The organism is Polaromonas sp. CT11-55 (assembly GCF_047303325.1).
Classification (GTDB): Bacteria; Pseudomonadota; Gammaproteobacteria; order Burkholderiales; family Burkholderiaceae_C; genus Polaromonas.
Genome location: NZ_JBKBEX010000006.1, coordinates 1 through 54749 on the forward strand (window position 1 = coordinate 1; position 54749 = coordinate 54749).

General features: G+C 65.2%; 55 protein-coding genes (1 of these 55 running past the window's edge). 40 read left to right on the forward strand and 15 right to left on the reverse strand.

The genetic code is table 11. From position 1 onward, the window contains the following. Positions 1-669 precede the first annotated feature (669 nt). Positions 670-1059, reverse strand: coding sequence for a RidA family protein (locus tag ACEN8I_RS07980; protein WP_413327787.1), 390 nt, complete (start codon positions 1057-1059; stop codon positions 670-672). A 146-nt stretch (positions 1060-1205) separates the two neighbouring features. On the opposite strand from ACEN8I_RS07980, the gene ACEN8I_RS07985 reads away from it, so the two are divergent. From ACEN8I_RS07985 to ACEN8I_RS08020, 8 genes are all read left to right on the forward strand, one after another. Continuing rightward, positions 1206-2759, forward strand: a complete 1554-nt coding sequence (locus ACEN8I_RS07985; protein ID WP_413327789.1) for an ABC transporter substrate-binding protein — start codon at positions 1206-1208, stop codon at positions 2757-2759. A 187-nt stretch (positions 2760-2946) separates the two neighbouring features. After that, positions 2947-3888, forward strand: a complete 942-nt coding sequence (locus ACEN8I_RS07990; protein ID WP_413327790.1) for an ABC transporter permease — start codon at positions 2947-2949, stop codon at positions 3886-3888. A gap of 1 nt (position 3889) precedes the next feature. Next, positions 3890-4729 carry an ABC transporter permease gene (locus ACEN8I_RS07995; RefSeq protein WP_413327791.1) on the forward strand — a complete coding sequence of 280 codons (840 nt, stop codon included), beginning with the start codon at positions 3890-3892 and terminating at the stop codon, positions 4727-4729. Then, on the forward strand, positions 4726-5763 hold the full coding sequence (locus ACEN8I_RS08000) for an ABC transporter ATP-binding protein (protein WP_413327793.1): 1038 nt from the start codon (positions 4726-4728) through the stop codon (positions 5761-5763). Before ACEN8I_RS07995 ends, ACEN8I_RS08000 begins: the two co-directional genes overlap by 4 nt. Then, positions 5760-6764: an ABC transporter ATP-binding protein gene (locus tag ACEN8I_RS08005; RefSeq protein ID WP_413327796.1), complete on the forward strand. Its 1005-nt coding sequence runs from the start codon at positions 5760-5762 to the stop codon at positions 6762-6764. The genes ACEN8I_RS08000 and ACEN8I_RS08005 overlap by 4 nt, the downstream gene beginning before the upstream one ends. A gap of 17 nt (positions 6765-6781) precedes the next feature. After that, the gene (locus tag ACEN8I_RS08010) at positions 6782-8074 is read left to right on the forward strand and encodes an alanine racemase (protein WP_413327798.1); all 1293 of its coding nucleotides are present in this window, start codon (positions 6782-6784) and stop codon (positions 8072-8074) included. A gap of 63 nt (positions 8075-8137) precedes the next feature. Continuing rightward, positions 8138-9049 (forward strand): MurR/RpiR family transcriptional regulator, encoded by a 912-nt coding sequence (locus tag ACEN8I_RS08015; RefSeq protein ID WP_413327799.1) that lies wholly within the window; start codon positions 8138-8140, stop codon positions 9047-9049. Continuing rightward, positions 9046-10518 carry an N-acyl-D-amino-acid deacylase family protein gene (locus ACEN8I_RS08020; RefSeq protein ID WP_413327801.1) on the forward strand — a complete coding sequence of 491 codons (1473 nt, stop codon included), beginning with the start codon at positions 9046-9048 and terminating at the stop codon, positions 10516-10518. The genes ACEN8I_RS08015 and ACEN8I_RS08020 overlap by 4 nt, the downstream gene beginning before the upstream one ends. A 73-nt stretch (positions 10519-10591) precedes the next feature. Here ACEN8I_RS08020 and ACEN8I_RS08025 read toward each other — a convergent pair whose 3' ends face one another. Next, positions 10592-11575 (reverse strand): LysR substrate-binding domain-containing protein, encoded by a 984-nt coding sequence (locus ACEN8I_RS08025; RefSeq protein WP_413327802.1) that lies wholly within the window; start codon positions 11573-11575, stop codon positions 10592-10594. 150 nt (positions 11576-11725) lie between these two features. Between ACEN8I_RS08025 and ACEN8I_RS08030 the strand changes: the two genes are divergently transcribed. Continuing rightward, on the forward strand, positions 11726-12361 hold the full coding sequence (locus ACEN8I_RS08030; RefSeq protein ID WP_413327803.1) for a DUF2917 domain-containing protein: 636 nt from the start codon (positions 11726-11728) through the stop codon (positions 12359-12361). Between the two features lie 79 nt (positions 12362-12440). Here ACEN8I_RS08030 and ACEN8I_RS08035 read toward each other — a convergent pair whose 3' ends face one another. After that, positions 12441-12899, reverse strand: a complete 459-nt coding sequence (locus ACEN8I_RS08035) for a TfoX/Sxy family protein (RefSeq protein ID WP_413327804.1) — start codon at positions 12897-12899, stop codon at positions 12441-12443. Positions 12900-13001: 102 nt separating this feature from the next. Between ACEN8I_RS08035 and ACEN8I_RS08040 the strand changes: the two genes are divergently transcribed. Beyond that, a complete protein-coding gene (locus ACEN8I_RS08040; RefSeq protein WP_413327805.1) occupies positions 13002-13559 on the forward strand; it encodes a gluconokinase in 558 nt (185 codons plus the stop codon). Position 13560: 1 nt separating this feature from the next. Here the strand turns inward: ACEN8I_RS08040 and ACEN8I_RS08045 are convergent, their stop codons facing one another. Next, positions 13561-14463: a LysR family transcriptional regulator gene (locus tag ACEN8I_RS08045; protein WP_413327806.1), complete on the reverse strand. Its 903-nt coding sequence runs from the start codon at positions 14461-14463 to the stop codon at positions 13561-13563. An 88-nt stretch (positions 14464-14551) separates the two neighbouring features. Here ACEN8I_RS08045 and ACEN8I_RS08050 point away from each other — a divergent pair, with 88 nt between their 5' ends. The 4 genes from ACEN8I_RS08050 to ACEN8I_RS08065 all read left to right on the forward strand — a co-directional run bounded on the left by ACEN8I_RS08050 (position 14552) and on the right by ACEN8I_RS08065 (position 18429). Further along, entirely contained in the window at positions 14552-15916 is a 1365-nt protein-coding gene (locus ACEN8I_RS08050) for an acyclic terpene utilization AtuA family protein (protein WP_413327807.1), read from the forward strand. Then, positions 15913-16275: a hypothetical protein gene (locus tag ACEN8I_RS08055; protein WP_413327808.1), complete on the forward strand. Its 363-nt coding sequence runs from the start codon at positions 15913-15915 to the stop codon at positions 16273-16275. Before ACEN8I_RS08050 ends, ACEN8I_RS08055 begins: the two co-directional genes overlap by 4 nt. A 48-nt stretch (positions 16276-16323) precedes the next feature. After that, on the forward strand, positions 16324-17319 hold the full coding sequence (locus ACEN8I_RS08060; RefSeq protein WP_413327810.1) for a Bug family tripartite tricarboxylate transporter substrate binding protein: 996 nt from the start codon (positions 16324-16326) through the stop codon (positions 17317-17319). Positions 17320-17439: 120 nt separating this feature from the next. Beyond that, on the forward strand, positions 17440-18429 hold the full coding sequence (locus tag ACEN8I_RS08065; protein ID WP_413327811.1) for an MBL fold metallo-hydrolase: 990 nt from the start codon (positions 17440-17442) through the stop codon (positions 18427-18429). A 24-nt stretch (positions 18430-18453) separates the two neighbouring features. On the opposite strand, the gene ACEN8I_RS08070 is transcribed toward ACEN8I_RS08065, so the two are convergent. After that, positions 18454-18861: a BLUF domain-containing protein gene (locus ACEN8I_RS08070; RefSeq protein ID WP_413327812.1), complete on the reverse strand. Its 408-nt coding sequence runs from the start codon at positions 18859-18861 to the stop codon at positions 18454-18456. A gap of 78 nt (positions 18862-18939) precedes the next feature. Here ACEN8I_RS08070 and ACEN8I_RS08075 point away from each other — a divergent pair, with 78 nt between their 5' ends. Beyond that, a complete protein-coding gene (locus ACEN8I_RS08075) occupies positions 18940-19698 on the forward strand; it encodes a Crp/Fnr family transcriptional regulator (RefSeq protein ID WP_413327814.1) in 759 nt (252 codons plus the stop codon). A gap of 162 nt (positions 19699-19860) precedes the next feature. Beyond that, positions 19861-20055, forward strand: coding sequence for a hypothetical protein (locus tag ACEN8I_RS08080; protein ID WP_413327816.1), 195 nt, complete (start codon positions 19861-19863; stop codon positions 20053-20055). A gap of 44 nt (positions 20056-20099) precedes the next feature. Here ACEN8I_RS08080 and ACEN8I_RS08085 read toward each other — a convergent pair whose 3' ends face one another. Continuing rightward, the gene (locus ACEN8I_RS08085; protein WP_413327817.1) at positions 20100-21032 is read right to left on the reverse strand and encodes a DUF6279 family lipoprotein; all 933 of its coding nucleotides are present in this window, start codon (positions 21030-21032) and stop codon (positions 20100-20102) included. On the opposite strand from ACEN8I_RS08085, the gene glmU reads away from it, so the two are divergent. Both glmU and ACEN8I_RS08095 read left to right on the forward strand, forming a co-directional pair. Beyond that, positions 21031-22452, forward strand: coding sequence for a bifunctional UDP-N-acetylglucosamine diphosphorylase/glucosamine-1-phosphate N-acetyltransferase GlmU (gene glmU / locus ACEN8I_RS08090; RefSeq protein ID WP_413327818.1), 1422 nt, complete (start codon positions 21031-21033; stop codon positions 22450-22452). The genes ACEN8I_RS08085 and glmU overlap by 2 nt on opposite strands. Positions 22453-22486: 34 nt before the next feature. Continuing rightward, positions 22487-22951, forward strand: coding sequence for a hypothetical protein (locus tag ACEN8I_RS08095; RefSeq protein ID WP_413327819.1), 465 nt, complete (start codon positions 22487-22489; stop codon positions 22949-22951). A 31-nt stretch (positions 22952-22982) separates the two neighbouring features. On the opposite strand, the gene ACEN8I_RS08100 is transcribed toward ACEN8I_RS08095, so the two are convergent. Continuing rightward, positions 22983-23945, reverse strand: a complete 963-nt coding sequence (locus ACEN8I_RS08100) for a DMT family transporter (protein WP_413327820.1) — start codon at positions 23943-23945, stop codon at positions 22983-22985. Positions 23946-24066: 121 nt separating this feature from the next. Here ACEN8I_RS08100 and ACEN8I_RS08105 point away from each other — a divergent pair, with 121 nt between their 5' ends. The 4 genes from ACEN8I_RS08105 to ACEN8I_RS08120 are packed head-to-tail and all read left to right on the forward strand — an operon-like array spanning position 24067 to position 30091. Then, positions 24067-25002, forward strand: a complete 936-nt coding sequence (locus ACEN8I_RS08105) for a LysR family transcriptional regulator (protein ID WP_413327822.1) — start codon at positions 24067-24069, stop codon at positions 25000-25002. Between the two features lie 59 nt (positions 25003-25061). Then, positions 25062-27989: a DUF2339 domain-containing protein gene (locus tag ACEN8I_RS08110; protein ID WP_413327823.1), complete on the forward strand. Its 2928-nt coding sequence runs from the start codon at positions 25062-25064 to the stop codon at positions 27987-27989. Beyond that, entirely contained in the window at positions 27986-29416 is a 1431-nt protein-coding gene (locus ACEN8I_RS08115) for a DUF3999 domain-containing protein (RefSeq protein WP_413327824.1), read from the forward strand. The genes ACEN8I_RS08110 and ACEN8I_RS08115 overlap by 4 nt, the downstream gene beginning before the upstream one ends. Positions 29417-29434: 18 nt before the next feature. Beyond that, positions 29435-30091, forward strand: coding sequence for an FABP family protein (locus ACEN8I_RS08120; RefSeq protein ID WP_413327825.1), 657 nt, complete (start codon positions 29435-29437; stop codon positions 30089-30091). Here the strand turns inward: ACEN8I_RS08120 and ACEN8I_RS08125 are convergent. Then, positions 30088-30573: an Lrp/AsnC family transcriptional regulator gene (locus tag ACEN8I_RS08125; protein ID WP_413327826.1), complete on the reverse strand. Its 486-nt coding sequence runs from the start codon at positions 30571-30573 to the stop codon at positions 30088-30090. The two genes, ACEN8I_RS08120 and ACEN8I_RS08125, sit on opposite strands and share 4 nt — an antisense overlap. A 135-nt stretch (positions 30574-30708) precedes the next feature. Here ACEN8I_RS08125 and glmS point away from each other — a divergent pair, with 135 nt between their 5' ends. Beyond that, positions 30709-32559, forward strand: a complete 1851-nt coding sequence (glmS, locus tag ACEN8I_RS08130; RefSeq protein ID WP_413327827.1) for a glutamine--fructose-6-phosphate transaminase (isomerizing) — start codon at positions 30709-30711, stop codon at positions 32557-32559. Between the two features lie 176 nt (positions 32560-32735). Beyond that, complete coding sequence (locus ACEN8I_RS08135; protein WP_413327828.1) at positions 32736-33047, forward strand: cupin domain-containing protein; 312 nt, start codon at positions 32736-32738, stop codon at positions 33045-33047. A gap of 314 nt (positions 33048-33361) precedes the next feature. Here ACEN8I_RS08135 and ACEN8I_RS08140 read toward each other — a convergent pair whose 3' ends face one another. Next, a complete protein-coding gene (locus tag ACEN8I_RS08140) occupies positions 33362-34267 on the reverse strand; it encodes a LysR family transcriptional regulator (protein WP_413327829.1) in 906 nt (301 codons plus the stop codon). A gap of 152 nt (positions 34268-34419) precedes the next feature. Between ACEN8I_RS08140 and ACEN8I_RS08145 the strand changes: the two genes are divergently transcribed. From ACEN8I_RS08145 to ACEN8I_RS08200, 12 genes are all read left to right on the forward strand, one after another. Then, entirely contained in the window at positions 34420-35403 is a 984-nt protein-coding gene (locus ACEN8I_RS08145; protein ID WP_413327830.1) for a 2Fe-2S iron-sulfur cluster-binding protein, read from the forward strand. Positions 35404-35449: 46 nt separating this feature from the next. Further along, the gene (gene gtdA, locus ACEN8I_RS08150; RefSeq protein ID WP_413327831.1) at positions 35450-36499 is read left to right on the forward strand and encodes a gentisate 1,2-dioxygenase; all 1050 of its coding nucleotides are present in this window, start codon (positions 35450-35452) and stop codon (positions 36497-36499) included. Positions 36500-36532: 33 nt separating this feature from the next. After that, positions 36533-37228, forward strand: coding sequence for a fumarylacetoacetate hydrolase family protein (locus ACEN8I_RS08155; protein ID WP_413327833.1), 696 nt, complete (start codon positions 36533-36535; stop codon positions 37226-37228). Between the two features lie 39 nt (positions 37229-37267). Next, the gene (locus ACEN8I_RS08160) at positions 37268-38581 is read left to right on the forward strand and encodes an aromatic ring-hydroxylating dioxygenase subunit alpha (protein ID WP_413327834.1); all 1314 of its coding nucleotides are present in this window, start codon (positions 37268-37270) and stop codon (positions 38579-38581) included. Next, positions 38578-39066 carry an aromatic-ring-hydroxylating dioxygenase subunit beta gene (locus ACEN8I_RS08165; RefSeq protein WP_413327835.1) on the forward strand — a complete coding sequence of 163 codons (489 nt, stop codon included), beginning with the start codon at positions 38578-38580 and terminating at the stop codon, positions 39064-39066. The genes ACEN8I_RS08160 and ACEN8I_RS08165 overlap by 4 nt, the downstream gene beginning before the upstream one ends. Before the next feature lie 3 nt (positions 39067-39069). Further along, complete coding sequence (locus ACEN8I_RS08170; protein WP_413327836.1) at positions 39070-39390, forward strand: non-heme iron oxygenase ferredoxin subunit; 321 nt, start codon at positions 39070-39072, stop codon at positions 39388-39390. A 99-nt stretch (positions 39391-39489) separates the two neighbouring features. Then, a complete protein-coding gene (locus tag ACEN8I_RS08175) occupies positions 39490-40674 on the forward strand; it encodes an ABC transporter substrate-binding protein (RefSeq protein WP_413327837.1) in 1185 nt (394 codons plus the stop codon). 1 nt (position 40675) lies between these two features. Beyond that, positions 40676-41593 carry a branched-chain amino acid ABC transporter permease gene (locus tag ACEN8I_RS08180; protein ID WP_413327839.1) on the forward strand — a complete coding sequence of 306 codons (918 nt, stop codon included), beginning with the start codon at positions 40676-40678 and terminating at the stop codon, positions 41591-41593. 5 nt (positions 41594-41598) lie between these two features. Then, complete coding sequence (locus ACEN8I_RS08185) at positions 41599-42612, forward strand: branched-chain amino acid ABC transporter permease (RefSeq protein ID WP_413327840.1); 1014 nt, start codon at positions 41599-41601, stop codon at positions 42610-42612. Next, the gene (locus ACEN8I_RS08190) at positions 42612-43364 is read left to right on the forward strand and encodes an ABC transporter ATP-binding protein (RefSeq protein WP_413327841.1); all 753 of its coding nucleotides are present in this window, start codon (positions 42612-42614) and stop codon (positions 43362-43364) included. Before ACEN8I_RS08185 ends, ACEN8I_RS08190 begins: the two co-directional genes overlap by 1 nt. Positions 43365-43383: 19 nt before the next feature. Next, positions 43384-44097 (forward strand): ABC transporter ATP-binding protein, encoded by a 714-nt coding sequence (locus ACEN8I_RS08195; protein ID WP_413327842.1) that lies wholly within the window; start codon positions 43384-43386, stop codon positions 44095-44097. 141 nt (positions 44098-44238) lie between these two features. Then, positions 44239-45390 carry an ABC transporter substrate-binding protein gene (locus ACEN8I_RS08200; RefSeq protein WP_413327843.1) on the forward strand — a complete coding sequence of 384 codons (1152 nt, stop codon included), beginning with the start codon at positions 44239-44241 and terminating at the stop codon, positions 45388-45390. A 122-nt stretch (positions 45391-45512) separates the two neighbouring features. On the opposite strand, the gene ACEN8I_RS08205 is transcribed toward ACEN8I_RS08200, so the two are convergent. From ACEN8I_RS08205 to ACEN8I_RS08230, 6 genes are all read right to left on the reverse strand, one after another. Then, positions 45513-46676, reverse strand: a complete 1164-nt coding sequence (locus ACEN8I_RS08205; protein WP_413327845.1) for a M20 aminoacylase family protein — start codon at positions 46674-46676, stop codon at positions 45513-45515. Beyond that, the gene (locus tag ACEN8I_RS08210) at positions 46673-47056 is read right to left on the reverse strand and encodes a helix-turn-helix domain-containing protein (RefSeq protein WP_413327846.1); all 384 of its coding nucleotides are present in this window, start codon (positions 47054-47056) and stop codon (positions 46673-46675) included. Before ACEN8I_RS08210 ends, ACEN8I_RS08205 begins: the two co-directional genes overlap by 4 nt. A 122-nt stretch (positions 47057-47178) precedes the next feature. Further along, a complete protein-coding gene (locus ACEN8I_RS08215) occupies positions 47179-47682 on the reverse strand; it encodes an Lrp/AsnC family transcriptional regulator (RefSeq protein ID WP_074579680.1) in 504 nt (167 codons plus the stop codon). 43 nt (positions 47683-47725) lie between these two features. Then, positions 47726-49126 carry an aspartate aminotransferase family protein gene (locus ACEN8I_RS08220; protein ID WP_413327847.1) on the reverse strand — a complete coding sequence of 467 codons (1401 nt, stop codon included), beginning with the start codon at positions 49124-49126 and terminating at the stop codon, positions 47726-47728. 294 nt (positions 49127-49420) lie between these two features. After that, entirely contained in the window at positions 49421-50347 is a 927-nt protein-coding gene (locus tag ACEN8I_RS08225; protein ID WP_413327848.1) for a 2-hydroxyacid dehydrogenase, read from the reverse strand. Positions 50348-50588: 241 nt separating this feature from the next. Then, positions 50589-51488, reverse strand: a complete 900-nt coding sequence (locus ACEN8I_RS08230) for a GNAT family N-acetyltransferase (RefSeq protein WP_413327849.1) — start codon at positions 51486-51488, stop codon at positions 50589-50591. Between the two features lie 339 nt (positions 51489-51827). On the opposite strand from ACEN8I_RS08230, the gene ACEN8I_RS08235 reads away from it, so the two are divergent. The 4 genes in view from ACEN8I_RS08235 to ACEN8I_RS08250 are tightly spaced (at most 27 nt apart) and all read left to right on the forward strand, a layout consistent with a single transcriptional unit that may run on beyond the window. Next, positions 51828-52496: a haloacid dehalogenase type II gene (locus ACEN8I_RS08235; RefSeq protein ID WP_413327850.1), complete on the forward strand. Its 669-nt coding sequence runs from the start codon at positions 51828-51830 to the stop codon at positions 52494-52496. Between the two features lie 20 nt (positions 52497-52516). Continuing rightward, entirely contained in the window at positions 52517-52876 is a 360-nt protein-coding gene (locus tag ACEN8I_RS08240; RefSeq protein ID WP_413327851.1) for a cupin domain-containing protein, read from the forward strand. After that, positions 52873-54156, forward strand: coding sequence for an NAD(P)/FAD-dependent oxidoreductase (locus ACEN8I_RS08245; RefSeq protein ID WP_413327852.1), 1284 nt, complete (start codon positions 52873-52875; stop codon positions 54154-54156). The genes ACEN8I_RS08240 and ACEN8I_RS08245 overlap by 4 nt, the downstream gene beginning before the upstream one ends. A 27-nt stretch (positions 54157-54183) precedes the next feature. Beyond that, a protein-coding gene (locus ACEN8I_RS08250; protein ID WP_413327853.1) for an ABC transporter substrate-binding protein crosses the window boundary here: on the forward strand, positions 54184-54749 show its 5' portion. It continues 1066 nt past the right edge of the window; the window shows 566 of its 1632 coding nt (coding positions 1-566); its start codon is at positions 54184-54186; its stop codon lies off the right edge, out of view.

Sequence of the window (54749 nt, forward strand, 5' to 3'; positions counted from 1 at the left end):
CGGGCGCGGGGGGTTGCCCGGCGGAAACTCACTTTTCTTTTGCTTCGCAAAAATAAAATTAAGAAAAACAAACGGCGACCCTGGTGTCTGCGTCCCCTTCGCTTCGCTACGGGGCAGCCTGCGGTGCTCGGTCCAGACGGGGTCAAAAACAACTCGCTTCGCTCAGACACGTTTTTGCCCTTATCCGTCTGGACCTGCGCTCCTCGGCGCATCCACAAGGGGTGGGGAAGGAATGCCAATACCTGAAGAAACAAGGACTCGCCGTGGCGAGTCCTTGTTTGTATTGGTTTGATTCTTTGTGTTTTGTCCCCGCTCCCGATCCCGATTGCCCCGTCCTGGCTGGGCCGAGGAGCGCAGACGTAGGCGGATCAGGGATCGCGCTTGTTTGAGCCGAAGGCGAGTTTGCGCGAGACCCCGCCGTAGTCGAGCACCGCAGGTTGCCCCGTAGCGCAGCGTAGGGGACCCAGACTGCGGGTCGCCTTTTCTTTGGTGACTTTGGTGTTAGCGTAACTTCGCTACGCGAAGTGAGCGAACCCCGCGCGCGTAGCGCGCCTTTTGGCGAACAAAAGAAAACCCGCTTTGCGGGTTTCGCCAAAGTTACTTGCCGCCGGGCAACCCCCGGCCAGCAGGATTCAGAGGGGGAGCGCCCCCGCCGGAGCAAGACCGGCCTCAACCCTTCGGCTTATAAGCCACAACATCAATCTCCACTCTCGCATCAACCATCAAGTGAGCCTCGGTAGTAGACCGAGCCGGCTTCCCGCCTGTGAAGTAGCTCATATAAACACGGTTAAAGCTGCCGAAGTCGCGCGCGTCCTGCAGCCAGACCGTGGTCTTGCAGACGTCGTCCAGCGTGCAGCCGGCCAAAGCCAGCGCAGCCTGGATGTTTTTCATGACCTGGCGGGTCTGCACTTCGATGCCGCCCTGCACGATCTCGCCTTTTTCGTCGCCCGGCACCTGGCCGGAGATGTAGACGAAATCACCCGCGCGGACTGCGGGCGAAAACGGGCGAGGCTGGTGGTCGGAGGCCAGGGGGGGATTTCCCAAATATTCCAGAGGCATAAAAAACTCCTTTTTAAGTTCCGTTTGATCGTAAGGGTGAAAAATATTTTCAGAATCTCGCCTTTTATTCGGGTTTATCCTGAAAAATACCATTTATAGACCAATTAATCTTCAATCGTGAAATTTAACTTCAATCAGGAGTTTGTATGACCCGTGGAATCCGCATGCACCGCCGCACCGCCTTGTCCTCCCTGCTGGCCCTGGGTGCGGCCGGCGCCGGTTTCGGCCCGGCCGCCGCGCAGGGCGGCAAATCGGCCCTGAATCTGGCCATGGTGGCCGAGCCGCCGACGCTGGACATCCAGTCCACGCCGGCAGACCTGGTCTGCATCATCATGCAGCACGTTTACGAGCCGCTGTTTACCTTCGACGCCAAGGCGACGCTGGTGCCCATGCTGGCCGAGGCCATGCCGAAAATCTCGGCTGACGGCAAGCTCTACACCATCACCCTGCGAAAAGGTGTGATGCTGCACAGCGGCCGTGAACTCAATGCCGATGACGTGGTGGCCAGCCTCAAGCGCTGGATGGACGTCTCGCCGCGCGGCAAGTCGGTGGCGGTGCAAGTGGCCGACCTGGCGGCCAAGGGGCCGCTCACGGTGGACATCACGTTGAAGAACGCCTACGCGCCGCTGCTGTCGCAGCTGGCCATGGCTTCAGGCATGGCGGCCATCATGGCCAAGGAATCGCTGGCCCAGCCGCTGCGCGAGTATGTGGGCACCGGGCCTTACAAGTTCAAGGAACGCAAGCCCGACCAGTACGTGCTGCTCACCCGCTTCGACGGCTACGTCGCGCGCAAGGAAGCTGCCAGCGGCTATGGCGGCAAGCGGGTGGCCACGGTGGAAGAGCTGCGCTTCGTCCCGGTGCCCAATGCCAACACGCGGGTGGAAGGCGCGCTGGCCGGCCAGTTTCACTACGCCGACCTGCTGCCGATCGAGGCCCTGCCGCGGCTGGAAAAGGCCGGCGGCAAGGTGGTGCCCATCATGACGCCTTCTTTCGGATTTCCTTACCTGGTGTTCAACACCAAGGAAGGCTCGCTCGCGCATCAGCCGGTGCGCAAGGCAGTGCAGACCGCGCTGGGCGAAGGCGAAATGCTGGCGGCAGGCTTTGGCGACACGCGCTTTTTCATCGCCGAAGGCAACCACTTTCCCAAGGGCACGCCTTTCTATTCGACAGCCGGCACCGCCGCTTACAACGAGCGCGATGCCAAGAAGGCCAAGAGCCAGGCCGAGCAGGCCGGCTACAAAGGCGAGCCGGTGCGTATCCTGACGAGCCGCCAGTACGACTTCCACTACAACATGGCGCTGATCATGGCCGAGCAGCTCAAGCGCGCCGGCTTCAAGGCCGAGCTGAACGTGGTGGAGTGGGCGACGCTGCTGCAGCGCCGTGCCGACCCCAAGTTGTGGGATATCTACATCACGCATTCCGGCTTGTTCCCCGAGCCCATGCTCTCGCCCCCGCAACTGGGTGATGGCGCGCCGGGCTGGTGGAGCTCGCCCGCCAAGACCGAGGCGCTGGCCGCGCTGAACCAGGAGCCGAACCCGGCCAAGCGCGGGGCGCTATGGGGCAAGGTGCAGCAGGTGGTCTACGACGAGGTGCCCTACATCCAGGTCGGCAAGTTCGCCAGCCTGTCGGCGCGCGCCCCGGCGCTGCAGGGTTACACGCCGTATACCTATCCGTTCTTCTGGAACACCAGCCTGAAATAAGCCCCCACGCTTTTCACTTCGTGTAATACGCTGCCCCCCGAGGGGGCCGCCCGCCTGCGGCCCGGCAAAGCCGGTTCCGCGGCTTGAGCTGGTTTGGGTTCGTTTCTTTTTTTGCCGGGTGTAGTGCGGTTGATCTGGAGCGCCTTCGAATGGTTAAAAAATTCGCATCACTGAATAGAACAACGTCATGACACGGTATCTCTTGTCCCGGCTGGGCGGCATGCTGGTGGTGATGGCCATCGTGGCCGTGCTGGTGTTCATCCTCACGCGCGCCGCCCCGGGTGACCCGATCGCGGTGCTGCTGGGCGACCAGGCTACGGCCGAAGACATCGCCCGGGTACAGAAGGTCTACGGCCTGGACAAGTCCCTGCCGGTGCAGTTCGCCTTGTGGATCCGTGAACTGGCACACGGCAACCTGGGCGAATCGATCTTTCTGCAGCGGCCCGTGACCCAGGCGCTTTGGGAGCGGGCCGAGCCCACCGCCTTGCTGTCGCTGATGGCGGTCGCGATTGCCGCGTTGATCGGTGTGCCCTGCGGCATCGTGTCGGCGGTGTTTCGCGGCAAGCCCGTGGACCAGGCCTTTACCGGCTTTGCGATGCTGGGCGCCAGCGTGCCCAGCTTCTGGTTTGGCCTGGTGCTGATGCAGATATTCGCCGTCTCGCTGGGCTGGTTTCCGGTCTCGGGCTATGGCGAGCCGGGCGCCTCGCTGGCCGAGCGCATCCATTGCCTGGTGCTGCCTGCGACGGTGCTGGGGGTGCTTAATTCGGCGCTGATCATCCGCTTTACCCGCGCCTCCATGCTGGACGTGCTGGGCGAGGACTATGTTCGCACCGCACGGGCCAAGGGTTTGTCTGAAAACGTGGTGGTGCTCAAGCATGCGCTGCGCAACGCGCTGGTGCCCATCGTCACCGTCCTTGGCTTGACGGTGGCGCTGATGATAGGCGGCGCGGTGGTGACGGAGACCGTGTTCGGTCTGCCCGGCGTGGGCAACCTGGTGGTGAGTGCTGTGATACGGCGCGACTACCCGGTGATCCAGGGCGCGCTGCTGGTGGTGGCCGCGATCTACGTGGTCATCAACTTCGCCATCGACCTGCTCTATACCGTCGTTGATCCACGGGTGAAATACTGACATGCAGATGCCCCTGATTCTCCGCAAGCTGTTCCGTCGCCGCATCGTGCTGGCCGCGGCCATCGTTCTGGCGATAGTCGTCCTGGTGTCGCTCTTCGCCGGTCCCCTGAGCGGCCTGGACCCGAACGAAACCGCCGTGAGCCAGCGGCTGTCCCAGCCCTCGTCCTCCCATTTGTTCGGCACCGACGAACTGGGTCGCGACCTTTTCGCCCGCATTGCCTTCGGCGGCCGCTATTCGCTGACCATCGCATTGCTGACCGCGCTGGGCTCCGTGGTCAGCGGCACGTTGTTCGGCCTGGTCGCGGGATTCTTTCGCAGGCTCGATGCGCCCGTGATGCGTGTGGTCGACGCGATGATGTCCTTTCCCGACATCCTGCTGGCGATCGCGCTGGTCGGCATCCTGGGGCCGTCCATGCTGAACGTGGTGCTGGCCCTGGTGCTGGTTTACACGCCGCGCGTGGCGCGCGTGGTGCGCGCCTCCACCCTCGTGGTGCGCGAGCTGCTGTTCGTTGAGGCTGCGCGCGCCGTCGGCGTCTCCACCGCACGCATCCTGTTGCGCCACATCCTGCCCAACCTCATGTCGCCCATTCTGGTGCAGGCCTCCTTTATCTTTGCATACGCCATCCTGGCCGAGGCCGCGCTGTCCTTCCTGGGCGTGGGCGTGCCGCCCGAGATTCCGACCTGGGGCACCATGGTGGCCGGCAGCCAGCAGTACGCCCACCAGGCGCTGTGGATCGTGCTGTTCCCGGGGCTGGCGATCATCCTCACTGCGCTCTCGCTGCAGCTGCTGGGCGACGGCATTCGCGACCTGTTGGATCCACGCTTGAGGAAATCGATGTGAACCGCTTGGAAGTCCGCCATCTCAGCACCTTCTTCGACACCGACGAAGGCCTTATCCGCTCCGTCGCCGACGTGAGTTTCAGCATACGCCCGGGCAAGACCACCGCGCTGGTCGGCGAGTCGGGCTCCGGCAAGTCGGTGACCAGCCTCACGCTGATGCGCCTCTTGTCGCGCACCGCCTCCACCCAGGTCAGCGGCGAGGCGATGTTCACCAACCGCGCCGGCCGGACGCTGGACCTGCTGTCTCTGCCCGAGGCCGAGATGCGGCGCATACGCGGCAACGAGATCGCGATGATTTTCCAGGAGCCCATGACCAGCCTGAACCCGGTCTTCACCGTGGGCGAGCAGATCGCCGAATCGGTGCGTCTGCACATGGGGCTGGACCGCAAGGCCGCGCTTGCCCATGCGCTGCGCATGCTGGAGCTGGTCGAGATTCCGGCCGCCGCGCAGCGCCTGAACGAATACCCGCACCAGCTCTCGGGCGGCATGCGCCAGCGCGTGATGATCGCGCTGGCCATGGCCTGCAACCCGACGCTGCTGATCGCCGACGAGCCCACCACCGCACTGGACGTGACCATACAGGCGCAGATCCTGGAGCTCATGCGCCGGCTGCAGGCCGAGACCGGCATGAGCATCCTTTTCATCACCCACAACCTCGGCGTGGTGGCCCACCATGCCGACGACGTGGCCGTGATGTACGCGGGCCGCATCGTGGAGGCCGCGCCGGTGCGCGAACTCTTTGCGCAGCCGCGCCACCCTTACACGCAAGGCCTGCTGGCCTGCTTGCCCGCGCAGCAGCGCAAGCGCGAACTGGCCAGCGGCCAGACCGGTGCCAAACGCCGGCTCTATGCCATACGCGGCCAGGTCTCCAGCCCGCTGGCGCCGCCGCCGGGCTGCGCTTTTGAACCGCGCTGCGACCTGGCGATACCGCCTTGCCGCGACGCCATGCCCGCGCTGCTGGGTGCCGGCCCTAACCGCGTCGCGCGCTGCATACGCGTGGAAGAAACAGCTGTTGCCACGGTGGAATCAGTATGAGCGCTCCTTTGATCGAGGTGAAAAACCTCCAGCGTTATTTCGGCGCGGCCGCCAAACCGGTGCGTGCGGTCGACGACGTTTCCTTCAGCATCCAGCCCGGTGAAACCCTGGGCCTGGTCGGCGAATCCGGCTCGGGCAAAAGCACCATAGGCCGCACCCTGCTGCGCCTGATCGAAGCCACCTCGGGCCAGGTGCTGTACCGCGGCGAGGACCTTGGCAGTGCCTCGAGCAGCCGCATGCGCGCGCTGCGCAGCAAGCTGCAGATGATTTTCCAGGACCCCTATGCCAGCCTGAACCCCAAGATGCGGGTCAAGGACATCCTGGGCGAGGCGCTGCAGGTGCACGGCCTGGCCAAAGGCAAAGAAGCACAGGGCAAACGCATCGCCGAGCTGCTCGAGCTGGTCGGCTTGCGCGCCGAGCATGCAAGCCGCTACCCGCATGAATTTTCCGGCGGCCAGCGCCAGCGCATAGGCGTGGCGCGGGCGCTCGCGGTCGAGCCCGAGTTCATCGTGGCCGACGAGCCGCTGTCCGCGCTCGACGTGTCCATCCAGGCGCAGGTGGTCAATCTGCTGTGCGACCTGCGCGACCGCCTGTCGCTGACCATGCTGTTCATCTCGCACGACCTCGACGTGGTCGAATACCTGTGCGACCGCGTGGTGGTGCTCTACCTGGGCCGCGTGATGGAGGTCGCGCCCACTGCCGAGCTCTTTGCGCGGCCGCTGCACCCTTACACGCAAGCGCTGCTGGCCGCCTCGCCCAAGCCCGACCCCGAACTCAAAAACGAACGCATCGCGCTCAAGGGTGACATTCCCAGCCCCGTCAACCCGCCCTCGGGCTGCGTGTTTCGCACGCGCTGCCCGCATGCGATCGACGCCTGCTCAACGGCGCGCCCCGAACTGCGCGACATGGGCAATGGCCGCTTCAAGGCCTGCATCCGCGATGACATTCCCGGCGTCATGGCCGTCGCTCCCGAGCCCGCTGCTACATTGGCTGTCGCCTGACAATCACAATAAATCTCATGACCACATTGCAAGACGTCCTCGACCCGCAGCTTGACCGTTCCTTCAAGGGCTTTCCGCACACCAGCGGGCCGGTGCGCCGCTCCGACATGGGCAAACAGGGCTGGAACGTGCTCAAAGGCGACCTGCCGCTGCCGCTGGCCGTCGTCAAGCAGTCGGCAATGAAACACAACCTCGGCTGGATGCAGCGCTTTGCCAAGAGCCAGGGCGTGGACATGGCGCCGCACGGCAAGACCACCATGTCGCCGCAATTGCTCAAGCGCCAGCTTGACGAAGGCGCCTGGGGCCTGACCTTCGCCACCGTCACCCAGATGCGGGCCGGTATCACCGCCGGTGCCACGCGCCTGGTCATCGCCAACCAGGTCGTGAACGCCATCGACCTGGCCGGCATCCAGGACATGCTGCGCGAATACCCCGGCCTGCGCATCGTGTTCCTGGTCGACTCGCTGGCCCAGCTCGCACTGATCGAGGCCTGGGCGCGCGCCAATACCGCCCTCATGGTCGCCCCCTTTGAGGTGCTGATGGAAATCGGCGTCATGGGCGCGCGCACCGGCGTGCGCAATGAGGACGATGCCATGGCCCTGGCCGCAGCCATACGCACCAGCCTGGCCTGCCGCCTGGTCGGCATAGAGACCTATGAAGGGCAGGGTGCCACCGGCGATTCGGCGGCGGACAAAGCCTATGCCGATGCGCTCATGCGGCGCACCTGCGACATTGCCCTGACCTGCGACCAGCAGGGGCTGTTCGACAGCGAGGAAATCCTGATGACGGCCGGCGGCTCGGCCATCTTCGACCTGGTCAGCGGCTGGCTCACGCCCAAACTCTCCCGGCCGGTGCGCGGCCTGCTGCGTTCGGGCTGCTACATCACGCACGACCATGGCAACTACAAGCGCCTGGTCAGCTCGGTCAATGCGCGCCTGCACGACGGCGACGGACTGAAACCGGCCATCGAGGTCTGGGCCACGGTGCAGTCCTGCCCCGAGCCCGGCCTGGCCATCCTGGCTGTGGGCCGGCGCGACCTGTCCTATGACCTGGAAATGCCGATACCGCTGTCCTCGGTCAACGCACCCGGCGCCGCACCCGTGGCCGCACCGGCGGACTGGAAAGTCACGGCGCTCAACGACCAGCACGCCTACCTGCGCGGCAGCGGCCCCGAACTGGCCGCGCTCAAGGTAGGCGACCTGGTCGCGCTGGGCATCTCCCACCCCTGCACCACTTTCGACAAATGGCGCTGGATGCCGGTTGTCGATGAAAACTACACGGTGTGCGATGCCCTCGTCACGTGTTTTTAGATCGTTTGATCTCCCTGGTGTAGTGGTCCGCGCAGCTTTCCACGCACCGCAACCAAAGTCCTCATGACCTCACAAGTTCTTGCCAAAATCGCCGACGCCATCGCCAGCGCTCCCACGTCCAGGCGCAGCGTGCTGGAATTGATCCTGCAAGACCCCCAGCGCGTAGTGGATGAAAGTTTTGAGCAGCTGGCGCAGCGCGCCGGCAGCTCGGTGCCCACCATCATGCGCACCTGCCGCGACCTGGGCTACCCGGGCCTGCGCGAGTTCAAGCTGGCGCTGGCGCAGGAACTGGCCGTGGGCGGCTCACCGCTGAACCGGCGCGTGCGCCTCGACGACGATACCCGCCAGGTGATCACCAAGGTGACGCGCGGCGCCGCCATCGTGATCAACAGCGTGCAAGCCCAGCTCAGTGTGGAGGCGACGCAGGCGGCGGCCGACGCCATCGTCGCTGGCACCCGGGTCGATTGCTACGGTGTCGGCGTTACCTCCAACTTCATGGCCTCGGACTTGCAGGCGCGCTTGTTCCGCATGGGCCTGGCCGCCAGCAGCTACCTGGACCCGCACCTGCAATTGATCTCGGCCGCCACCATCGGCCCGCGCGGCGTGGTGATGGCCATCACCCACGTCGGCGGCATGCCCTCGCTGCTGGAGGCCGTGGACGTGGCGCGCTCGCAGGGCGCGACCGTCATCGCGCTGACGCAGCCCGGCTCACAGCTGGCGGCCTTGGCCGACATTGTGCTGGGTGTGGAGGTGGCGCCCGACCCGGTGATGCCGGTGGGCCCCGAAGCCTACCTGGCGCACCTGACGGTGATCGAAATTCTCACCGTGCTCGTGGCGCAGCGGCTGGGCGACAAGGCGGTGAACCGGCTGGCCAACATCCAGCGCACGCTGGAGACGCGCGGCGTGGACATGCACCACCATCCCCGGCTCGACTGGGACGAAGGGGCCAAGCTCACGATAGGAAAAGTGCGATGACCCGCGTTACTCTGCTTGAAAACGGCCTGTTGGTGGACGGCTCCGGCGCGCCCGGCCAACCCGGCGACCTGCTGCTGGTGGACGACCGTATTGCGGCCGTCGGCCCGGGCCTGCGCCATCGCCTGCCGCAAGGCATGGCCATCGCCGACGTCCAGGTGCACGATTGCACCGGCCTTGCCATCACGCCCGGCTTCATCGACGTCCATACGCACGACGATGCCATCGTGCTGAACGCACCCGGCATGTTTCCCAAGCTGTCGCAAGGGGTCACCACGGTGGTCACCGGCAACTGCGGCCTGTCTGTCGCGCCTTTTGTGGTGGAAGAACCGCAGGGCGCTCTCACCCTGCTGGGCAATTCGTTCAAGTACCCTTCGGTGGATGCCTATGCAGAGGCGGTGGCCGAAGCGCAGCCGGCCGTCAACGTGGCGCCGCTGATCGGCCACACCACGCTGCGTTATGCGTGTGTGGGGGACCTCAGCCGGGCAGCTAGCGCCGAGGAAGTGGCCGCCATGTGCAGCCTGCTGGAACAGTGCATGGCCCAGGGCGCGATCGGCATGTCTTCGGGCCTGTTCTATGCCGAAGCCATGCCGGCGCCGGCCGACGAGGTGACCGCGCTGGCGCGTGTCGTCGCGCGCTACGGCGGCATCTATGCCACCCACATGCGTTCAGAGATGGCCGACATCCTGGAAGCCATGCACGAGGCCAGTGACTGCGCCTTCGAGGCCGGCGTGCCGCTGGTGATCTCTCACCACAAATGCGCCGGCCCGGCCAACTGGGGCCGCACGCACGAGACGCTGCCCTTGATCGATACGCTGGCCAAGCGCCAGGACATCGCGATGGATGTCTATCCCTATGTGGCCGGCTCGACCGTGCTGCGCGAAGACCTGGTTGACGGCGTCATCGACGTCCTCCTGAGCTGGTCCACCCCGCACCCCGAAATGATGGGCCGCACGCTGGCCTCGATCGCCGAGGAATGGGGCGTGGACCAGAAAGCCGCCTGCCGCCGCCTGCAGCCAGGCGGCGCCTGCTATTTCCAGATGCACGAGGACGACGTCAAGCGCGTCATCGCGCACCCGCTCTCCATGATCGGCTCCGACGGCCTGCCGCACGACAGGCATCCGCACCCGCGCCTGTGGGGCGCTTTCCCCCGCGTGCTGGCCCGCTACTGGCGCGAGCAAAATCTTTTCCCGCTCGAAACCGCGATCTACAAAATGACCGGCCTGTCGGCGCGCAACTTCCGCCTGCACCAGCGCGGCCAGCTGCAGCCCGGCTGGCACGCCGACGTCGTGGTGCTGGACCCGGCCCGTGTGCGCGACGTGGCGACCTACCAGGATCCGATCGCGGTGTCGGAAGGCATCGAGAAGGTGTTTGTGAACGGCGAGCTGGCCTATGTGGCCGGCGACGCCGACGCGGCGAATGCCAAGGTGCAGGCGAGGGCCGGGCGGCTGCTTAAGCGCGGCGCGGCCTGATACCCGCTTCCAGTTCCCTCTCCCCCTGGGAGAGGGAGTAAGAAAGGGCCTCGAGGGGTGGGCAGAGGCTCAGTCAGTCCAGACTGTCGACCGTATCCGGATCCGGCACATCCCCAATCGCTTCACGCGTCAGCGCAGCCTGGCTTTTGAGCCAGTCGCAAAAAGCCACAACCTCGGGCCTGGCCACGTTGCGCGGGCCCACGATCAGCCAGTAGCTCATGGGCGACTCCATGCGCGTCTGCGGCAGGGGTTCGACCAGGTCGCCCGAGGCCAGGCTTTCGGCGATCAGCGGCAGGCGCGCCAGCACCACGCCTTGGCCCGTCAGCGTGGCCTGCACCATCTGGTAGGCGTAATTGAAGTACAGCCAGCGCTTGGCCTCGAGCTTGGGGCTGGCATGCTCGTCCAGCCAGCGCCGCCAGGTCAGCCATTCCAGGTGGGTCTGGTGGGCGTCGCCTGCCTCGATCAGGGTGAACTGCGCGAGGTCGTCGGGTTTCTTCAGGCGCGGCCCGCTTTTGAGCAGCCAGGGGCTGATGACCGGCGTGATCTGCTCGCCGAAAAGCCGTATCGCGCCCGGCGGCATGTGGCTGGCCGGGGCGTAGCGCAGGGCTAAATCCAGGTCCGAAATGTCCAGGTCCACCGCGACGTCCGACGCATCAATCCGGATGTCGATGTCGGGGTTGTCGCGCTGGAAGCCCTCCAGCCGCGGGATCAGCCACATCGAGGCGAAGGAGGCAAAGGTGGTCAGCGACACGCTTTTGCGCCCTGCTGTCTGGCGTATCTGCCGCACCGCGTTGTCTATGCGCTCCAGCGAGGGTGTGACGGCCCGCAGCAGGATGCCGCCGGCGGCGGTCAGCTCCACGGCCCGGGTGTGGCGGTGGAAAAGGCTCACGCCCACGTCCTCTTCCAGGCCCTGGATCTGCCGGCTTACGGCCGACTGGGTCAGGGCCAGTTCCTCCGAGGCGGCGCGGAAATTGAGGTGGCGCGCCACGGCCTCGAAAGCCCGAAGCTGGCCTGCGGAAATCGGCCGGGAACGCAAGTGTGTTTGTGAATGCAGCATGACAGTTCGGGGGTATTAGGGCAATTTCGGCCTGATTGATTGATGCGATTATGGAATGAATAGCTTACCGCGATTTCATTGGACCGCGCAAGCCGGCAGCGAGATGATTCAACCCTCATCACTCACTTTGTGCCTTTTTTGGAGAACACCATGGAACACTCAGCTTCTCACGCAGGCGACCGCTTTTTGCAACAGGCTACCGATGCCACCACCGGCCAGGTTGACGGGTTGGCGGGCTTCTGGAAGCTGGGTGCGGGACGGGCCCTGACCTTGCACGCCGCCCAGGCCGGTGTGTTGCGAATTGCGCATGGCCGGGTCTGGGCCACCTTCGATTCCGCCAGCCTGGACGCCGAGGTGCGCGCCGGCGACCATTTCCTGAGCCGGGGCGAGAGCCTGACGCTCAAGGCCGGTGAGTCGCTCGTGATCGAGTCCTTCAGCGCGGGCCATGCCGCATCGGCTTATTTCAGCTGGGAGCCTGTTGCGGCCTGCGCCGCCGTCAGGCAGCCTGTTGCCGAGCCGGCCGGCTGGCGCGCAGGCGTGCTGCAGCCGCTGAGCGACTTGCGCGCCGCCTTCGGCCTGGCCGCCGGCGCCCTGGGACGCCTGGCCCGCGGCCTGGTGCTGGGCGCGGCAGCGGCGGTTGAGGCCCTGCTGACCCCTTTGGCCATGGTTTTTTTGACCGCCCGCGCCCGCCCCATGGCGGCCGGCCACGACTTTGACACTTTCAAGGCCGACCAGCGCCGGCACCCGCACAACTACAACGTGCTGGCCATGTCCAACCTCGTCTAGTTCCGAGTCATACCGTTCTAGTCAGTGGCTCCTTCCGGAAGGGAGCTTTGAACCCGCGGCCGCAAGGCTGCGGGTTTTTTTATGCGCGGCTTTTTTTGGCCGGGGCCACCTTGGCTTGGGTTTTTGCCTTGGCGGGGGCTTTTGCTTTCGGTTTTGGTTTCGGCTTCTTGGCCGGTTTGGCCGCGCGCGCCCTGAGCGCGCACTCCAGCGCCAGGCGGGCCCAGGGCAGCATCAAGGACGGTGATTCCATGGCCTCTTCGGGCGCGCTGTAGTAGCCCAGACTGTGCGGGGAGCGAACGCCGTTGCGCGTCATCTCGTAGGTGAAGCGGCTGCAGCCCTGGGCTTCGAACAGGCCGCGCGTGGCCTCATCGGCCTTGAGCCACAAAATCTCGCCTCCGCCCAGGTCGGCCACCAGCGCGAAGGTCAGGCCGCCGGTGCTGATGCCGAACCCGCCGAACATGCGTTTGGCGACGCAGGGCCCCACGCCCGACAGGAGTTCGCAGCAGTACATCGCAAAATCATTTTTGGGTGAGGCCATGGCGCAACGATAACAAAGCGCGGGTACTTGCATCAACCGCGGTTTTGCCTCGGCTGTCGCCGAAGGGCGCGCCAAGCATCCGCAGGCCGCGATAATTTACGCATGACCGCCGCATCCCAGACCCGTTCCCTTCCCGCTTCCGTCACGCCCCATGGCGGCTTGCCCGTGCGCGTGGTGGTCATGGGTGTGGCGGGCTGCGGCAAGTCGGCGGTCGGGCGCCTGGTGGCTCAGCAACTTTCGCTGCCGCTGGTCGAGGGCGACGACTTCCACCCGCCCGGCAATATCGCCAAGATGCAACAGGGCATTGCCCTCACCGACGAGGACCGCGAGGGCTGGCTGAGGCAGCTGGGCGCCGAACTGGCGCGCCACCCCGAGGGCGTGGTGTTGACCTGCTCGGCCCTGAAAGCCGGCTACCGCGACCGCCTGCGCGCCGCCGCTTCAGGCCTGCGCTTTGTGCACCTGGCCATCAGCCAGGCCGAGTCGCTGCGCCGCGTGTCCATGCGCCCCGGCCACTTCTACCCGCCCAGCCTGGTGGCCAGCCAGTTTGAGGCCTTGCAGGACCCTTCGGCCGAGCCCGGTGTGCTGACCCTGGCCGGCGATGCGCCGCTGGAATCACTGGCGCGCAGCGCGGCGGACTGGTTGTCCGGCACCAGTTCCTGAGTCAGGGCGTGCGCGCCTTCATGGTGTCCACCACCAGATCGTGCAAGGCCTGCGCGGCCGCCGACAGGCTGCCCTCCTGCCGTCGCACCAGGTAGATCTTGCGCGTCAGGCCGCTGGCGGCCAGGGGACGGGTCACCAGGCTTTTGCGCTCAAAGTGAAACAGCGTCAGCGCGGGCACCACGCTGATGCCCAGTCCGGCCTCGACCATGCCCGCGGCGGTGGCCAGCTGGTCGACTTCCAGCACGGTGTTGGCCTGCTGCGGATGCAGGGCCGCCTCCAGCGCCTGACGCACGCTGCTGTTGCGCGACATGTGGATAAAAGGGTAGGGCGCCAGTTTTTTCAGCGTCGGCGATGCCTCGGCCGCCAGCGGATGGTCCTTGCGGCACACCAGGTAAAAGCGGTCGGTGCAGACCAGCCGCGTGCTCAGGCCCGCGTGGCTCACACCGGTGGAGGCCAGCGCGAAATCGGCCTTGCCGCTCCTCACCAGGTCCACGCAGGCATCCGACAGCAGGTCGCTGAGGTTGAGCTCTATGCCCGGCCAGGCCTTCCTGAATTCGGCGAACACCGCGGGCAACCAGCCCGCCGCCAGCGAGGGCAGGGCCGCGATGTGCACCCGGCCCTTGCGGCGCTCCACATGGTCGCTCAGGTCGCCGAGAGCCGCGCCGAAATCCTCGACCAGCCGGCGCGCCGAGGCCGCGAAGAGCCGGCCTTCGGCCGTCAGTTCCACGCTGCGCGTGTCGCGGTCAAACAGCCGGGTCTTGAGCTCGCCCTCCAGCGCGCGTATCAGCGCGCTGAAGGCCGGCTGCGAGAGGTGGCAGGTGGCCGCAGCCTGCGTGAAGCTGCGCTGCTCGGCCAGAACCAGGAAGGCGCGCAGCTGTCGCAAGGAGAGATTGGGTTGGGCCATTTATTTGCTATTCAAATCAATGAATCAGTATTTTCAATTTTACAAATAAATGCGCAAGGCCTAAATTCAGGACTCCCACCACTCGTCCATGACTGAATCCACGCTTTCCCCTTTGTTGATAGGCTGCGCCGCCGGTTTTTCCGGCGACCGTGTCGATGCCGCCGGGCCGGTGGTGGACACGCTGATCGCGCGCGGCGGGCCGGCCTTCCTGATTTTTGAAACCCTGGCCGAGCGCACGCTGGCGCTGGCGCAACTGCGCCGCCGCGCCGATCCTGATGCCGGCTTTGAGCCGTTGCTGGACGACATGCTGCGCCCGGTGCTGGCGCGCTGCCTGGCGCACAAGATCCGCATCGTGAGCAACTTCGGCGCCGCCAACCCGCTGGCTGCCGCGCGCCACATACAGGCCATGGCCGCCGGCATGGGCCTGCCCGCGCCGCGCATCGCCGTGGTGGCGGGCGACGACCTCTCGGGCGCATCGCGCGAGCCGCTGTTGCGCGCGCAACTGGGCGCGGCCCTGGACGGCATACGCAAGGTGAGCGCCAACGCCTACATAGGCGCAGAGGCCATCGCCGCCGCGCTGGACGCCGGCGCACAGATCGTGGTGGCCGGGCGCGTGGCCGACCCCTCATTGACGGTGGGGCCGGCCATGTCGCATTTCGGCTGGCGCGCCGACGACTGGGACCGGCTGGCGCGCGCGACCATGGCGGGCCATTTGCTGGAGTGCGGCGCTCAGGTCTGCGGCGGCTATTTCGCCGACCCCGGCTACAAAGAGGTGCCCGACCTGCACGCCGTGGGCTACCCCATCGCCGAAATCGACAGCGAGGGAAATTGCGTCATCGGCAAGGCCGCGCACACCGGTGGCGTGCTCAGCCTCGCCGGCGTCAAGGAACAGCTGCTGTATGAAGTGCACGATCCCGCCGCCTACCTGACGCCCGATGTAGTGGCCGACATCAGTGCCGCGTGGCTCAGCCCGGCCGGGCCCGACCGCGTGGCCCTGAGCGGCGTGCGCGGCCATGCGCGGCCGGCCAGCCTCAAAGTCAATGTCTGCCATGAAGGCGGCTGGCTGGCCGAGGGTGAAATCTCTTATGCCGGCCCGCGCGCCGAGGCGCGCGCCCGCCTGGCCGCCGAGGTGCTGCGCCGGCGCCTGCCGGAGCTTGCGCTGCGTGTGGACCTGATAGGCGCGCTCAGCATCATGGGCGACGACACGGGCCGTTTGCTGGCGGATACCGCCGCGGGTGATGCGCGTGACGTGCGCCTGCGCGTCGCCGCGACCCATGCCGAGCGCACGCAGGCCGAGCGGCTACCGCGCGAGGTCACGGCGCTGTACTGCTGCGGCCCGGCCGGCGGCGGCGGCGTGCGCACTTCGCTGACGCCCAGGCTCAATACCCTGTCTTGCCTGGTGCCGCGCGAAGCGGTGCCGCTGCGCTTTGAGATGCTGGAGGATGCGCAATGAGCGCCGCACACATCACAGTGCCTTTGTACCGCGCCGCCCACGGCCGCACCGGCGACAAGGGCAACCGCTCCAACATCAGCGTGATCGCCTGGCACGCTGATCTCTACCCCCTGCTGCTGTCGCAAGTCACCGAGGGCGTGGTGGCACGGCACTTTGCCCACAGGCGGCCGGCCCGCGTGCAGCGCTTTGAGCTGCCGCAGCTGGCGGCGCTCAATTTTGTGCTCGACGAGGTGCTGGACGGCGGCGTCAACGACGCGCTCAACCTGGACACCCACGGCAAAGCTCTGTCCTTCTGGCTGCTGGATTTGCCGATAGAGATTCCCGCCGCGCTGGCGCCCTTGCTGGCGGGGCCGCCCTGACGTTTTCGACAGACGGCGACTGACTTTCAATTCAAAAAAGGAGACAACATGACCCCCTCAACAAGGAACTTCACAAGCCCGCGCATTCGCCCGCTCGTGCTCGCCGCCGCCGCGCTCTGCGCGCTGGCACCCGTGCTGGCGCCGGCCCAGGGCTTTCCCGACAAGCCCATCACCTTCATCGTGCCTTTTGCCGCCGGCAGCGCGACCGACCAGCTGGCGCGCGCCATAGGCCAGGCCGTGACCAACGACAGCAAGATCAGCGTGGTGGTGGACAACAAGCCCGGCGCCAACAGTTTTATAGGCGCGCAGGCGGCGGCCAAGGCCAGGCCCGACGGCTACACCGTCTTCATCACCACCAACACCACGCAGTCGGCCAATGAGCACCTGTTCAAGAAGCTGCCTTATGACCCGGTCAAGGACTTCGCGCCGCTCACGGCCCTGGGGCGCGGCGGCCAGATCATGGTCGTCAACCCGGCGTTGCCGGTCAACAGCGTGGCCGACTTCATCAAGCTCGCCAAATCCAAACCGGGCAAGCTGTCCTTCGGCAGCGGCAGCTCCTCCAGCCGCGTCGCGGGCGAACAGTTCAAGCAGATGACGGGCACCTACATCCTGAACATTCCCTACAAGAGCAACCCGCCGGCCGTGACCGACCTGCTGGGCGGCCAGATCGACATGATGATCACTGACATGGCCACCGGCCTGCCGCAGGTCAAGGCCGGCAAGCTCAAGGCGCTGGGCGTGTCCACGCGGCAGCGCTCGCCGCTGGCGCCGGATGTGCCCACCATCGCCGAGGCCGGCGTGAAGGGTTATGAGATGACCTACTGGTTTGCCGCCTACGCGCCCGCCGGCACGCCGGCCGATGTGGTGGCCAAGCTCGCCGACATGCTGGCGCGCGCCGCGCACAGCCCCTCGGCCGCGCCTTTCTACCAGTCCAGCGGCACCGAGATCTTCACCAGCAAGCCGGAAGAGCTGCGCAAGTTCCAGGCGGACGAAACCCTCAAGTGGGGAAAAATCATCAAGGCGGCGGGCATAGAGCCCGAATAAGGGCAGGAGGCTGTGGGCTTGGGATTCAACTATTCGTAATGCATTACGTTTAAGTAAAATTCCTGGCAAAGCCGGCGGCCGCTGCTCAGCCCTGCGCCGCGCCCCACACCAGGAAACCGCATGTCCAAAGCCTTCGCCTCCCAGTCCGACCTGACCGACAAGACCATCACCTTCGAGCAGCTCAGCGCGCATTGCTGGGCCTACACCGCCGAGGGCGACCCCAACTCCGGCGTCATCATCGGCGACAAGTTCATCATGGTCAGCGACGCCACGGCCACGCCGGCGATGGCGCAGGACTTGATCAAGCGCATACGCACTGTCAGCGACAAGCCCATCAAATACGTGCTGCTCACGCACTACCACGCGGTGCGCGTGCTGGGCGCCAGCGCCTACGCCGCCGAGGGCGCGACCGAAATCATCGCCAGCCAGGGCACTTATGAACTGATCGTCGAGCGCGGCGCGCAGGACATGCAAAGCGAGATGGAGCGTTTCCCGCGCCTCTTTCGCAATGCCGAAAGCGTGCCCGGCCTGACCTGGCCGACCCTGGTGATAGACGGCGGCAACCCCGTTAAGGGCGAAAAGCCCGGCAAGCTGGTGCTGGACCTGGGCGGCGTGAAGGTGCAGATCTGGCACCCGGGCCCCGGCCACACGCGCGGCGACACGATTGCCTGGATTGAAGAAGAAAAAGTGCTGTTCTCGGGCGACCTGGTCGAATACGAGGCCGGTGTCTACACCGGCGACGCCCAGCTCGAGGAATGGCCCGCCACCCTGGAGGCCCTGCGCGCGCTCAAGGCCGAGGCCATAGTCCCCGGCCGCGGCGAGGCCATGAAAGGCGCGGCCAACGTCAACAAGGCGCTGGACTACACCAGGCGCTGGGTCGAAACCCTGTACAAGGCCGGCAAGGAAGCGGCCGCCGCCGGCATGGACCTCAAGGCCGCCATGGCCCACACCCGCAAAAGCATGGACCCGGTCTTCGGCCATGTGTTCATCTACGAGCACTGCCTGCCGTTTGACGTGAGCCGCGCCTTTGACGAAGCCAGCGGCATCAAGAATCCGCGCATCTGGACCGCTGAGCGGGACAAGGAAATGTGGGCCGCGCTTCAGGGCTAAGGTCGCGCACTCCTGAGGCCGGGCTTAGGTATCCAGGTCCAGCGCGGACAGCAACCCGGCAAAAGCATCCAGCGCGGCCTGGCCGTCCATGTGCTCCATGCGTTCGAGCACGTCGTCATCCTCGACCAGGCAGTAACCCAGGCTGAAGCGCTTGAAGCGCCGGGCGGCCAGTTCGCCGTGGTGCAGAACCTGCAAGTTGGTATGGCGGCTGTCCTGGCGTATGCGCTCCAGCAGCGCCAGCACCTGTTTCTGCCCGCCCTCCAGCTGCTGGCAAAAACGCATGCCGTCAAAGATCAGCAGGCCGGTGATGCCGCGCTCGGCGTTGGCCTGCCGGGCCTTGGCGGCGATGTCGCCGACGACGCTGAGCGGCGCTTCAGGGGCCAGTGTGCTGACATAAAGGATTTCATACAGGGAGGTGCTTGTGAGTGTCATCGCGGCACAATGTAGCGGCACGCCTCGCACGGCACAATGTCAAAAGACACAGGGATATGCGCCTAAGATAAGTCTTTTATGAACATCCCAACGCCAACTTCAGCGATCTGCCCCCCGCAGTGCAAGGCCTGCGGTTTGCGCAGGACCGGGGCCTTCATGCCGGTGAACGCCGAAGAGCTGAAGTTCATCGAAGCCTTCCGCACCGGCACCACCGCGGTGAAGGCCGGCAGCACCATTCTTTATGAGCAAAAGCCCAACGGCAAGCTCTTCACGCTGTACTCGGGTTGGGCCTTTCGTTACAAAACCCTGAGCGACGGCCGCCGGCAGATCCTCAATTTTTTGCTGCCCGGTGACTTCATTGGCCTGCAGCAGAAATTCGCCGACGGCCCCATGCACGGCATCGAAGCCGTGACCGACACCAGCCTCTGCGTGTTTCCGCGCGAAAGGCTGTGGGAGCTGTTCCGCAATTTCCCCAACCTGGGCTATGACATCACCTGGCTGGCGGCACGCGAAGAAGGCATGGTGGACGACCACCTGCTGACCGCCGGGCGGCGCAACGCCACCGAGCGTGTGGCCATGCTGCTCATGCATTTGTTCCGCCGGCTGGAGCGGGTGGGCATGGCCGAGGGCGGCCTGATTGAGTTCCCGATCAACCAGCAGCACATCGCCGACGCGTTGGGGCTGTCGCTGGTGCACACCAACAAGACCTTGCGGCGCCTGCGCCAGCTGGGCCTGCACGAGATCCAGGACGGCAAGCTGCGCCTGCTCAATACCCGGGCGCTGGAGCGCATCGCCGACTATTACGATACGCCCCCTCCGCAGATCCCTCTGCTCTGATCCAGTCCTGTAGGTTGCCGCTGACAGCCGGGCAGCGTGTTGGCTGACACGTGCCCCCGGCACCGGGTTTTATGGTGTTTCTCTTGCCCGCGATATGCCATTTCGATGGCTCCTTCTTTCATGCGAAGGAAACCGCGGCGATGCGTCATCCAGGAGCCTCCCATGAACCACGCACAAGCACCGGGCGCACGGCTGCAGCAGCAGCCTCAGCGCTTCATGGACCGCCAGCAACAGCAAAGCAGCGGCTCACGCGAGTTCCAGCCGCACCGCTCGCAACCCGCTGACGTACCCGTCAGCCAGATGGGCGGGGCAAACCATGAAGGCGGCCGCAAATACCCGGACAAGGCCCAGCCCTAGTGCAGGGGGGCCGGTTTCAGGTCCGGTGCCGGGGAGTCGTCGCTTCAGGATTTCTGTGCGTGCAAGGTCCTGAAGTCCTGCTCGTAGCGGTGCAGCGTCTCCACCGCCTTGTGGCGTTGTGCCGGCGTGGTGCTGTTGTGCAGCTCCGCGATCGTGGCGCAGGCGTCCTGTGTCAGCTTTTCCATGTAGTCGCGGTAAGCCGCATCGGGTGAGGTGAGGGTGCGTTCAAACAGCCCGCGCACCGCGGCCTGGGTTTTCTCGGGCGTGGCTTGTCCTGCTACCAGCGGGCGCAGCGTGTGCAGGGCGTCCTGCTGGCGCCGGATTTTTTCCGCGTAGCTGCGCGGTGCGTCGAAGTGCGAGGTGTCTATGCGTCGCTCGATCACGGCCAGCTGTTTTCTATCGAGCTGGCCGTAAAGCATTTCGGCGCGTTTGACCGCCTCCTTGTAGCGCTTGTCGCGCTGGGCTTTGGGCGATGCCTCCAGGAAGTCTTCGCGGTATTCCTCATTGCCCTTGGCGAAGCGGCGTTCCAGGTTTTTCAGCTGGCCGGCTTGCAGCGAGCTCACCAGGGTCGCCATGGGCGGCTCCGCCTGGCGCGACAGCAGCACCAGCTTGCCGCGCACATCGGTGTAGATCGCGCAGGCTGCCGCGGCGTCCATGTCCGAGGGCATTTGTTTCTGCAGTTTTTGCAGCGCCTCGATGTAGCCGGGCAGCTGCGTCTGCCGGTGCCAGGCCTGCAGTTTGTCCAGGTCGGCCTTGACCTGCAGGCTTTGCGCGTCGGTGAAGTCGAAATGGCGGTCCAACTGCCAGTAGACCAGCTCGGGCGCCTGGTTGTAGGCGATTTTCATGAGGCTGCAGCTTTGCAGCAGCCCGGCCAGCGCCAGGACGGCCAGCCCGCCGATAATCCTTGTGCAGCGCCTCGCGCCCGCTCTGGCGGCCCGGGAGCGCGTCATCACCCCAAGATCCAGAGGAAATTTCATGGCAATCCCAATCGATGTCGTCATCATGGCCGCGGGCAAAGGCACGCGGATGAAGAGCAGCTTACCCAAAGTCCTGCACCGTTTGGGCGGGAAAGCTTTGCTGGCACATGTCATCGAATGCGCCGCCTCCGTGTCGGCGCGCCAGGCGGTCGTCATTACCGGACACGGCGCGGCCCAGGTCGAGGCCGCCTGCGGCCGTTTCAGTCAGTCCGCCGGGGCCCCCGTGGCGTTGCAGTTCGCGCGCCAGGAGCCGCAGCTCGGCACCGGCCACGCGGTGCAGCAGGCCCTGCCCCTGCTGGCCGACGACGGCGTCACGCTGGTGCTCTCGGGCGATGTGCCGCTGACCGAGGCCGCCACCTTGCAGGCCCTGATCGCCCAGTGCGACGGCCAGCGCCTGGCGCTGCTCACGCTCAGCATGGCCGACCCCACGGGCTACGGGCGCATCGTGCGCGCCGGCCCCGAGGCCTCGGCACAGGTGCGTGCCATCGTCGAGCACAAGGACGCCAGCGCCGCCCAGCGCGAGATCCGCGAAATCTACAGCGGCATCATGGCCGTGCCCACGCGCCTTTTGCGCGCCTGGCTGGCCCGGCTGGACAACAAGAATGCCCAGGGCGAGTACTACCTCACCGACATCGTGAAGTTCGCCGTGGCCGACGGCGTGGCCGTGGTGGCCCACCAGATCACCGACGCGGCCCAGGTGGCCGGCGTCAACAGCCCGGTGCAACTGGCCGAGCTTGAACGTGTTTACCAAAGCCGGCTGGCCGTCGCCCTGATGGAGCAGGGCGTGCGCCTGGCCGACCCGGCGCGCCTTGACGTGCGCGGCACGCTGCAGTGCGGCCAGGACGTCGAGATCGACGTGAACTGCGTCTTTGAAGGCACGGTTACCTTGGGTGAGGGCGTGCGCATAGGCGCGAACTGCGTGGTCGCCAACTGCAGCATCGCCGCCGGCGCCGTGATCCACCCCTTCACCCACATCGACGGCGAAAAGCTGGGCGTGCAGGTGGGTGAGGGCGCGCTGATAGGCCCCTTCGCGCGCCTGCGTCCTGGCGCGCAGCTGGGCGCCGAAGTGCACATCGGCAATTTTGTCGAGGTCAAGAACTCCACCCTGGCCAAAGGCGCCAAGGCCAACCACCTGGCCTACCTTGGCGACGCCACCGTCGGCGAACGCGTCAACTACGGCGCCGGCAGCATCACCGCCAATTACGACGGCGCCAACAAGCACCGCACGGTGATAGAAGCCGACGTGCACATCGGCAGCAACTGCGTGTTGGTGGCGCCTGTCACCATAGGCGCGGGTGGTACCGTGGGCGGCGGCTCTACCATTACGAAGAGCACGCCGCCGGATTCGCTCAGTGTGGCGCGGGGCAAGCAGGTTAGTTTGCCTAACTGGAAAAGGCCCGCCAAAAAGACGGTATCCTGACCCGGCTTGACAGCAACTAACCTGAGAAAAAAACATGAAAAAAATTTGCGCAGCGGTGGGTGTGATCCTGGTTTTGAGCGGGTGCGCGCCCGCGAAGCTCGTTCCCATGTCCAGGCCCCTGGAAACCAACCAGTCCACCCTCGTGGTTTATCGCGAGTCGGGATTCAATTCAGGCGGTGTTGACGCTGTGTTCGGGTCGGGTCAGCAAGACTGGGTGGCGCTGGACACAAAAAGCTACGCGGTGCTGCAGATAGCGCCGGCTCCGCACGAGTTTTTCGTCAGGTCGACGCAGGCGGACCAGCCTTTTGTGTTCAAGGCGACGGTGGCCCAGGCTGAGACCAAATGTCTGCGCGTGTTCCCGAATCCGGGGAACTTCGCGAAGGCGCTGCTGCCGGTCAGTTATCTGGCCGGCAATACCTTCCTTCTCGAAGAGACCGCGTGCCCCAGTCAGGAAACGTTGGCGGGGTTTGGCAAAAAGGCCGTGACTTACGCCAAATGATGGCCGGCTACGGCCTTTTGTGTCTCGGCCTTTACTTGACCCGATTTACCAAGAACACACCAAAAATTGCCAGCGCCCCACCAGCCAGCAGGCTGGCGCTCAGGGGCTCACCCAAGATGAGCCACCCTAACAGCACACCAAACACCGGCACAAGGTTGTTGAACACCACCGTGCGTGCGGCACCCAGCTGGCGCAGACCTTCGTAATACCAGACAAAGGCCACGGCCGTGCCCAGCACGCCCAGGAAGGCCAGGCCGACCCAGACTTCGGGGGTGAAGGAGTCGGCATGCACATGGGGCATGTCGCGCAGCGCCAGCAGGCCTAAAAACAGCGTGCCCCAGATTGCCGCCCACAGCGTGGCCAATACCGGCGACAGGCCTTGCAGCAGCTTGCGGCCCACCAGGGTGTAGACGGCCCAGGCGCAGACGGCGCCGAACATTGCGAGTTCGCCCTTGCCCAGCGATTGCACGAGTTGCGACAGGTCGCCGCGCGTCACCACCACCCACACGCCCAGCAGGGCCAGCGCCACGCCCAGCCAGCGCGTGGCCGACAGCCGGTCGCCCAGCAGCGCGGCGGCGATCAGCAGCGTGACCACCGGGTTCAGGGCGATGATCAGCGAGGTGCGGCCGGCCGGCAGCACCGACAGCGCGGTGAAAAACAGCAGGTTGTAGGCAAAGATGCCGGTCGCGCCCAGCGCCATGGTGCCCAGCAACTGGCGCCGCGTGAGCTGCGTGAGGGCGCGCAGGCCTTCGGTGAAATGCAGCGCCGCCAGCAAAGCCAGGGTCGCGAACACAAAGCGGATAAACCCTGCGGTGGCTGGCGGCAGGTGGGCCGAGATCACGCGCCCCGCGATAAACGTGCCGCCCCACAGGACGGGCACGCAGGTCAGGCGCAGGTACAGGCTCCAGAGCTTGGGGCTGGCGGCTGCGGGCGTGTGTGGAACCGGCGCGGCGGCAGCGGTGGCCAGTGCGGCGGGCGGGGAGGCAGTGGTCATGAAGGACTTCGGAAAGGCTTGGGTTGAGGGAAAACCGTCAATCGGGTAGATTTGATGCATGAGATTAATTGTTAAATTACTCACTATCAAATGAGTATTTACTCATGAAGGCTTGTTCACCATGACCCTGGCCCAGCTCGAAGTGCTGATCACCCTGGACGAATGCCGCAGCTTCTCGCGCGCGGCCATGCGCCTGGGCACCACCCAGTCGGCCGTCAGCCATGCGCTGCGCGCGCTGGAGACCGAATTCGGCGTCAAGCTGGCGCTGCGCGATGCCTCAGGCGTGTCCATGACCGACGCCGGCGAGCGCCTGCTGCTGCGCGCCCGCGAGATGACGGCCCTGGCCGCCACCATGGCGCAGGAGTTGGGCGATGCGAAAGAACTCAAGACCGGCACGCTGCGCATAGGCTCCTTCGGCCCGACCTCCACCGTCAACCTGCTGCCGCCGCTGCTGGCCGCCTTCAAGCAGGCCCACCCTGGCGCGCAGGTGCGCATCGAAGAAGAAAGCGACGAGGTCATCGACGAGTGGTTGCTGCAAAAGCGCGTGGAGCTCGGCTTTGTTGTGGTGCCCGATGAGCGCTTCGAGGTGCTTCCGCTGGTGCAGGACGAGTTCGTCGCCATTCTGCCCGCCGGCCACGCGCTGGCCGCGCACAAGGCCGTGCCCGTCAATGCGCTCAATGGGCTGGACTTTGTGCTGACCGAGGCCGGCTGCGGCCCGGTCATCGTGCCCATCCTGCAGAAAAACATCACCCTGCCCAAGGTGCTCTACCACTTCACGCAAATCATCTCCATCCTGCAGTTTGTGCAGCGGGGCCTGGCGGTCTCGGTCGCCGCGCGCCTGGCGCTGCCCGATGCGCCCGAGGGTGTGGTCTACCGGCCGCTGCTGCCTGCGCAGCCGCGCACCGTGGGCCTGGCCTGCCTGGACGTGGCCAGGCTCTCGCCTCTGGCGCGGGCCTTCTGGGAGACCGCGCGCGAACGGGCGCGTGTACAGGCCGGACCCAAGGCCGCACCCGCCGGCAAAATCCCGGCCCTTCGCGACGCGCCGGTCGGCGTTTGAGGCGCGCCGACCCCATCAAGTACTATCAGCCCCATCCATAAAAAGGGAGGGGCTGGGCCATGATCATCTGGAGCATTGTGTGGGGCGCCATCCTGGGCTGGTTCTGGCCGGGTTATGGCGATGCCGGCGTTTTCCTGGGCGCCTTCCTCGGCTTTTTTGCCGGGCTGTCGCTGCGCTGGGCCGTTCGGGCCGAAGTGCAGGCCGCCTGGAAAAAAACGCCGCAGCCTGCGGCGCCTGCCGCGCGCCAGGCTGCGGCCACGCTCCCGAATATTGAAGAAGCCCACGCACCGGCGGCCTCAGTGCCGCAGCCTGTTCCCATTCCCTCGCCACCCGCCAGCGCCGCCGACAACGAAGCGGCACAGGCGCCGGAGCTGGCGCCCAACGGCCTGCCGCGCGCGCAGGCCGACGCGGCTCCCGCCGTCCCCACCGCTGCTGCCCGGCCCGCCTACCAACCGGCCGAGCCCAACGCCGTGGAACTGGCCCTGCTCGCCGCCAAGAGCTGGTTCCTGGGCGGCAACACCATTGTTCGCGTGGGCCTGGTCATCCTGTTCATAGGCCTGTCATTCCTGGCGCGTTATGCCGCCTCGGCCGGGCTGTTCCCGGTGGAGTTGCGCCTGGCGGCCATAGGCGCGGCGGCCATCGCGTTGCTGGTGGTGGGCTTTCGCAAGCGCGGCGACAAGCCCGGCTTCGCGCTGGCGCTGCAGGGCGCCGGCGTGGCGGTGATGTACCTCACGGTGTTTGCGGCCTTTCGCCTCTACGGCCTGCTGGAGCCGCTGCCGGCCTTCGTGCTGATGATCGTCGTCTGCGGCCTGAGCTGCGCGCTGGCGCTGCTGCAGGACTCGCGCGCGCTCGCGGTGGCGGCCTTTGCCGGCGGCTTTGCCGCGCCGCTGCTGCTGTCGACCGGGCAGGGCAGCCACGTGGGGCTCTTCAGCTACTACACGGTGCTCAACCTGGCGATCCTGTTCATCGCCTACAAGCGCTCCTGGCGCGTGCTCAATGTGGTCGGTTTTGTCGCCACCTTCGGCGTGGCCACGGCCTGGGGTGTGCTCAAGTACGCACCGGCGCACTACGCCAGCGCGCAGCCCTTTCTCATCGGCTTTGTGTTGATCTACCTGTTCACCGCCATTCTGTATGCGCGCAACACGCCGACCCGGCTGGGCAACGCGGTCGATACCATGCTGGTGTTCGGCACGCCGCTGGTGGGCTTCGGCCTGCAGGCCGGGCTGGTGCGCGGCATGGAGCTGGGCACGGCCTTCTCGGCCCTGGGCTTTGCCGCGCTTTATCTGCTGGCGGCCATGCTGCTGGCGCGGCGCGCGCTGGCCGGCTACCGCCTGCTGATTGAATGTTTCATCGCCGTGGGCGTGGGCTTTGCCACGCTGGCTGTGCCGCTGGCGCTCGATGCCCAATGGACCTCGGCCGTCTGGGCACTGGAGGGCGCGGGCGCGTTCTGGGTCGGCATGCGCCAGGCGCGCTGGATGGCGCGCGCCTTTGGCCTGCTGCTGCAGGGCGTCGCGGCCATGGCTTTCCTCGGCGGGCTGGACGGCGCGGCCGGCGGCCTGGGCCACCACGTGTATGCCATACCTTTCGGTAACCCGGCTTTCATAGGCGCGATGCTGATCGCCTTGCCCGCGCTGCAGCTGGCCTGGTGGCTGCGCAAGCCGCTGCCGCACAGCGAGTCGTCCTGGGCCAAGGGCTATGCGGGTGTGGAGTCGCAGCTCAGCGTGCCCGTCTACCTTTATGGCTTTTTCTTCTGGTGCCTGGGCTGGCTGCTCGAAATCGCGCGGCGTGTGCCGGCGCTGGAGGCCGACGCCATGCCCCTGCATGTTTTCAGCGAGCGCACCACCAGCCTGCTCATGATGCTGGCCGTCGTCGCCAGCGCGGCCCTGTCCATGTTGCTGGGCCTGAAGAAACAATGGCCAGTCGCGACCTGGCCCGCGCGCATCAGCGTTGCCGTGCTGGCGCTGGGCTACCTGGCGCAGACCGGCGAAGGCTACCGCGTGCTGGCCACGCCGGCCTGGGCCGTCTGGCCGGTGGTGCTGTTGCTGCACTACTGGATGCTGCGGCAGACCGACCGCCTGGCGCAAGCCGCCGTCCTGCCCGGCGGCGAGGGCCGCGCATCGCCTTTCGGCTTTCTGCATGCGGCGGGCGCCTGGCTGGTCACCGTGCTGCTGGCCGATTGCCTGTGGTCGGGCATAGGCAAGGCCGAACTCTGGCGCACCTCCTGGGCCGGCGTGGTGCTGCTGGTCAGCGCCATTGCCGTGCTCATGCTGCTGGCCACCTGGGCCGGCAAGGCCAACCGGCAGACGCAGCGCCGGGGCTTCGCATGGCCGCTCAATCCGCATGCGCAGGCCTACTACTGGCTGGCGGCCCTGCCGCTGGCGGTGCTGGTCTTCGGGGGCACGCTGCTTGCTGCCGTGCACTCCTCGGGCCACACCGCGCCCCTGCCTTACATCCCGCTGCTCAACCCCACCGACCTGACCCTGGCGCTCGCGCTGGGTGCGCTGGTGTTCTGGCGCCGCGTGCTGGTCACGGCCGCGCCGCCGCCGGCCGGCGCGGCCTGGGCCACGGGCCGCAACGCATTGGTGGCGCTAGCCCTGCTGGTGTTCATTGCGGTCAACACCGTCTGGCTGCGCGTTGCCCACCATTTCTTCGGCGTGCGTTGGGATGCCGACGCGCTGTTCGCAAGTTTTGTGGTGCAGACGGGCTATGCGATTTTGTGGACCTTGCTGGCGCTGACCCTGATGGTGCTGGCGCACCGCCGCGCGCAGCGGCCGCTGTGGCTGGTGGGCGCGGGCCTGCTGGGCCTGGTGGTGCTCAAGCTGCTGCTCATTGATTTGTCCAACGCCGGCGGCGCTGAACGCATCATCGCTTTCATCGTGGTCGGTGTGCTGATGCTGGTGGTTGGCTACTTCGCGCCGCTGCCGCCCAAGGCGCAGCCGGTCGCGGCGCCGGATGCCCAAGATATGAAAGAAGAGGCCCTGCCATGAAGACATATCCATACGCCCGCTTGTTGGCGCTCGCCTTCTCGGCGGGGCTGGCCGTGCCGCTGCTGGCGGCCGATCCACCCGACGCCGGCAATGCGAAGTCCTATGCCATCCGCATTCCCGTCACGCCCGCCGACGCCCCGCTGCAGCGCCTGCTGTTGCCGGCCGAGGCGCTGGTGCGGCTGCAAAACGCGGGTTATGCCGACCTGCGAATCTTCAACGCGGCCGGCCAGCCCGTGCCCATGGCGCTGGCCAGCGTGCCGACGCAGACCTCCACGCAGGAGCACAGCGTCAAGCTGCCCGCCTATCCCATCCTGGGCGCGGAGTCCGCCGCCGCGGCGGGGCTGGAGGGCCTGTCTCTGCGCATCGAGGAGCGCCAGGGCAAACGCGTGGTGCAACTGAACACCGGTGGCGGCACCACCACCGCCGCGGCCGGGCCGCAAAAAGTGCTGGGTGCGCTGATCGATGTACGCAAGTTCAGCGAGCCCGCGGCCGGCATGACGCTGGACGCCGACCTGCCGGTGGGCCAGCCCGTCAGCTTCAACGTGCAGGCCAGCAAGGACCTCAAAAACTGGCGGCCGCTGGCGGACACCGTGCTCTACCGCGCCGATGCCTCGGCCTCCGCGGCCAGCCTGGGCGACACCCGCCTGGACCTGGCCATGGCAAACCTCAAGGACCACTATCTGCGCATCAGCTGGGGCGCCGCCGCTGTCACGGTGCGCGGCGCCACGCTACTCACCTCCCAGAGCACCGCTGTGCGTCAGCGCGTCAGCGCGAGCATGGCCGCGCCCGTGCTCACCAACGCGCGTGAGCTGGTGTTTGCGCTGCCCTTTGCCACGCCGGTGGCCGCGCTCAAAATCACGCCGCAGGGCAGCAATGTGCTGGTGCCGATCCGTGTGCTGGGGCGCAACAACCGCGAGCAGCCCTGGGCTTTGCTGGCCACCACGGTGGTCTACCGCCTGGGCACGGCCGGCAAGGAGCAGGCCAGCGGCCCGGTGGAAATCGGTGGCGCCTCGGTGCGCGAAGTGAAGATAGAAGCCGACGCCAAGACGCCGGGCTTTGCCGCCGCGCCCGAGATCAGCCTGCAGTTCGAGCCCGCGCAAGTTGTGTTCCTGGCCAGCGGCCAGGGTCCGTTCACGCTGGCCGCCGGGCTGGGCGGCCCGACCGGCACCGCAGGCGCTTTTCTGCCTATGGCCAGCCTGATCCCGAACTACCAGCCCTCGCAGGAAAACACGCTGCCTCTCGCGCGGGCCGATGTGTCAAAGGCCGAGGCCTCCGGTAGCGTAGGCGGCCCGCTGGTGGCCGCCGCGCCGCCGGCCGACAGCCTGCCCACACGCAGCCTGGTGCTCTGGGGCATCCTGCTGCTGGGCGTGCTGGCCCTGGCCGGCATGGCCTGGGGCCTGCTCAAACAAACCAAAAAGACCGCCTGACCTGCCCGGACATACACGATGAGCAACGACACCTTCCCCAAAGACATCTACACCGAACCCGAGGTCGACTCCGACACCCTCGCCAACCTGGGCCCGCTGCGCGCCATGGCCGGCATCTGGGAAGGCGCGCGCGGCGCCGACGTCAAACCCGTGGCCACCGGCACCAAAACCCAGGCTTATATCGAGCGTTATGAGCTGCATCCGATAGACGCTCAAACCAATGGCCCGCAGGCGCTGTACGGCCTGCGGTATCACACCTTCATCCACAAGCCCGGCTTTACCAAGACTTACCACGACCAGGTCGGCTACTGGCTGTGGGAGCCGGCCACCAGCACCATCTATCACACGCTCGCCATTCCGCGCGGCCAGGTGGCCATGGCCAGCGGCAAGGTGGCCGCCGATGCGACGCAGTTCGAGCTGGTTTCCGAGCGCGGCAGCCTGACGAACGGCATCGTCTCCAACCCCTTTATCGAACACGCTTTCACCACGCTGGCCTGGCGCATTTCGGTCACGCTCAATGCCGACGGCAGCTGGTCCTACTTCCAGACCACGGTGCTGCAGATAGAAGGGCGCGACCAGCCCTTTGACCACACCGACCGCAACACCCTGGTCAAGGTCGGCGAGCCTGCGCTCAATCCAAAGGCGCTGGCGAAGCAGCAGGGCGGCAACGCCTAGGGCGCAAGCAAAACGCGCGGCGCAAACTTGGCCCGCCGCGTGCTGAAAAAAGCCTTCACGTTGCGCACATTCGCATCGCTGGTGAACAGCCGCTGCGCCAGCGCCAGGTAGCGCGGCATGTCGGCCACATGCACCACCAGCATGAAGTCCGGCCCCGGCGACACGCGGTAGCACTGCTGCACCGCCTCGTCGAGCACCACACGCGCTTCAAAGGCCTCCTGCTGCTCGGCGCCTTGCCGCTCCAGCGTGATCTCCACGAGTGCCGTGAGCCCATGGCCCGTGATGGCTGCCAGTTTGTCGACATTGAGCAGTGCGACATCGCGCTCCACCAGCCCGGCATCACGCAGGCGCTTGACACGGCGCAAGCAGGTGGGCGGCGAGATATGGACCCGCTCGGCCAGCGCCTGGTTGCTCAGCGAGGCGTCGGTTTGCAAGCTGTCCAGCAGCTTGAGATCTGTTTCGTCGAGTGCTATTTGTTCCATGATTAGACTTTAAATGGAATTAAATTCAATTCATAAAGAATTATGAAATTAAATTCCATAAATTCACAAAAATCAATCACATTGACAAATAACAAGCACGTAGCATCCACACATCGTTCTTCAGGAGACCTCCCCATGTGTGGCATTGTTGCTTCCGTTTCGACCCGAAATATCGTTCCCATCCTGGTGCAGGGTTTGCAGCGCCTCGAATACCGCGGTTATGACTCCTGCGGCGTCGCCGTCTATGCCGACGGCCTCAAGCGCGCGCGCAGCACCTCGCGCGTGGCTGAACTGCAGGAGCAAGTGAGCGCCGACAAACTCGAAGGCGGCACCGGCATTGCCCACACCCGCTGGGCCACCCACGGCGCGCCTGCCGTGCACAATGCGCACCCCCACTTCAGCCACGGCAGCGGCGCCGCATCGCAAAGCAAACCTGGCAAGGTCGCGCTGGTGCACAACGGCATCATCGAGAACTACGAAGATCTGCGCGAAGGACTGGAAGCCAAGGGCTATGTCTTCGTGAGCCAGACCGACACCGAAGTCATCGTCCACCTGATGGACAGCCTGTATGACGGCGACCTCTTCGAAGCCCTCAAGGCCACCGTCGCGCAGCTGCACGGCGCTTACGCGATTGCCGCCTTCTGCAAGGACGAACCGCACCGCGTTGTCGGCGCGCGCGCAGGCTCGCCGCTGATCCTGGGCGTGGGCAAGGACAAGACCGAAAACTTCCTCGCCAGCGACGCCATGGCCCTGGCCGGCGTGACCGACCAGATCGTCTACCTCGAAGAGGGCGACATGGTCGACATCCAGCTCGGCAAGTACTGGATCGTCGGCAAGGACGGCAAGCCCGCGCAGCGCGAGGTCAAGACCGTGCAGGCCCACAGCGGCGCCGCCGAGCTGGGCCCCTACCGCCACTACATGCAAAAAGAAATTTTTGAACAGCCGCGAGCGATTGCCGACACGCTGGAAGGCGTCGAAGGCATAGTGCCCGAACTCTTCGGCGACCAGGCCTTCCGCGTGTTCAAGGACATCGACTCCGTCCTCATCCTGGCCTGCGGCACCAGCTACTACAGCGGTTGCGCCGCCAAGTACTGGCTTGAGTCGATTGCCGGCATCCCCACCCAGGTCGAAGTCGCCAGCGAATACCGCTACCGCACCTCGGTGCCCAACCCCAAAACCCTGGTCGTCACCATCACCCAGAGCGGCGAGACCGCCGACACCCTGGCCGCGCTGCGCCACGCGCAAAGCCTGGGCATGACGCAGACCCTCACCATCTGCAACGTCTCCACCTCGGCCATGGTGCGCGAATGCAAGCTCGCCTACATCACGCGCGCCGGCGTCGAGATCGGCGTGGCCTCCACCAAAGCCTTCACCACCCAGCTCGCGGGCCTCTTCCTGCTCACGCTGGCCCTGGCCCAAAGCAAGGGCAAACTCAGCGACGAAGAAGAAGCCGGCCACCTCAAAGCCATGCGCCACCTGCCCGCCGCCCTGCAAGCCGTGCTGGCCCTGGAGCCGCAGGTCATCAGCTGGGCCGAAGACTTCGCCAAAATGGAAAACGCGCTCTTCCTGGGCCGCGGCCTGCACTACCCCATCGCCCTCGAAGGCGCGCTCAAGCTCAAGGAAATCAGCTACATCCACGCCGAGGCCTACCCGGCCGGTGAACTCAAACACGGCCCCCTGGCCCTGGTCACCAGCGCCATGCCCGTCGTCACCGTCGCGCCCAACGACACCCTGCTCGAAAAGCTCAAAAGCAATATGCAGGAAGTCCGCGCCCGCGGCGGCGTCCTCTACGTCCTCGCCGACGCCGACAGTCACATCGAAAGCGGCGAAGGCCTGCACGTGATTCGCATGCCCGAACACTACGGCGCGCTGAGCCCCTTGCTGCATGTGGTGCCGCTGCAGTTGCTGGCGTATCACACCGCCGTGGCGCGCGGGACGGATGTGGACAAGCCTCGCAATCTTGCAAAGAGCGTGACCGTCGAATGACGGTTACGGTGCGCGCAAGCGCACTGCGAGGCTTGGTGGACGCTCACTTCGCGCAGCGAAGTTACGCGGCCACACAAGCCTCCCCCTCGCAATCTTGCAAAAAGCGTGACTGTCGAGTGAATGTCGCGCTAGGCGATAGCGCACGCTTGGCTCCGTAGTCGAATACCAAAACCGATATGAATGAATTTCAATTTACCGATTCTTCCGCTGTGGCATGGCGCCCATCCACGTTTGCAGCCGGCGTGGAAGTCAAAGACCTCGGCTCCGCCAACGGCAGATCCATGCAGCTCGTCAGGTTTGCGCCGGGCACGGCGTTTCCCCTCCACACCCATACCGGTCCGGAATTCATATACCTGCTGGAGGGCGTCGCTTTCCAGGAGGGTCAGCAACTCAGTCCGGGTTGGGGTGCGGTCGCTGCGACCGGCAGCATCGACACAAACTTCTCCAGTCCCTCGGGCTGTGTATTTCTCACCGTGTACTCGGACTGAGTCGCGTCAGCCCCTTGCTGACCGGATTTGGACAAATAGGCGTGTTGAATGAATTCCGCTGAAGTCTGCCCCGAGTTTTCCATCGAATCTTGACCCACACCCATTGTGAGCAGAAGGTGCCCACGATGTGGATAGCCTGCGTGGCAAGCCCGCTCGCCTCGGCGACCACTGGCGCCGCGTTGCGCGTGGACGGCGGCGTCGGTACTGAAAAGGTGTGGCCCTTTGGAGGGATTTACCGACGGACTTTATTCCTCCCCATCAGCACTGCGAGGCCTGGGAGAGCACTCATATCGCGAAGCGATCCAAACCGCGGATCAACGATCCGAATGCGTCTCGAAGACAAGCGATCTGAGCCACTGATTTGCCGGGTCCTTGTGGTACTTGGCGTGCCAAAAAAGATTGATGGCGATTTGCGGCAACTTGACGGGATGGTTGACGTATCTGAGATTGAATGGCGTCGCCATTTTTTCCGCCAGACGCTCGGGAACTGTGGCTACCATGTCGGTGGATTGAAGAATATGGCCAATCGCCACGAAATGGGGAACCGTGAGGCGTATGCGTCTTTTTTGTGAACCGCTGTCCAGAATTTCGTCGACTTTCCCGTGTCCGGTTCCCGCGGATGCAATCACGAGTTGATCGCTGGCAAAAAAATCCGCCGGAGAAATCTTTCGCTTGTCCAGTGGATGGTTTTTGCGAAACACGCAAACGTATTGTTGAGAAAACAGGCGCTGCTGGAAGAATCCGGCCTTCAATTGGGGTAACAGCCCGATCGCCAGGTCGACGTGCCCCGCCTCCATGGCATCTTTCAGGTTGACGGTGGTATTGCGCACCGTGCTGATGGAAACCCCGGGCGCCACTTTCTGGATCTTCTCCATCAAAAGAGGCAGGAAGTAGATTTCGCCGATGTCGGTCATCCCGACGGTAAAGCTGCGTTTGCTGCTGGCGGGGTCGAATGAATTCTTGGCGTTGATCGCGCCGTGGATCATGCCCAGCGCATAGCCTATCGATTCGGCCAATTGGTCCGCAAAGGGCGTGGGCTGCATGCCGCTCGACGTGCGCAGAAAAAGTTCATCCCCAAACAGCTTGCGCAGGCGCGCCAGGGCGTTGCTGACGGCGGGCTGTCCCAGGCCGAGGTTCTCCGCCACCTTGGAGACTTTTCTTTCGGTCAGCAGCTGGTTAAAGATCACCAGCAGGTTCAGGTCAATGTCCTTGAGTTCCATCTGTGGCTCCCCGTGGTACTGAATATTGATTTAAATGATATAGAACATTAACGCCATTGTATTGACTGATTTTGGTGGGTCTTTGATCATGGCCTCATTGCAGCTGATGCCCCTGATTGCCGCTGCCCACGAGACACACCAGATCAACCACGATGGAAATTTTTGTCCGCCCTCTCCAGCGTACGCTGAGCGTTAGCGCAGGGGTGAATTTGCTCGACGCCCTGCGCGCCAACGACGTGCCGGTGTCCTACAGCTGCATGGCCGGGCGTTGCGGTACCTGCCGCTGCAAGCTCGTCGAAGGGCAAGTGCTCGCCTCGGGCGGGGAAGCACAGCGGCCGGTGGCAGCTGGGGACCAGTACGTATTGGCCTGCCAGACCTTTCTGACGGAATCCTGCATTGTTGAGATCCCCGAGCCCGACGAGGTCGTCGTCCATACGGCAAAAATCGTCAAGGCCACTGTCGTTGCGGTGGAGGACCAGACCCACGACATCAAACGCCTGCGGCTGAAACCGGCCAAGCCCATCGAGTTTTCGCCGGGGCAGTACGCCCAGCTTCAGTTCACGCCCGAGCACATCCGGCCTTATTCCATGGCGGGCTTGTGTGCCGACGGCGAGCTGGAGTTCCACGTGCGCCTGGTCGCCGAGGGCCGCGTCACAGGCTACATCGCCAATACGCTGAAGGTTGGCGACGCGGTGCGCGTCAGCGGTCCGCTGGGTTCGGCCTACCTGCGCCGCAAGCATGAAGGGCCGATGCTTTGCGTGGCCGGCGGCACAGGCCTGGCGCCGATTCTGTCCATCATCCGCGGCGTCATTGCCGAAGGCATGCGCAACAGCATCCACCTGTATTTCGGCGTTCGCTCCGAACGCGACATCTATGGCCGCGAGTGGCTGGCAGAGCTTGAGCACCTGCATCCGCAACTGAAGGTGCACGTCGTGCTGGCGTCCGGCCAGGCGCCCGGCTGCCGTACCGGCCTGGTGACCGAAGCCATCGCCCAGGACTGGCAGGGCCTTGACGGCTTTCGCGCCTATCTCTGCGGTGCGCCCCCCATGGTGGAGGCCACCAGCCTGCTGGTGCGCCAGATGGGCGTGTTGCCCGAACAAATCTATGCCGACGCGTTTTATGCCAGCGGCACTTGAGCGACCAGACCGACCAGACCGACCAGACCGATCAACAGGAACCCCCATGAACAGCAGAAATACCGACCTTGATTCCCAGCTGAGCCGCAAAGCCTATTACGACCGCATAGGCGTCGACAACATGACGCCCTTATGGGAAGTGCTGGGCGCGCTGGTGCCGCACTCACCGAAGTCGCCGGCGGTCCCGCATCTGTGGAAATACGCCGACGTGCGCCAACGGGTCATGGAAGCGGGCACGCTGATCAGCGCGGCTGAGGCGGAACGCCGCGTGCTGATCCTGGAAAACCCCGGGCTGCGCGGCCAATCCTGCATCACACAGTCGCTGTATGCCGGCCTGCAGCTCATCATGCCGGGCGAAGTGGCGCCGGCGCACCGCCACACCCAGTCCGCGCTGCGGCTGGTGCTGGACGGTGAGGGCGCCTACACGGCGGTCGATGGCGAACGCACGACGATGCGCCGTGGTGACTTCATCATCACACCGGCCTGGACCTGGCACGACCACGGCAACCCCGGTGACCAGCCGGTGGTGTGGCTAGACGGACTGGACATTCCCATCGTGCGCTTCCTCGATGCGGGATTTGCCGAGAAAAGCGACAGCAACTACCAGGCCGTCGTCCGGCCGGAGGGCGACGCGCTGGCGCGCTACGGCGCCAACATGGTGCCGGTCGATTTTTACCAGCAGCCTGCCGAGCCGACCAAAGTGTTTGTCTATCCCTGGGAGCGCACGCTGGCATCGCTGAAATCCATCGCTGCGGGCGGCAAGCCTGACGCGCACTTCGGCCACAAGCAGCGTTACGTCAATCCGGCCACCGGCCGCTCGCCCATGCCGACGATAGCGGCATTCTCCCAGCTGCTTCCAGCAGGCTTTGAGACACGGCCCTACCGCTGCACCGATGGCACGGTGTACGTGTGCCTCAGCGGCCACGCCGAAGCGAGCATTGAAGGCAAGACCGTTCGCCTCGATGAAAACGACGTGATGGTGGTGCCGTCCTGGCACAGCCACCAATTCCGCGCCGGCCCGGATACCGTGCTCTTCAGCTATTCAGACCGCCCGGTGCAGCAGGCACTCGGCCTGTGGCGCGAAAACCGCGCCTGAAAGACTTTCAACTTTTCAACGGAACACCGTCACATGAACTACGCCATCGAACCCGCTGCCATTCCCACGCTCGCCGTCGCCGGTATCCGCGAACGCTTTCCCGTCAACCGGATCTTTTGCGTGGGCCGCAACTACGCCGCGCATGCGCGCGAGATGGGCAAGGACCCGGATCGCGATCCGCCGTTCTTTTTCATGAAACCGGCCAACGCGGCGGTCGATGCATCGTCACCGGTCAGCATTCCTTATCCGCCGAAGACGAACAACTTCCACCACGAAATCGAACTCGTCGTCGCTATCGGCAAGGGCGGCCGCGACATCGCCGTGGCCGACGCGCTGGACCATGTCTACGGCTACGGTGTGGGGCTGGACATGACACGCCGCGACCTGCAGCTCGAAGCGCGCGACAAGGGCCGGCCGTGGGAATTCGGCAAGTCTTTCTCGCTGTCGGCCCCTGTCGGCGCGCTGTCCCGCGTGGCCGACGGCGGCCATGTCGCGCAAGGCGCCATCAGCGTCACCGTCAACGGCGAGGCCCGCCAATCGTCAGATGTTGCCAAGCTGATCTGGTCGGTCCCGGAATGCATCGCCTACCTTTCCGAATATGAAACGCTGGAGCCCGGCGACATCATCATGACCGGGACGCCCGAAGGCGTGAATGCCGTGCTTGCGGGCGACGTGATGCAAGGCGACATCGCGGGCCTGGCGGGCATCACGGTCACGGTGGCCGCCTGAAGCACAGGCGCTGAATAACCGAAGAAAAAGGAGACAGCGATGACCGCATCGACCACCCCATCGACCACCCCATCGACCACCCCAACAACGACCGGATCCACCGGCACCTTTCCCGTCAAGATCCATTGGGAATCCGAAGGCACAAGCCGGATTCCCTTCATGGCGTACACCGACCCGGACCAGCACAAGAAAGAGCTCGAACGCTTTTTCTACAACAAACACTGGAACTACGTCGGCCTTGACGCCGAAATCCCCAACGCCGGCGACTTCAAGCGCACGGTGATCGGGGAACGCTCGGTGATCATGGTGCGCGACACCGACGGCGGCGTCAGTGTTGTCGAAAACGTTTGCGCCCACCGCGGCATGCAGTTCTGCCGCGAGCGCCATGGCAACAAAAAAGAGTTTGTGTGCCCTTATCACCAGTGGAGCTACACCTTGAAGGGCGACCTGCAGGGCGTGCCGTTCCGGCGCGGCGTGAAGCAGGACGGCAAGGTCAACGGGGGTATGCCGGCAGACTTCAAGACCACCGACCACGGCCTCAACAAGCTGAAGGTCGCCACGCGCGGCGGCGTGGTATTTGCCAGCTTCGACCACGGCGTCGAATCCCTGGAAGACTTCCTTGGACCGGTGATCCTCGGCTATTTCGACCGTCTCTTTGACGGCCGAAAGCTGAAGATCCTGGGCTACAACCGCCAGCGCATCCCGGGCAACTGGAAGCTGATGCAGGAGAACATCAAGGACCCCTACCACCCCGGCCTGCTGCACACCTGGTTTGTGACCTTCGGCCTCTGGCGCGCGGACAACAAGTCCGAACTCAAAATGGATGCGCGCCACCGCCATGCCGCGATGATCTCCACGCGCGGCCAGTCGGGCAAGGCGGACCAAGTCACCCAGGTCTCCAGCTTCAAGGAGAGCATGGAACTCAACGATCCGCGCTTTCTGGACATCGTGCCCGAGCCCTGGTGGGGCGGCCCGACCGCGGTGATGATGACGCTGTTCCCCAGCGTCATCCTGCAGCAGCAGGTCAACAGCGTGTCGACGCGCCACATCCAGCCCGACGGCCATGGTTCCTTCGATTTCGTCTGGACGCACTTTGGCTTTGAGGACGACACGCCAGAGATGACGCAGCGCCGGCTGCGCCAGGCCAACCTGTTCGGCCCGGCCGGCTTTGTGTCGGCCGACGACGGCGAGGTGATTGAGTTCTCGCAGCAGGGTTTCGAGCAGAAGCCCGGCCACCGCACCCTGGCCGAACTCGGCGGGCGCACGGCCGAGGACACCGACCACATGGTCACGGAAACATTGATACGCGGCATGTACCAATACTGGCGCGAAGTGATGGAGGCTGATGTATGACCACCGCCGCCGCCGTCAATTTCGAAGACTATCTGCAAATCGCGCAGCTGTATGCCGATTACGCCCAGGCGGTCGACTCGGGCAACTGGGATTTGTGGCCCGAGTTCTTCACCGAGGACTGCCTCTACAAGCTGATCCCGCGGGAAAACCATGAACGCGGTTTTCCGCTGGCAACCCTGCTTTTTGAAAGCAAGGGCATGCTGAAAGACCGTGTCTATGGCATCCGCGAGACCTTGTTCCATGACCCCTACTACCAGCGCCACGTCGTCGGTGCGCCGCTGATTCGCGCGGCCGGCGGCAATCGCTTTGAGTCGGAAGCTAACTACGCAGTCTTTCGCACCAAGTTGTCGCAAGAGTCGACAGTCTTCAATGTCGGCCGCTACATCGACGTGATCGTGCGCACGCCCGAAGGCCTGAAGTTCGCTTCGCGGCTGTGCGTATACGACAGCGAAATGATCCCCAATTCCATCATTTACCCCATCTAAATCATGAGCAACTCCAACTGGCTGGACGCCACCGAAGAAGCCGGCGTTCCTGAAGACGACGTGATCGGCCTGCAGGTCGGCGACCGCGACATCGCTCTCTACAAGGTCGAGGGCAGCATTTTCGCCACCGACAACATCTGCACCCACGGCCATGCCCGCCTGTGCGACGGCTTTCTTGACGGCTATGAAATTGAATGCCCGCTGCACCAGGGCAAGTTCGACGTGCGCAATGGTCGCGGCACCTGCGCGCCGATCACGCAAGACGTTCGAAGCTACCCCGTGCGCATCGAGGGCGGGCGTGTCTTCGTGCAAATTTCTGACTGAGCCAGCAGCCTGTCACCCCTTCACCCTTTCGTCATTCCATCACCTCATCGTCCCATCATCCGATTACCCGATTACCCGATAAACAGGAGACAACCCAGCATGAACACAGCACTCAAGACGCCTTTTCGCCGCAACGCGCTGATCGCCGCGGCCGGGCTTGCACTGGCCGGTGCCAGCCAGTTCACCGCCGCCGCCACCATCGGCTTTATGGCACCCTTGTCGGGCCCGCAGGCCATCGTCGGCCAGGACCAGGTCGACGGCTTCATGCTGGCGGTCGAGCAATTGGGCGGCAAACTCGGCGGCCAGGCCGCCACGGTGCTGAAGGAAGACGACCAGCTCAAGCCTGAGATCGGCAGCCAGATCGTGCGAAAGTTCATCGACAAGGACAAGGTCGATGCCATCGTGGGCCTGAGCTTTTCCAATGTGCTGATGGCCAGCTTGCCGCGCATCGTCGAGTCAGGCACCGTGGCCATCGCCACGAATGCCGGCCCGTCGCCGCTGGCCGGCGCGGGTTGCAAGGCCAATGTGTTTTCCGCCGCGTGGCAGAACGACAGCGCCGCCGAAGCCATGGGCAAGCTGGCCCAGGACAAGGGCCTGAAAAAAGTCTACCTGATGGCACCCAACTACCAGGCCGGCAAAGACATGCTGGCCGGCTTCAAACGCTACTTCAAGGGCCAGGTCGTGGACGAGGTTTACACGCAGGTGAACCAGCCTGACTATTCCGCCGAACTGGCGCAGCTGCAGGCTGCCGCACCCGACGCGGTGTTTGTGTTCTACCCGGGCGGCATGGGCGTCAACTTCATCAAGCAGATGAGCCAGGCCGGCCTGATGGCCAAAGTGCCGCTGTATTCCGTCTTCACGGTCGATGGCACAACCTTGCCGGGCCTGCGCGACGCGGCCGTTGGCAGCGTCAGCGGTGCGATGTGGGACGCGGCGCTTGACACGCCGGAGAACAAAAAGTTCGTTGCCGACTTCGAACGCAAATACAAACGCACGCCCAGCGCGTACGCGGCGACGGCCTACGACGCGGCCAACATCCTGAATATCGCCCTGGGCAAGGCCAAGGCCGGCGATGCCAAGGCACTGGCCGCGGCGGTCAAGGCCGCCGGCAGCGAGTTCAAGTCGGTGCGCGGCACATTCGCGTTCAACAACAACAACCTGCCGGTGCAGAACTACTACGCGTTCGAAGCCGTCAAGAGCGGCGGCAACGTCGTCGGAAAGCTCATCGCCACACCCTTGCCCAAGCAGAGCGATGCCTACCACGCGCAGTGCGCGCTGAAGTGACATGAACGGCACGATTGTTTTCGCGCAGCTGCTCAACGGCCTGCAGTACGGTGTCCTGCTGTTTTTGCTGGCGGCAGGCCTGACGCTGGTCTTCGGCATCATGAGCTTCGTCAACCTGGCGCACGGCTCGCTGTACATGATGGGCGCGTACTTCGCGGCCACGGCCTTCCAGTACACCGGCTCCTTCGGGCTGGCCCTGCTGGCGGCGATGCTGGGCTCGCTGCTGTTGGGCCTGACGCTGGAGTTCATCGCGGTCGCGCGCCTCTACCGGCGCGACCATCTTGACCACGTGCTGGCCACCTTCGGCCTGGTCTTGTTCTTCAATGAACTGGTGCGCATCATCTGGGGCCCGCAGCCGGTATTTTTGCAAGTGCCTGAATTTCTGAGCGGCGCCATTCCTATCGCCGGCTTCAGCTACCCGGCCTACCGCTTCGCGACCATCGTCGTCGGGCTGGTGGTTGCGGTGGGGTCCTGGCTGCTGATCAACAAGACCCGCGTGGGCATGCTGATCCGGGCCGGCGCGGTGAACCCCGGGATGGTCGCCGCGCTCGGCGTCAATATCCGCCTGCTCAATGCCATGCTGTTCGCGGTCGGCGCCATGCTCGCGGGCCTTGCCGGCGCGATGGCCGGGCCCATCCTGTCGGTGCAGTCCGGCATGGGCGAGTCGGTGCTCATCACGACACTGGTCGTCATCGTGATTGGCGGCATCGGCTCGGTCACAGGCGCTTTTTATGCCGCGCTGATTGTCGGCATCGTCGACACCCTGGGCCGCGCATTTTTGCCCTTCATGCTGCGGCAGGTCACCGAGCGCTCGCTCGCCGACGCGGCCGGCCCGGCGCTGGCCTCCATGCTGGTCTACCTGCTGATGGCGGTGGTTCTGGCCTGGCGCCCGCAAGGCCTCTTTCCAGCCAACAGGTGAAAACCATGAGCCCACTTCTTTCACGCCCCAGCGCCTGGGTTCCCCTGCTGGTCCTGCTGTTGCTGGCGACCGTGCCCTTCGTCGCGCAGGCTACCGGCCAGCCGTTTTATGTCGCGTTCTTCGCGCGCATCATCATCTACGCCATTGCCGCCTGCGCGCTGAACATGGCGCTGGGTTACGGCGGGCTGGTCAGCTTCGGCCATTCGCTGTTTCTCGGGCTCGGAGGGTATGCCGTCGGCCTGGCCTCTTTTCATGGCGTCGGCAATGGCTGGATGCACCTCGCGTTGTGCCTGGGCGTGTGCGGCCTGGTCGCGCTGGTCACAGGTGCCATCAGCTTGCGCACCAGCGGCATCGCCTTCATCATGATCACGCTGGCCTTTGCGCAGATGGGCTACTTCCTGTTCGTGAGCTTGAAGAACTACGGCGGCGATGACGGAATGTCCATCGCCCAGTCCAGCCGTTTCGGCCCGCTTGACCTGTCATCCGCGACCAACGTCTACACCCTGGCCTTCGTAGTTCTGGTCCTGTCGATCTGGTGGCTGGCCCGGCTGCGCGTTGCGCCCTTCGGCATGGTGATCCGTGGGGCCAAACAGAATGCACGCCGCGTCAATGCCGCCGGCATCCCGGTGCTGCGCTACCAGTTGCTGGCCTATGTGATGTCGGGCATGTTGTGCGGTGTGGCCGGCCTGCTGCTGGCCAACCTCAATGCCTTCGCCTCGCCCAGCACGCTGGCCTGGTCGGTCTCGGGCGAGCTCATCGTCATCGTGGTGATCGGCGGTCTGGGCACGGTGTTCGGCCCCCTGATGGGTGCGCTGGTTTTCCTCGGCCTGGAAGAAGTCCTGAAGGGATTGACCGAACACTGGATGGTCGTCTTCGGTCCCTTCATCGTCATTGTCACGCTCCTGGGAAACCGCGGGATCATCGGGCTGCTGCAGCGCTTTGATTCCCGGGGAAAGCCGGCCCCAAAAGCCGCTTCATCGGCCGTTGCGGCGACGGATGCCGCGCAAGGAGCCCTGTAATGGCCAGCGTACTTCGCACTGAATCACTCACCAAACGCTACGGCGCGCTGCTGGTCACCGACTCGGTGTCGCTCGACATCGGCGAGGGAGAACTGCACGCCATCATCGGTCCCAACGGCGCCGGCAAGACCACGCTGATCAACCAGCTGTCGGGCGAGCTGGCGCCGAACAGCGGCCGCGTCTGGTTCGACGGCGCGGATGTGTCCGCCTTGCCTATCCATGAACGCGCCAGGCGTGGTTTGTTGCGCTCCTACCAGATCACCTCGATCTTTGAGGACTTCAGCGTGCTGGAGAACGCCACGTTCGCGGCGCTCGGTTCACGCCAGCATGCCTTCAAGTTCTGGACGCCGATGCTGGCGGACAAGAAAGCACGCAAATTCGCCGAAGAAACGCTGGCAGCCACCGGCCTCTCGCATCGCCTCCATGTTGCGGCGGCCGACCTGGGGTATGGCGAGCGCAGGCAGCTGGAGCTGGCCATGAGCCTGGCCGCCGGGCCGAAGTTCCTGCTACTGGACGAACCCATGGCCGGCATGAGTGTTCAGGAATCCGCCGCCGTCATCTCGCTGCTGAAAAGCCTGAAACGGCTCTACACCATCCTGCTGGTCGAGCACGACATGGATGCAGTGTTTGCGCTGGCTGACCGCATCAGCGTGCTGGTCTACGGCAAGATTTTGTTTACCGGCACACCTGAGGAAATCCGTAATCACCCGGAAGTGCGGGCGGTCTACCTCGGTGAAGAAGCTCAAGCATAGAGCGGATAAGGAAAAAATCATGACGCCATTTTTATCCGTCCAAGGCTTGCAGGCTTCCTACGGCCATGCGCAGGCGCTGTTTGACATCTCGTTCGACGTCGGCCCGGGTGAGGTGGTCACCCTGCTGGGGCGCAACGGCATGGGCCGCTCCACCACCGTCAAATGTTTGTTCGGCATGCTGCCCGTAGCCTCCGGTAGCGTGTCGGTGGCCGGTGCCCGTGTAGACCATTTGCCTTCGCACCGCATCGCGCGCCAGGGCCTGGCGCTGGTGCCCGAAGGCCGGCAGGTGTTTCCCAATCTGACGGTCGAGGAAAACCTGGTGGCGACCGCTCGCGACGACAAAAAAAGCCATGGAAAAACCTGGGATCTGCGCCGTGTCTATGCCTTTTTCCCACGCTTGAAAGAGCGTCGCGCTAATTTGGGATCACAGCTGTCGGGGGGCGAGCAGCAGATGCTGGCCATCGGCCGCGCGCTGATGACCAACCCGCGGCTGCTGGTGCTCGACGAAGCCACAGAGGGCCTGGCCCCCGTGATTCGAAACGAAATCTGGCGTGCCCTTGCCGACTTGAAGAAGGAGGGCTTGTCGCAGATCGTCATCGATAAAAACGTGAAAGCGCTGATGGGCCTGGCCGACCGGCACTTTGTGATCGAAAAAGGCCGCGTGGTCTGGCAAGGCAACTCAGATGAATTGCGCGGGCAGCCTGAGATCGTTCATCAATACCTGGGAGTCTGAATCATCTTCACAGCAAGTTCGGCGACCGAACTTATTGCTTGAGGCTTGCGTTCGGCCAGCGTAGTACGACATCTCGGGGTTTAACCCATTTGAACTACTTTGCTTTGATGGTGTACTGGCTAAAGTAATAAAGGAGACAACATGGCTCTCAATCGCACCCACCTCAAGGCCACAATGGCCGCGCTTGTGATCCTGGCCTTGCCGATGTCCAGCCACGCCATCGAGCTTGTCTTCGGACAGGTCGCTTCGCAGACCAATCCGACATCGGCTGCGAACGCCAAAGGCATGGCGGCGGGTATCCAGGCCTATTTCGACAAAGTCAATGCGGGCAGCACCCTGCAGGGCAACAAGCTCAAACTGGTCACACTCGACGACGGCCTGCAAGCCCCGAAGATGGTTGAGCTGACCCAGCAACTCATCGGCGATCCGGCGGTGGTAGGGCTGTTGGGCTTTCTCAACAGCGCTGGTCTTGCCGAAATCGCCAAGCAGGACTTGCCGGGCAAGAGCGGCATCGCGCTGATTGCGCCGCTGCAGGGCGACAAAAATGTGGTTTCCGCCAGCAATGTGTTCCCCCTGCGCAGCGGCTATGCGGACGAAGTGGGCAGCCTGCTCAAGGAAGCCAAGACCTGGGGCAAGGACTCGCTGGCCATCGTCAATATGAGCGTCGCCTTCGGCCCACCCCTGGCGCAGTTGACGACCCAGCTCAGCGGGCCGCAGGGCGTCAAAATCGTGACGCAGCAGGTGCTTGACGCCGCACCCGACAAGCTGGATGCGAGTGTTCGCGCAGCCGCAGCCGCCATCACGGAGATCCGCCCCAAGGGCATTATTTTGCTGGCTGCGGGCAAGCCCGCATTTGAATTCGTCAAGGCTGTCCGCGACGTCCCCGGGGGGGCGGTGCAGATCTACGGCCTGTCGGTGCTGCTGCACGACGGCTTGGTCAATGCCGTCGGCAAGGACAAAGCACGCGGCATCGTGTTGAGTCAGGCGGTGCCTTTCCCCTTCGTTCCTTCCAAGCCGGTCATCACCGAATATCAAGCTGACATGAAGAAGTACGCACCGGGCGAGGCCCTGTCTTTCTCAAGCCTCGAAGGGTATATGGGCGCCAAGATCGCTGTGGAAGCTGTACGGCGTGCGGGCAAGACACCGACCCGCGCCGGCGTGCTGCAAGCCTTGTCCAACCTGGGCGAATACAACCTTGGAGGTGTCTTTGTCAACTACACAGCCAACCAGCGGACCGGTTGGGGCGGTGTAGATCTCTCCATCGTGAATTCCAACGGTAACCTTCAAAAATAGCTTCAAAAATTGCGACCGCCGACTCGACGGAACCGAAATGGTGTACGTCGCCCGCTTTGTGAGCGCCAAATTCGTGCCCATCCACATGCCCTGATGGCGGTCACGGTGCGCGCGAGCGCATATCAGCCTGCAAGCGCAATACAAGCCACCTGAGCCAGCCACGCGATACCCAGCGGCAGGACCTCGTCGTTGAAGTCGTAGCTGGGATGGTGCAATGACGGGCTGTCTTCGCGCCGGGAGGTGGCGGCCTGGCCCAGCCAGAGGTAGGCGCCGGGCCTGGCCTGGAGCATGAAGGCAAAGTCCTCGGAGGTGAAGGCCGCCGAGGGCGCCATCGAGGCCTTCAGCCCCGCCGCCTCGGCGGCGCGCAGGGCCAGAGCCGCTTCCTGCGGCGTGTTCACGGTGGCGGGGTAGTAGCGCACATACTCCACTTCGATCGCGGTGCCTGTCGCCTGGGCCACGCCTTGCGCGATCTGCCGGATGGCGGCTTCGATGGTGTCCTGCACGTCCGCATCGAAACTGCGCACCGTGCCCGTGAGTTCGACCGCCGAGGGCAGCACGTTGTGGGACTGGCCGCCGCTGATGCGTGTGACCGAGAGCACCGCGTTTTCGGTCGGTGGAATCCGGCGTGAGGTGATGGTGTGCAGTTGCGAGACCAGCTCGCTGGCGGCGAGCACCGCATCGGGCGTGCGGTGCGGCTGGGCCGCATGGCCGCCGCGGCCGCGGACCACGATGTCGAAGCGGTCCGCCGCCGCCATGATGGCGCCCGGCCGCGTCTGGGCGGTGCCGGCGGGCAGCTCCGGCCAGTTATGCAGGGCGTAGACCGCGTCGCAGGGGAAGCGCTTGAAGAGCCCTTCCTGGACCATCACGCGTGCGCCGCCCCGGCCTTCCTCGGCCGGCTGGAAGATGAAGTTGACGGTTCCGTTGAAACGGCGCGTGCGCGCCAGGTGGCGTGCCGCGCCCAGCAGCATGGCGGTATGCCCGTCGTGCCCGCAGCCGTGATGGATGCCGGGGAAACGGCTGAGGTGCGGCCTCTCGCCTTGCTCAAGAATCGGCAGTGCGTCCATGTCGGCGCGCAAGCCCACGCTGCGCCCTGCGGTGCCGGCGCGCAGCACGCCGACAACACCGGTGCCGCCTATGCCTTCATGCACCTCCAGCCCCAGCTCGCGCAGGGCCGAGGCGACGATGCCGGCAGTGCGGTGCTCCTTGAAGGCCAGTTCCGGGTGCGCGTGCAGGTCGCGCCGCAGCGCGACCAGCTCGGGCAGCAGGTCCGCAATCTCCCTGGTCATTGGAAGGCCTGGCGTGCCGCCCGCGGCTGGCTGGCGGCTGTGAGGTACTGCCCGGGCGTCATGCCGAACACGGTCTTGAAGTGCCGCGAGAGATGGCTTTGGTCGTAGAAGCCCGCCTCGCTGGCCGCGCTGGCGACCGGCATGCCCTGCCGCATCAGGGCTTGCGCCCGCGCCAGGCGCAGCCGGCAGATGTAGCGATGCGGGGACACCCCCACCTGCTGTCGGAACACGGTGGCGAAGCGCCATATGCTGAGCCCGGCGAGATCGGCCAGCTCCGTCAGCGACAGCGCCTGGTTGAGGTTCTCGTGGATGTGCCGCTGCACACGCTGGATCGCTGCGGCCGAGCGGGCAGGCGCCGGGATGCGGGGAGGAGGGTTCATGCTACCAAGCGTAGGCCGGCCCCACCGGAGATGGCACCGGAAACAGGCGCCGGTGCAGCAGCAAATGTCGAATCAGGTCGGGCTGCAGCAAAAGCTGCGGCCCCCCGGCCTGCTCGGCGCGCTCAGGCGTGGGGCTGCATCAGCTGCTCGATGGGGTAGTAGTTCTTGACGAAGGGCGTCTTGATCACGATGTAGCTGAAGTACTTTTCGATGCCGATGTTGGCCTCCAGCAGGCCTTCGACGATCTCCTGGTAGTGGTTCACGCCGCGCGTGACGAACTTCAGCAGGTAGTCGTAGCCGCCGCTGACCAGGTGGCATTCCACAATCTCGTCGATGGGGCGTATGCTCATTTCGAACTTGACGAAGTCCTCGCGCTTGTGGTCCTGCAGCGTGACTTCGGTGAACACCAGCAGCGTGTCGCCCAGCTTCTCGAGCCGGATCTGCGCGCCGTAGCCGGCGATGTAGCCGGCCTGCTCCAGCCGCTTCACGCGCACGAGGCAGGGGCTGGGCGACAGGCCGACGGCATCGGCGATTTCAACGTTCGAGGCGCGCCCGTTTTTTTGCAGGTGGCACAGGATTCGAAGGTCGAGGCGGTCGAGTTTTGGGTTGCCGGTGGAGGTATTCATTGATAACCCCATTTAAGCAAGTTCCACGCCCAAGTCAATCAGGTCAAGCCAGGGCGCGCCGCACGTCGGGCTGCTCAAGCACGGTGTCCAGCGTGCGGTTCAGCCGCTCGAACATCTGCTCGAATTCCGAGGGTGTGAAGCACAAGGCCGGCGCGAAACCCAGGATGCTGTCGCCGAAAGCGCGGAAGATAAGGCCGTTCTCGTAAGCCGCTTTGGCGATGCGGTCGGGCAGTTGCAGCGCGGGGTCGAAGCTGGCCTTGGTGTATTTGTCGCTCACCAGTTCGAGTGCGCCCAGCAGGCCGCGCGAGCGCGCGTCGCCCACCAGCGGATGGCGCAGCATGGACCGCAAGCCGGCTTCGAAGTGGGGCGCGACGCGCTGGCCGTTGGCGAGGATGCCGCCTTCTTCGTAAAGCCGTATGACTTCCAGTGCCACCGCGGCGCTGACCGGGTGCGCGGAATAGGTGGCGCCGTGGCCCACCAGGGCGCCGGCCGGCGTGCCGTCGGCAATGCCCGCGTACACGCGCTCTGACATGAGCAGCGCGCCCATAGGCGCATAGCCGGACGTCAGTCCCTTGGCAACCGTCATCAGGTCCGGCGACACGCCCTCGGCTTCGCAGGCGAACATCGGGCCGGTGCGGCCGAAACCGGTGATCACCTCGTCAGCCACGAACAGGATGTCCAGCTCGCGGCAGGCCTGGTGCATGGCCTTGAGCCAGCCCTCGGGCGGCACGATCACGCCGCCCGAGCCCTGGATAGGTTCGCAGAAGAAGGCCGCGACGTTTTCAGCGCCCAGCGTGTTCACCTTCTCGCGCAGGGCGGCCACCGAAGCCGCGATCAGCGCCTGCGGATCGCTGCCCACCGGGCTGCGATAGGGGTAAGGCGAGGGGATGTAATGCTGGTCGGGGCGCGGCAGGTCGAAGCCGCGGTGGAAGGCGGGCAGGGCCGTCAGGCCCGCGCCGGTGGAGGATGAGCCGTGATAGCCGCGTTCCAGCGCGATGAAGTGCTTCTTGCGCGGCCGGCCCGTCGCGTTGTAGTACTGCACGATGAGGCGGACTGCCGCATCGACGGCCTCGGAGCCGCCCAGGGTGAGGTACACATGCTCCAGCCCGGGCGGCGCGATTTCCACCAGTTTGGCGGCCAGGCGTATGGCCGGCTCGCTGGCGTAGCTGAAATAACCCGTCGCGTAGGGCAGCTCGCGCATCTGGCGCGCGGCGGCTTCCACGACGCTTTCGTGGCCGTAGCCGATGTTGACGCACCACAGGCCCGCGAAGGCGTCGAGCAGTTCGCGGCCGTCGGCGTCGCGCAGCCAGGCGCCCTTGCCGGAGCGCAGCACCGTGGCGCCGCGTTGCTCATGGCCGCGCCAGTTGGCCACGGGGTGGATCAGGTGCGCCCGGTCGAGCGCCACCAGCGAAGAATCGAGGGAAAGGGTTTTGGTGGACATCATGGGCACAAGCTTAGGCGCGAGTGCGCAGCGGGTGCTGCGGCTTGCCCCCCGGCGCACGCACGACCATGCTGTTGTTCGTGCGCGGACGGTAGAAGATTCTGCGGCGCCCCGGGAGGGGCTCCAGGCTCGAGGCTCGGCTTTTAGTGCACCTCTTTCAAGGTCTTTGTTTTACTCCCTCTCCCCCTGGGAGAGGGCGGGGGTGAGGGCGCCGGGCGATTGATCCGGATGCTGCGCCCAAACCTGTCGCCGCGGCCCTCACCCCAACCCTCTCCCAAAGGGAGAGGAGGAGAGACCTTAGTAACCGCGCGAGCGGTCCACCACACCTTCGAGCGGCAGGCCGGCCTCGTAGCGCCGCAGGTTGTCCAGCAGCGCTTCGCCTGCGGTTTCGGCCTGGGTCGCGCTGGCGATATGGGGCGTGAGCCAGATACGCGGATGCTTCCAGAACGGGTGGCCCTGCGCCGGAGGCTCCGGTTCGCAGACATCCAGGACCGCGGCCGAAAGCCGCCCGTTTTCCAGCGCGGCCAGCAAATCCGCTTCCACCAGGTGGCCGCCGCGCGCGGCGTTGACGAGGCAGGCGCCTTCGGGCAGCGCGTCGAACACGCGCCGGCCCAGGATGCCGCGCGTTTCAGGCGTGAGCGGCAGCATGCACACCAGGATGTCGGTGCGGGCCAGGAACTCATCGAGTTCCGCCTCGCCGCTGTAGCAGCGCACGCCCGGCTCGTTGCGGCGCGAACGGTTCCAGCCCGCGCAGTCAAAGCCCAGCAGCCGCAATTGTGCAAGGGCGGCGCGCCCCAGCATGCCCATGCCCATCACGCCCACGCGCCGCGTGGAGGCCGGCCGCACGGGGTGATCCTTCCACTGGCTGCGCCGCTGCTGGTCGAGGTAGAGCGGCATATCGCGATGCAGCGACAGCACGGACCAGCTGACGTACTCGCACATGCAGGCCGTCAGGCCCGGCTCCACCATGCGCACGACGGTCAGCTCCGGCGGCAAGGCCGAAAAGTCAAACTGGTCCACGCCCGCCCCGACCGAGAACAGGATCTCCAGGCTGGGAAGCGTTTCAGCCAGGCGCGGCGGAGGCTCCCAGGCCGCGAGAAAGCGCACCTGATCCGGGTTTGGCACCTCGGGCCAGGTCCAGAAGGGCAGTTGCGGCATCCCGCGCGCGAACTGCTCTGCCCACACCGCCCCGCGCTGCGCGGGGCCCTTATATAAAAAAGCCATCTTTAGATTTCCATGCAATTCGGCAGAACCCGCGATCTGTGAATGTGGGCAGCCAAAACCAGTGCCCGCGCGGAACCGGCTTTGCCGGGCCGCAGAGTGGCCTTGCAGGCCGCGTGGCTGCCAGAGGCAACCACCGCTCGCCCCGTCCAGACCGACGCAGGTCGGTCTGGAGCCGCGGGTCTCGCCCCCCTGAGGGGGGAGCAGGCTACACGAAGTGAGCCTGAACGGGGGTGGGCCATTTCTAGCCCATAGCCTGACTGACAAGCGCCCAGCCGCCTACGGCCGGCCCACGCTCCAGCGGCCCGCCGCGCACCATGGTCGTCACCGTGTCCACGCGGGGCAGGCCCTGTGCCTCCAGCCATTCAGGCAGCCCGCTGGCAGCGTCGACGTCGATGCGCAGGAACTTGCCTGCATAGTGGCTGCACCAGTGGCCTATGAGTGCCTGCGCCCCCGCGAGATCGGGTGCCACCACGGGGCCGATGGCGTGGCCGCGCCCGAAGCGCCGCACGACGGAAAAGCCGACGGCTTCGCCCCCGCTTGCCAGCACCACCGCTTCGCCGTCGGCCAGCAGTTTGCGCAGCATCGCTTCACGCGGCATGCCGGCGCTTCGCGCATCGAGCGCGGCCAGTGTCTTCGCGTCGTTGCGGCCCAGCGGGCGCAGCCGCATGCCTTGCGGCAGGGCCACCAGCTGGGCCGGGGTCGCCAGGCCCTGGTGCTGCCGGACCTCGCCCGTGATCGCAAAGCCCATGCGTTCGTACAGGCCGCGGCCTTCGGGCGTGGCGTGCAGCAACACGGTGCGCCCGTCCAGCCCGGCCATCACCGCGTGCATGAGGTGCTGGCCCACGCGCTGCCCCTGCATGCGCGGCGCCACCACCACCAGGCCCACCGTCGCGTGCTGTTTGCCCCACTGCCAGTGCACAGCCGTGCCCACCAGTTCACCGTCGCGCACCGCGGCCACGCCCTGGCCGTGCGCTACGGCGAACTGCCAGTCTTCCAGCCGGTGCGGCCACTGGAACTCGCGCGACAGCGCTTGCGCGGCTTCGAGGTCATCCACCTTCAGGCGCCGTAACGACACCCCGTCGGGCAGGGCGCGGCCCACCGCCGCAAGTGCGGCCTGTGGATCAAATATGTGGTCGGACATAGGGCTTTCCTTCAAAACTTCCGCTCGTCAATACATCGATACATCGATCGCGGTTTGGGGGTGATGATGCTTGGCGGGGTGATTTGAGGCTTGTACGATCTTGGCGCCCGCCGCCGCCGCCCGCAGAACGGCACAAAGCGCCTCGTGCCCGCCGCAGTCCGGATGAATACTTTGCGCGTACCGCGCAGAACCGCAACAACTGCGGCGAAGGCTGCCTACGATTGCTTTCTGTATTGAAGCGATTGAATCGATTGAACCACCACTTTCATCACGTCACCACGTCACCACGTCACCACGTCACCACGTCACCACGTCACCACACCACCAACGAGGCAAACCATGATCTTCCGGCCCAAATACATCACTTTCGACTGCTACGGCACGCTCACCAACTTCCGCATGGCCGAAGTGGCCTACCAAATCTATGCCGGCCAGCTGCCCCCCGAGCGGCTCAACCAGTTCGTGAAAGACTTCGCCGCCTATCGCCTGGACGAGGTCATGGGCGACTGGAAGCCTTACGACCAGGTGCTCAAATCTGCGATCTCCCGCAGCTGCAAGCGCTACGGCGTGGTTTACCGCGACGAAGACGGCCAGAAGTTCTACGACGCCGTGCCCACTTGGGGCCCGCACGCCGATGTGCCGGAAGCCCTCACGCGCATCGCCAAAGAAATCCCGCTGGTGATCATCTCCAACGCCATGAACGAGCAGATCCATTCCAACGTGCGCAAGCTCGAGGCGCCCTTTCACAAGGTCTACACCGCGCAGGACGCCGGCGCCTACAAGCCTCGCCTGCAGGCCTTTGAGTACCTGCTGGACCAGCTCGGCTGCGCGCCCGAAGACATCCTTCATTGCTCTTCCAGCCCGCGCTACGACCTCATGCCCGCCCACGACCTGGGCATCAAGAACAAGGTGTTCGTCAACCGCAACCACGAACCCCGGGCCAACGAGGCCTACAGCTTCGCCGAGATCCGCGACATCAGCGGCCTGCCGGCGCTGGTTGGTTTGTGATGGTGAAAGGACCCGAACCCATGAGCAACCTGACCTTCTTCAAACTCGGCGATCTCGGCCCCGGCCGCGAAAGCCTCCCCGTGCCCGAGCGCTTGCTCGAGGGCGATCCGCGCTTCACGAACTGGGACGTGGATCAGACCGCCGACGGCAAGCTGCGCACCGGCGTGTGGCAGACCACGCCCGGCACGCTGCGCTCCATCAAGGGCGGCGTCTGGGAGTTCTGCTACATCCTGTCGGGCGTCTCGGAGCTGGTCGAGGACGGCGGCAAGACCTACCGCGTGCAGGCCGGTGACGCCTTCGTGATGAAGCCCGATTGGGTGGGCGTGTGGCGCTGCATCGAGACCACGCGCAAAATCTGGACCATTTACGGCAGCGCATGAAGCTCGAATCCTTCTGGACCGATACCACCGCGCCCTTCGAAGGCCGCAGTGACGAGCTGCCCGTCAAGGCCGACGTGGTGGTTGTGGGCGGCGGTTTCACCGGCCTGTCGGCGGCCCGCAGGCTGGCCATGCGCGGCGCCCGCGTGGTGGTGCTGGAGGCATCGGTGGTGGCCGCCGAGGCCTCGGGCCGCAACGGCGGCCATGTGAACAACGGCCTGGCCGTGGACTATGCCACCGTCGCCGCACGCGTGGGCGTTGAACGCGCCGCCGCCTGGTACCGTGCCTACGACGACGCGGTGGACACCGTGGAGCGCATCGTGCGCGAAGAGGAGATTGCCTGCGATTTCCATCGCCGCGGCAAGCTCAAGATCGCCGGTCGGCCTGCCCATTACGAGGCGCTGGCGCGCGGCTTCGAGCGCCTGCGCCGCGAAGCGGATTCCGAGGTCGAACTGGTGCCGCCGCAACGCATCCACGAAGAGGTCGCTTGCGACCGGTTCGCCGGCGGCCTGCTGTTCAAGAAAAGCGCGCAGATGCACATGGGCCAGTTCGGCCGGGGCCTGGCGGAAGCAGCAGCCCGGCGCGGCGCGCTGATCTATGACCACGCGCCGGTGCAAAAGCTGCAGCGCCTGCACGGCCATGCCTACCGCGTGCACACGCCGCGCGGCACCGTGGACGCCGACCAGGTGCTGGTGGCCACCGGCGCCACGCGCCATGGCGCGTTCTCCAGCTTCTCTTACTGGCGGCGCCGCATTGTGCCCATCGGCAGCTTCATCATCGTGACCGAGCAGCTCGATGCCGCCATGGTGAAAGCGCTGTTACCGCAGCGCCGCACCTACACCACCACCGACACGCTGCACAATTACTTTCGCCTCACGCCCGACAACCGCCTGGTGTTCGGCGGGCGCGCGCGCTTTGCGCTGTCCAGCCCGCGCTCCGACGCCAAGAGCGGCCAGGTGCTGCGCGAGCAGATGGTGGCGATGTTTCCGCAACTGCGCGACGTGCGCATCGCCTACTGCTGGGGCGGCATTGTCGACATGACGCAGGACCGCCTGCCCCACGCCGGCGAAACCGAGGGCCTGTATTACTCCATGGGCTACAGCGGCCACGGCACGCAGATGTCGGTGCACATGGGCGAGTGCATGGCCCGCGTGATGGCCGGCGACCTGGCGGCCAACCCCTGGCGCGACAACCCCTGGCCCGCCATCCCGGGCCATTTCGGCACACCCTGGTTCCTGCCCGCCGTGGGGCTGTACTACACGATCAAAAACAAATTCGCCTAGATTTTTCCACGCGAGGAGACATAGACAATGACAGAACAACAGCTGACAGGCAGCAGCCTGATCGGGCCGGAAGAGAGCCGCCGCATCATGGGCCAACTGCAGGGCGGCGCCAGCCGGCGCGACGTGCTGGCCATGCTGATGGCCGGCGGCATGCAGGCCACATTGGCGGGCGGCCTGGCCTGCGCGGCTGTGGCGGCGCAGGCCGCGGCACCGCGCAAGGGCGGGCGCATCAAGGTGGCCGGCGCGGCTGCCTCACTCAACGACACGCTGGACCCGGCCAAGTTCTCCAACCATAGCGACTACATCCGTGGTTGCATGTTCTACAACGGGCTTACCTCACTGGATGGCAGCCTCACACCCCGACCGGCGCTGGCTGAGGAATTCATCACCACGGACGCCACAACCTGGGTGTTCAAGCTGCGCCGGGGGGTGACCTTTCATGACGGCAAACCCTTCACGCCGGCCGACGTGGTGTTCTCCATCATGCGCCACAAGAACCCGGCGACCGGCTCCAAGGTCAAGGCGCTGGCCGAGCAGATCGAAGAGGTCAAAGCCACCGGCCCGCATGAAGTGACCATACGCCTGGCGGCGCC

Bases quoted from the DNA above. Each gene is read 5' to 3' on its own strand.
- ACEN8I_RS08230 (WP_413327849.1), bottom strand. From the start codon at position 51,488: ATGTCCGACCACATATTTGATCCACAGGCCGCACTTGCGGCGGTGGGC.
- ACEN8I_RS08060 (WP_413327810.1), top strand. From the start codon at position 16,324: ATGACCCCCTCAACAAGGAACTTCACAAGCCCGCGCATTCGCCCGCTC.
- ACEN8I_RS08040 (WP_413327805.1), top strand. From the start codon at position 13,002: ATGACCGCCGCATCCCAGACCCGTTCCCTTCCCGCTTCCGTCACGCCC.
- ACEN8I_RS08180 (WP_413327839.1), top strand. From the start codon at position 40,676: ATGAACGGCACGATTGTTTTCGCGCAGCTGCTCAACGGCCTGCAGTAC.
- ACEN8I_RS08035 (WP_413327804.1), bottom strand. From the start codon at position 12,899: ATGGCCTCACCCAAAAATGATTTTGCGATGTACTGCTGCGAACTCCTG.
- ACEN8I_RS08050 (WP_413327807.1), top strand. From the start codon at position 14,552: ATGACTGAATCCACGCTTTCCCCTTTGTTGATAGGCTGCGCCGCCGGT.
- ACEN8I_RS08020 (WP_413327801.1), top strand. From the start codon at position 9,046: ATGACCCGCGTTACTCTGCTTGAAAACGGCCTGTTGGTGGACGGCTCC.
- ACEN8I_RS08215 (WP_074579680.1), bottom strand. From the start codon at position 47,682: ATGAATACCTCCACCGGCAACCCAAAACTCGACCGCCTCGACCTTCGA.
- ACEN8I_RS08015 (WP_413327799.1), top strand. From the start codon at position 8,138: ATGACCTCACAAGTTCTTGCCAAAATCGCCGACGCCATCGCCAGCGCT.
- glmU (WP_413327818.1), top strand. From the start codon at position 21,031: ATGGCAATCCCAATCGATGTCGTCATCATGGCCGCGGGCAAAGGCACG.
- ACEN8I_RS08030 (WP_413327803.1), top strand. From the start codon at position 11,726: ATGGAACACTCAGCTTCTCACGCAGGCGACCGCTTTTTGCAACAGGCT.
- ACEN8I_RS07995 (WP_413327791.1), top strand. From the start codon at position 3,890: ATGCAGATGCCCCTGATTCTCCGCAAGCTGTTCCGTCGCCGCATCGTG.
- ACEN8I_RS08205 (WP_413327845.1), bottom strand. From the start codon at position 46,676: ATGACCAGGGAGATTGCGGACCTGCTGCCCGAGCTGGTCGCGCTGCGG.
- ACEN8I_RS08145 (WP_413327830.1), top strand. From the start codon at position 34,420: ATGGAAATTTTTGTCCGCCCTCTCCAGCGTACGCTGAGCGTTAGCGCA.
- ACEN8I_RS08075 (WP_413327814.1), top strand. From the start codon at position 18,940: ATGAACATCCCAACGCCAACTTCAGCGATCTGCCCCCCGCAGTGCAAG.
- ACEN8I_RS07985 (WP_413327789.1), top strand. From the start codon at position 1,206: ATGACCCGTGGAATCCGCATGCACCGCCGCACCGCCTTGTCCTCCCTG.
- gtdA (WP_413327831.1), top strand. From the start codon at position 35,450: ATGAACAGCAGAAATACCGACCTTGATTCCCAGCTGAGCCGCAAAGCC.
- ACEN8I_RS08095 (WP_413327819.1), top strand. From the start codon at position 22,487: ATGAAAAAAATTTGCGCAGCGGTGGGTGTGATCCTGGTTTTGAGCGGG.
- ACEN8I_RS08195 (WP_413327842.1), top strand. From the start codon at position 43,384: ATGACGCCATTTTTATCCGTCCAAGGCTTGCAGGCTTCCTACGGCCAT.
- ACEN8I_RS07990 (WP_413327790.1), top strand. From the start codon at position 2,947: ATGACACGGTATCTCTTGTCCCGGCTGGGCGGCATGCTGGTGGTGATG.
- ACEN8I_RS08140 (WP_413327829.1), bottom strand. From the start codon at position 34,267: ATGGAACTCAAGGACATTGACCTGAACCTGCTGGTGATCTTTAACCAG.
- ACEN8I_RS08135 (WP_413327828.1), top strand. From the start codon at position 32,736: ATGAATGAATTTCAATTTACCGATTCTTCCGCTGTGGCATGGCGCCCA.
- ACEN8I_RS08115 (WP_413327824.1), top strand. From the start codon at position 27,986: ATGAAGACATATCCATACGCCCGCTTGTTGGCGCTCGCCTTCTCGGCG.
- ACEN8I_RS08025 (WP_413327802.1), bottom strand. From the start codon at position 11,575: ATGCTGCATTCACAAACACACTTGCGTTCCCGGCCGATTTCCGCAGGC.
- ACEN8I_RS08210 (WP_413327846.1), bottom strand. From the start codon at position 47,056: ATGAACCCTCCTCCCCGCATCCCGGCGCCTGCCCGCTCGGCCGCAGCG.
- ACEN8I_RS08235 (WP_413327850.1), top strand. From the start codon at position 51,828: ATGATCTTCCGGCCCAAATACATCACTTTCGACTGCTACGGCACGCTC.
- ACEN8I_RS08010 (WP_413327798.1), top strand. From the start codon at position 6,782: ATGACCACATTGCAAGACGTCCTCGACCCGCAGCTTGACCGTTCCTTC.
- ACEN8I_RS08105 (WP_413327822.1), top strand. From the start codon at position 24,067: ATGACCCTGGCCCAGCTCGAAGTGCTGATCACCCTGGACGAATGCCGC.
- ACEN8I_RS08240 (WP_413327851.1), top strand. From the start codon at position 52,517: ATGAGCAACCTGACCTTCTTCAAACTCGGCGATCTCGGCCCCGGCCGC.
- ACEN8I_RS08065 (WP_413327811.1), top strand. From the start codon at position 17,440: ATGTCCAAAGCCTTCGCCTCCCAGTCCGACCTGACCGACAAGACCATC.
- ACEN8I_RS08160 (WP_413327834.1), top strand. From the start codon at position 37,268: ATGACCGCATCGACCACCCCATCGACCACCCCATCGACCACCCCAACA.
- ACEN8I_RS08165 (WP_413327835.1), top strand. From the start codon at position 38,578: ATGACCACCGCCGCCGCCGTCAATTTCGAAGACTATCTGCAAATCGCG.
- ACEN8I_RS08185 (WP_413327840.1), top strand. From the start codon at position 41,599: ATGAGCCCACTTCTTTCACGCCCCAGCGCCTGGGTTCCCCTGCTGGTC.
- ACEN8I_RS08110 (WP_413327823.1), top strand. From the start codon at position 25,062: ATGATCATCTGGAGCATTGTGTGGGGCGCCATCCTGGGCTGGTTCTGG.
- ACEN8I_RS08120 (WP_413327825.1), top strand. From the start codon at position 29,435: ATGAGCAACGACACCTTCCCCAAAGACATCTACACCGAACCCGAGGTC.
- ACEN8I_RS07980 (WP_413327787.1), bottom strand. From the start codon at position 1,059: ATGCCTCTGGAATATTTGGGAAATCCCCCCCTGGCCTCCGACCACCAG.
- ACEN8I_RS08225 (WP_413327848.1), bottom strand. From the start codon at position 50,347: ATGGCTTTTTTATATAAGGGCCCCGCGCAGCGCGGGGCGGTGTGGGCA.
- ACEN8I_RS08070 (WP_413327812.1), bottom strand. From the start codon at position 18,861: ATGACACTCACAAGCACCTCCCTGTATGAAATCCTTTATGTCAGCACA.
- ACEN8I_RS08005 (WP_413327796.1), top strand. From the start codon at position 5,760: ATGAGCGCTCCTTTGATCGAGGTGAAAAACCTCCAGCGTTATTTCGGC.
- ACEN8I_RS08200 (WP_413327843.1), top strand. From the start codon at position 44,239: ATGGCTCTCAATCGCACCCACCTCAAGGCCACAATGGCCGCGCTTGTG.
- ACEN8I_RS08045 (WP_413327806.1), bottom strand. From the start codon at position 14,463: ATGGCCCAACCCAATCTCTCCTTGCGACAGCTGCGCGCCTTCCTGGTT.
- ACEN8I_RS08190 (WP_413327841.1), top strand. From the start codon at position 42,612: ATGGCCAGCGTACTTCGCACTGAATCACTCACCAAACGCTACGGCGCG.
- ACEN8I_RS08220 (WP_413327847.1), bottom strand. From the start codon at position 49,126: ATGATGTCCACCAAAACCCTTTCCCTCGATTCTTCGCTGGTGGCGCTC.
- ACEN8I_RS08125 (WP_413327826.1), bottom strand. From the start codon at position 30,573: ATGGAACAAATAGCACTCGACGAAACAGATCTCAAGCTGCTGGACAGC.
- ACEN8I_RS08055 (WP_413327808.1), top strand. From the start codon at position 15,913: ATGAGCGCCGCACACATCACAGTGCCTTTGTACCGCGCCGCCCACGGC.
- ACEN8I_RS08245 (WP_413327852.1), top strand. From the start codon at position 52,873: ATGAAGCTCGAATCCTTCTGGACCGATACCACCGCGCCCTTCGAAGGC.
- glmS (WP_413327827.1), top strand. From the start codon at position 30,709: ATGTGTGGCATTGTTGCTTCCGTTTCGACCCGAAATATCGTTCCCATC.
- ACEN8I_RS08155 (WP_413327833.1), top strand. From the start codon at position 36,533: ATGAACTACGCCATCGAACCCGCTGCCATTCCCACGCTCGCCGTCGCC.
- ACEN8I_RS08170 (WP_413327836.1), top strand. From the start codon at position 39,070: ATGAGCAACTCCAACTGGCTGGACGCCACCGAAGAAGCCGGCGTTCCT.
- ACEN8I_RS08085 (WP_413327817.1), bottom strand. From the start codon at position 21,032: ATGAAATTTCCTCTGGATCTTGGGGTGATGACGCGCTCCCGGGCCGCC.
- ACEN8I_RS08175 (WP_413327837.1), top strand. From the start codon at position 39,490: ATGAACACAGCACTCAAGACGCCTTTTCGCCGCAACGCGCTGATCGCC.
- ACEN8I_RS08100 (WP_413327820.1), bottom strand. From the start codon at position 23,945: ATGACCACTGCCTCCCCGCCCGCCGCACTGGCCACCGCTGCCGCCGCG.
- ACEN8I_RS08080 (WP_413327816.1), top strand. From the start codon at position 19,861: ATGAACCACGCACAAGCACCGGGCGCACGGCTGCAGCAGCAGCCTCAG.